The 55,547-nt window shown below is 64.1% G+C and carries 53 protein-coding genes and 2 pseudogenes (1 of these 55 running past the window's edge); 26 read left to right on the top strand and 29 right to left on the bottom strand.

Going from position 1 to position 55,547, the window contains the following annotated elements:
• The 4 genes from DM373_RS18375 to DM373_RS18390 form a co-directional block, all read right to left on the bottom strand.
• Window positions 1–359 (bottom strand): thiamine pyrophosphate-binding protein (locus DM373_RS18375; protein ID WP_244215096.1); only part of this gene is annotated, 359 nt, incomplete at its 3' end.
• 98 nt (window positions 360–457) lie between these two features.
• Entirely contained in the window at window positions 458–850 is a 393-nt protein-coding gene (locus DM373_RS18380; protein WP_110994937.1) for a Rid family detoxifying hydrolase, read from the bottom strand.
• 16 nt (window positions 851–866) lie between these two features.
• Entirely contained in the window at window positions 867–1,421 is a 555-nt protein-coding gene (locus tag DM373_RS18385) for a pyridoxamine 5'-phosphate oxidase family protein (protein ID WP_110994938.1), read from the bottom strand.
• Window positions 1,422–1,474: 53 nt separating this feature from the next.
• Window positions 1,475–2,179, bottom strand: coding sequence for an SDR family oxidoreductase (locus tag DM373_RS18390; RefSeq protein ID WP_110994939.1), 705 nt, complete (start codon window positions 2,177–2,179; stop codon window positions 1,475–1,477).
• Window positions 2,180–3,572: 1,393 nt separating this feature from the next.
• Here DM373_RS18390 and DM373_RS29250 point away from each other — a divergent pair.
• Both DM373_RS29250 and DM373_RS18410 read left to right on the top strand, forming a co-directional pair.
• Window positions 3,573–3,845: a hypothetical protein gene (locus DM373_RS29250; protein WP_110994942.1), complete on the top strand. Its 273-nt coding sequence runs from the start codon at window positions 3,573–3,575 to the stop codon at window positions 3,843–3,845.
• A gap of 144 nt (window positions 3,846–3,989) precedes the next feature.
• Window positions 3,990–4,286, top strand: a complete 297-nt coding sequence (locus DM373_RS18410; protein ID WP_110994943.1) for a hypothetical protein — start codon at window positions 3,990–3,992, stop codon at window positions 4,284–4,286.
• Between the two features lie 124 nt (window positions 4,287–4,410).
• Here the strand turns inward: DM373_RS18410 and DM373_RS28790 are convergent, their stop codons facing one another.
• The gene (locus tag DM373_RS28790) at window positions 4,411–4,617 is read right to left on the bottom strand and encodes a hypothetical protein (RefSeq protein WP_157966858.1); all 207 of its coding nucleotides are present in this window, start codon (window positions 4,615–4,617) and stop codon (window positions 4,411–4,413) included.
• A 266-nt stretch (window positions 4,618–4,883) separates the two neighbouring features.
• Between DM373_RS28790 and DM373_RS18415 the strand changes: the two genes are divergently transcribed.
• Together DM373_RS18415 and DM373_RS18420 are read left to right on the top strand one after the other, a co-directional pair.
• Window positions 4,884–5,240 (top strand): hypothetical protein, encoded by a 357-nt coding sequence (locus DM373_RS18415; RefSeq protein ID WP_110994944.1) that lies wholly within the window; start codon window positions 4,884–4,886, stop codon window positions 5,238–5,240.
• 94 nt (window positions 5,241–5,334) lie between these two features.
• Window positions 5,335–5,838: a methylated-DNA--[protein]-cysteine S-methyltransferase gene (locus DM373_RS18420; protein WP_110994945.1), complete on the top strand. Its 504-nt coding sequence runs from the start codon at window positions 5,335–5,337 to the stop codon at window positions 5,836–5,838.
• 6 nt (window positions 5,839–5,844) lie between these two features.
• Here the strand turns inward: DM373_RS18420 and DM373_RS18425 are convergent, their stop codons facing one another.
• The gene (locus tag DM373_RS18425; RefSeq protein ID WP_110994946.1) at window positions 5,845–6,087 is read right to left on the bottom strand and encodes a hypothetical protein; all 243 of its coding nucleotides are present in this window, start codon (window positions 6,085–6,087) and stop codon (window positions 5,845–5,847) included.
• Window positions 6,088–6,222: 135 nt separating this feature from the next.
• On the opposite strand from DM373_RS18425, the gene DM373_RS18430 reads away from it, so the two are divergent.
• Window positions 6,223–6,732: a DUF2867 domain-containing protein gene (locus tag DM373_RS18430; RefSeq protein WP_110994947.1), complete on the top strand. Its 510-nt coding sequence runs from the start codon at window positions 6,223–6,225 to the stop codon at window positions 6,730–6,732.
• Window positions 6,733–6,735: 3 nt separating this feature from the next.
• Here DM373_RS18430 and DM373_RS18435 read toward each other — a convergent pair whose 3' ends face one another.
• Entirely contained in the window at window positions 6,736–7,248 is a 513-nt protein-coding gene (locus tag DM373_RS18435) for a DUF3016 domain-containing protein (protein ID WP_110994948.1), read from the bottom strand.
• A 75-nt stretch (window positions 7,249–7,323) separates the two neighbouring features.
• On the opposite strand from DM373_RS18435, the pseudogene DM373_RS18440 reads away from it, so the two are divergent.
• Window positions 7,324–7,890, top strand: a pseudogene (locus tag DM373_RS18440) (metallophosphoesterase); the annotation flags it as partial.
• A 106-nt stretch (window positions 7,891–7,996) separates the two neighbouring features.
• Here the strand turns inward: DM373_RS18440 and DM373_RS18445 are convergent.
• Window positions 7,997–8,617, bottom strand: coding sequence for a LysE family translocator (locus tag DM373_RS18445; RefSeq protein ID WP_110994950.1), 621 nt, complete (start codon window positions 8,615–8,617; stop codon window positions 7,997–7,999).
• Window positions 8,618–8,679: 62 nt separating this feature from the next.
• Window positions 8,680–9,495, bottom strand: a complete 816-nt coding sequence (locus DM373_RS18450; protein WP_110994951.1) for a helix-turn-helix transcriptional regulator — start codon at window positions 9,493–9,495, stop codon at window positions 8,680–8,682.
• Between the two features lie 136 nt (window positions 9,496–9,631).
• Between DM373_RS18450 and DM373_RS18455 the strand changes: the two genes are divergently transcribed.
• The gene (locus DM373_RS18455; protein WP_110994952.1) at window positions 9,632–10,255 is read left to right on the top strand and encodes a LysE family translocator; all 624 of its coding nucleotides are present in this window, start codon (window positions 9,632–9,634) and stop codon (window positions 10,253–10,255) included.
• On the opposite strand, the gene DM373_RS18460 is transcribed toward DM373_RS18455, so the two are convergent.
• The 12 genes from DM373_RS18460 to DM373_RS18515 form a co-directional block, all read right to left on the bottom strand.
• The gene (locus DM373_RS18460; RefSeq protein ID WP_110994953.1) at window positions 10,252–12,684 is read right to left on the bottom strand and encodes an autotransporter family protein; all 2,433 of its coding nucleotides are present in this window, start codon (window positions 12,682–12,684) and stop codon (window positions 10,252–10,254) included. The genes DM373_RS18455 and DM373_RS18460 overlap by 4 nt on opposite strands.
• Before the next feature lie 131 nt (window positions 12,685–12,815).
• The gene (locus DM373_RS18465; RefSeq protein ID WP_110994954.1) at window positions 12,816–13,091 is read right to left on the bottom strand and encodes a peptidylprolyl isomerase; all 276 of its coding nucleotides are present in this window, start codon (window positions 13,089–13,091) and stop codon (window positions 12,816–12,818) included.
• Window positions 13,092–13,127: 36 nt separating this feature from the next.
• Window positions 13,128–15,086 (bottom strand): acetoacetate--CoA ligase, encoded by a 1,959-nt coding sequence (locus DM373_RS18470; RefSeq protein WP_110994955.1) that lies wholly within the window; start codon window positions 15,084–15,086, stop codon window positions 13,128–13,130.
• Window positions 15,087–15,151: 65 nt separating this feature from the next.
• Window positions 15,152–15,631: a serine protease inhibitor ecotin gene (gene eco, locus DM373_RS18475; RefSeq protein WP_110994956.1), complete on the bottom strand. Its 480-nt coding sequence runs from the start codon at window positions 15,629–15,631 to the stop codon at window positions 15,152–15,154.
• Between the two features lie 55 nt (window positions 15,632–15,686).
• Window positions 15,687–16,457 carry a 3-hydroxybutyrate dehydrogenase gene (hbdH, locus tag DM373_RS18480; RefSeq protein WP_110994957.1) on the bottom strand — a complete coding sequence of 257 codons (771 nt, stop codon included), beginning with the start codon at window positions 16,455–16,457 and terminating at the stop codon, window positions 15,687–15,689.
• Between the two features lie 10 nt (window positions 16,458–16,467).
• Window positions 16,468–17,859: a GntP family permease gene (locus tag DM373_RS18485; protein ID WP_110994958.1), complete on the bottom strand. Its 1,392-nt coding sequence runs from the start codon at window positions 17,857–17,859 to the stop codon at window positions 16,468–16,470.
• A gap of 253 nt (window positions 17,860–18,112) precedes the next feature.
• Window positions 18,113–19,498, bottom strand: coding sequence for a sigma-54 interaction domain-containing protein (locus tag DM373_RS18490; protein ID WP_110994959.1), 1,386 nt, complete (start codon window positions 19,496–19,498; stop codon window positions 18,113–18,115).
• Between the two features lie 132 nt (window positions 19,499–19,630).
• Window positions 19,631–20,647 (bottom strand): ABC transporter permease, encoded by a 1,017-nt coding sequence (locus DM373_RS18495; RefSeq protein ID WP_110994960.1) that lies wholly within the window; start codon window positions 20,645–20,647, stop codon window positions 19,631–19,633.
• Complete coding sequence (locus DM373_RS18500) at window positions 20,647–21,705, bottom strand: microcin C ABC transporter permease YejB (protein ID WP_110994961.1); 1,059 nt, start codon at window positions 21,703–21,705, stop codon at window positions 20,647–20,649. The genes DM373_RS18495 and DM373_RS18500 overlap by 1 nt, the downstream gene beginning before the upstream one ends.
• Window positions 21,702–23,501 carry an extracellular solute-binding protein gene (locus DM373_RS18505; protein ID WP_244215097.1) on the bottom strand — a complete coding sequence of 600 codons (1,800 nt, stop codon included), beginning with the start codon at window positions 23,499–23,501 and terminating at the stop codon, window positions 21,702–21,704. Before DM373_RS18505 ends, DM373_RS18500 begins: the two co-directional genes overlap by 4 nt.
• Window positions 23,502–23,649: 148 nt before the next feature.
• Complete coding sequence (locus DM373_RS18510) at window positions 23,650–23,931, bottom strand: peptidylprolyl isomerase (RefSeq protein WP_009686645.1); 282 nt, start codon at window positions 23,929–23,931, stop codon at window positions 23,650–23,652.
• Between the two features lie 83 nt (window positions 23,932–24,014).
• Complete coding sequence (locus tag DM373_RS18515; RefSeq protein ID WP_110994962.1) at window positions 24,015–25,076, bottom strand: 3-deoxy-7-phosphoheptulonate synthase; 1,062 nt, start codon at window positions 25,074–25,076, stop codon at window positions 24,015–24,017.
• A gap of 630 nt (window positions 25,077–25,706) precedes the next feature.
• Between DM373_RS18515 and DM373_RS18520 the strand changes: the two genes are divergently transcribed.
• Window positions 25,707–29,918, top strand: coding sequence for a hypothetical protein (locus tag DM373_RS18520; RefSeq protein WP_110994963.1), 4,212 nt, complete (start codon window positions 25,707–25,709; stop codon window positions 29,916–29,918).
• 162 nt (window positions 29,919–30,080) lie between these two features.
• Here the strand turns inward: DM373_RS18520 and DM373_RS18525 are convergent, their stop codons facing one another.
• Complete coding sequence (locus DM373_RS18525) at window positions 30,081–30,332, bottom strand: DUF3077 domain-containing protein (RefSeq protein WP_110994964.1); 252 nt, start codon at window positions 30,330–30,332, stop codon at window positions 30,081–30,083.
• On the bottom strand, window positions 30,329–30,568 hold the full coding sequence (locus tag DM373_RS18530; RefSeq protein ID WP_110994965.1) for a hypothetical protein: 240 nt from the start codon (window positions 30,566–30,568) through the stop codon (window positions 30,329–30,331). Before DM373_RS18530 ends, DM373_RS18525 begins: the two co-directional genes overlap by 4 nt.
• Window positions 30,569–31,461: 893 nt before the next feature.
• Here DM373_RS18530 and benA point away from each other — a divergent pair.
• From benA to DM373_RS18585, 11 genes are all read left to right on the top strand, one after another.
• The gene (gene benA / locus DM373_RS18535; protein WP_110994998.1) at window positions 31,462–32,820 is read left to right on the top strand and encodes a benzoate 1,2-dioxygenase large subunit; all 1,359 of its coding nucleotides are present in this window, start codon (window positions 31,462–31,464) and stop codon (window positions 32,818–32,820) included.
• Window positions 32,817–33,302 (top strand): benzoate 1,2-dioxygenase small subunit, encoded by a 486-nt coding sequence (benB, locus tag DM373_RS18540; protein ID WP_110994966.1) that lies wholly within the window; start codon window positions 32,817–32,819, stop codon window positions 33,300–33,302. Before benA ends, benB begins: the two co-directional genes overlap by 4 nt.
• Before the next feature lie 68 nt (window positions 33,303–33,370).
• Window positions 33,371–34,381, top strand: a complete 1,011-nt coding sequence (gene benC / locus DM373_RS18545) for a benzoate 1,2-dioxygenase electron transfer component BenC (protein WP_110994967.1) — start codon at window positions 33,371–33,373, stop codon at window positions 34,379–34,381.
• Between the two features lie 149 nt (window positions 34,382–34,530).
• Window positions 34,531–35,292, top strand: a complete 762-nt coding sequence (locus tag DM373_RS18550; RefSeq protein ID WP_110994968.1) for a 1,6-dihydroxycyclohexa-2,4-diene-1-carboxylate dehydrogenase — start codon at window positions 34,531–34,533, stop codon at window positions 35,290–35,292.
• 56 nt (window positions 35,293–35,348) lie between these two features.
• Complete coding sequence (locus DM373_RS18555; RefSeq protein ID WP_110994969.1) at window positions 35,349–36,686, top strand: MFS transporter; 1,338 nt, start codon at window positions 35,349–35,351, stop codon at window positions 36,684–36,686.
• A gap of 29 nt (window positions 36,687–36,715) precedes the next feature.
• Entirely contained in the window at window positions 36,716–37,840 is a 1,125-nt protein-coding gene (locus DM373_RS18560) for a muconate cycloisomerase family protein (RefSeq protein WP_110994970.1), read from the top strand.
• A gap of 132 nt (window positions 37,841–37,972) precedes the next feature.
• Complete coding sequence (gene catC, locus DM373_RS18565) at window positions 37,973–38,263, top strand: muconolactone Delta-isomerase (RefSeq protein ID WP_110994971.1); 291 nt, start codon at window positions 37,973–37,975, stop codon at window positions 38,261–38,263.
• 37 nt (window positions 38,264–38,300) lie between these two features.
• A complete protein-coding gene (catA, locus tag DM373_RS18570) occupies window positions 38,301–39,227 on the top strand; it encodes a catechol 1,2-dioxygenase (protein WP_110994972.1) in 927 nt (308 codons plus the stop codon).
• Between the two features lie 95 nt (window positions 39,228–39,322).
• Window positions 39,323–40,525: a benzoate/H(+) symporter BenE family transporter gene (locus DM373_RS18575; RefSeq protein WP_110994973.1), complete on the top strand. Its 1,203-nt coding sequence runs from the start codon at window positions 39,323–39,325 to the stop codon at window positions 40,523–40,525.
• A 62-nt stretch (window positions 40,526–40,587) separates the two neighbouring features.
• Window positions 40,588–41,838, top strand: coding sequence for an OprD family porin (locus tag DM373_RS18580; RefSeq protein ID WP_110994974.1), 1,251 nt, complete (start codon window positions 40,588–40,590; stop codon window positions 41,836–41,838).
• Between the two features lie 273 nt (window positions 41,839–42,111).
• Window positions 42,112–43,248, top strand: a complete 1,137-nt coding sequence (locus DM373_RS18585; RefSeq protein WP_110994975.1) for a glycerate kinase — start codon at window positions 42,112–42,114, stop codon at window positions 43,246–43,248.
• A 21-nt stretch (window positions 43,249–43,269) separates the two neighbouring features.
• Here the strand turns inward: DM373_RS18585 and DM373_RS18590 are convergent, their stop codons facing one another.
• Complete coding sequence (locus DM373_RS18590) at window positions 43,270–44,280, bottom strand: aldo/keto reductase (protein WP_110994976.1); 1,011 nt, start codon at window positions 44,278–44,280, stop codon at window positions 43,270–43,272.
• A gap of 146 nt (window positions 44,281–44,426) precedes the next feature.
• On the opposite strand from DM373_RS18590, the gene DM373_RS18595 reads away from it, so the two are divergent.
• The gene (locus DM373_RS18595; RefSeq protein WP_110994977.1) at window positions 44,427–44,870 is read left to right on the top strand and encodes an anti-virulence regulator CigR family protein; all 444 of its coding nucleotides are present in this window, start codon (window positions 44,427–44,429) and stop codon (window positions 44,868–44,870) included.
• Between the two features lies 1 nt (window position 44,871).
• Here the strand turns inward: DM373_RS18595 and DM373_RS18600 are convergent, their stop codons facing one another.
• The gene (locus DM373_RS18600) at window positions 44,872–46,404 is read right to left on the bottom strand and encodes an FAD-dependent oxidoreductase (protein ID WP_110994978.1); all 1,533 of its coding nucleotides are present in this window, start codon (window positions 46,402–46,404) and stop codon (window positions 44,872–44,874) included.
• A 329-nt stretch (window positions 46,405–46,733) separates the two neighbouring features.
• Here DM373_RS18600 and DM373_RS18605 point away from each other — a divergent pair.
• Together DM373_RS18605 and DM373_RS18610 are read left to right on the top strand one after the other, a co-directional pair.
• Window positions 46,734–47,579, top strand: a pseudogene (locus DM373_RS18605) (efflux transporter outer membrane subunit); the annotation flags it as partial.
• Window positions 47,580–47,848: 269 nt separating this feature from the next.
• Window positions 47,849–48,226, top strand: a complete 378-nt coding sequence (locus tag DM373_RS18610) for a hypothetical protein (RefSeq protein WP_110994979.1) — start codon at window positions 47,849–47,851, stop codon at window positions 48,224–48,226.
• Between the two features lie 89 nt (window positions 48,227–48,315).
• On the opposite strand, the gene DM373_RS18615 is transcribed toward DM373_RS18610, so the two are convergent.
• From DM373_RS18615 to DM373_RS18625, 3 genes are all read right to left on the bottom strand, one after another.
• Window positions 48,316–48,876 (bottom strand): TetR/AcrR family transcriptional regulator, encoded by a 561-nt coding sequence (locus DM373_RS18615; RefSeq protein WP_110994980.1) that lies wholly within the window; start codon window positions 48,874–48,876, stop codon window positions 48,316–48,318.
• A 173-nt stretch (window positions 48,877–49,049) separates the two neighbouring features.
• Window positions 49,050–51,050, bottom strand: a complete 2,001-nt coding sequence (locus DM373_RS18620; protein WP_110994981.1) for a peptidase U32 family protein — start codon at window positions 51,048–51,050, stop codon at window positions 49,050–49,052.
• 215 nt (window positions 51,051–51,265) lie between these two features.
• Window positions 51,266–51,646, bottom strand: coding sequence for a RidA family protein (locus DM373_RS18625; protein WP_110994982.1), 381 nt, complete (start codon window positions 51,644–51,646; stop codon window positions 51,266–51,268).
• A 170-nt stretch (window positions 51,647–51,816) separates the two neighbouring features.
• Between DM373_RS18625 and DM373_RS18630 the strand changes: the two genes are divergently transcribed.
• From DM373_RS18630 to DM373_RS18640, 3 genes are all read left to right on the top strand, one after another.
• Entirely contained in the window at window positions 51,817–52,524 is a 708-nt protein-coding gene (locus DM373_RS18630) for a tRNA (adenine(22)-N(1))-methyltransferase (RefSeq protein ID WP_110994983.1), read from the top strand.
• Between the two features lie 110 nt (window positions 52,525–52,634).
• On the top strand, window positions 52,635–53,888 hold the full coding sequence (locus DM373_RS18635) for an AAA family ATPase (RefSeq protein WP_157966859.1): 1,254 nt from the start codon (window positions 52,635–52,637) through the stop codon (window positions 53,886–53,888).
• Window positions 53,885–54,610 (top strand): HNH endonuclease, encoded by a 726-nt coding sequence (locus tag DM373_RS18640; protein ID WP_110994985.1) that lies wholly within the window; start codon window positions 53,885–53,887, stop codon window positions 54,608–54,610. Before DM373_RS18635 ends, DM373_RS18640 begins: the two co-directional genes overlap by 4 nt.
• 19 nt (window positions 54,611–54,629) lie before the next feature.
• On the opposite strand, the gene DM373_RS18645 is transcribed toward DM373_RS18640, so the two are convergent.
• Window positions 54,630–54,890, bottom strand: a complete 261-nt coding sequence (locus DM373_RS18645) for a DUF2790 domain-containing protein (RefSeq protein ID WP_110994986.1) — start codon at window positions 54,888–54,890, stop codon at window positions 54,630–54,632.
• Between the two features lie 113 nt (window positions 54,891–55,003).
• Here DM373_RS18645 and DM373_RS18650 point away from each other — a divergent pair, with 113 nt between their 5' ends.
• Window positions 55,004–55,547, top strand: the 5' portion of a protein-coding gene (locus tag DM373_RS18650) for a LysR family transcriptional regulator (protein ID WP_110994987.1). 389 nt of this gene lie beyond the right edge of the window; the window shows 544 of its 933 coding nt (coding positions 1–544); it begins with the start codon at window positions 55,004–55,006; the stop codon falls past the right edge of the window.

Raw genomic sequence — 55,547 nt, forward strand, 5'->3', positions numbered from 1 at the left:
GCCATCATGCCGCACACGTCGATGATCTGGAAACGGCCCTGCTTGGACTTCTTGATCGGCTTCTGGCCGGTGATCATCATCATCGGCATGCCGCCGAGGTAGGCATAGGCGCTGGCGGTCACCAGGTTGGTGGCACCGGGGCCGAGGGTCGACAGGCTGACGCCGGTCTTGCCGGTCAGGCGGCCATAGGTGGCAGCCATGAAACCCGCGGACTGCTCGTGACGGGTCAGTACCAACTTGATCCTGGACTTGCGCAGGGATTCGAGCAGATCGAGATTTTCCTCGCCAGGGATGCCGAACACGTACTCGACACCTTCACTTTCCAAACATTGCACAACGAGATCAGCTGCCTTAGCCATCTATTTGCCCTGCCACTATCGAGAGTGAGCCACGCGGGCAGATGACGAGATCTCTGCCCGGTACTTAATGAGACTTATGGAAAACGGAAACTTTTGGATTATTCAGTCCTTCGAGGAAGCACCAAGGTGGCATCCATTGCAACCAACGCATTCAACGCGAGCGCTGACACGCCGACGGTAGCGCGTGCCGGGTAAGGAGCTTCAAAATAACGGCTCATTATTTCGTTCACGACACCGAAGTGCGAGAGTTCGGTGAGATAAATAGTGAGTTTCCCTACGTCAGAAAAACTACCGCCTGAAGCTCGTGCTACTGCCTGAAGGTTTTCGAGCACCTGAACGGTTTGGGCTTCGATCCCCTGAGCCAACTCCATCTTCTCAGGATGAAGCGCGATTTGTCCTGTCAGGAAAACCAACTCACCCATTTGGACTGCTTGCGAATACGGGCCGATAGCTTTCGGCGCCTGATCACTGTGGATAGCGATTCTGCTCATCAAAATTGATCCTGTCTTAGGGAGCGATCCAACCCGCCTGCCAATGCTCACTTTGCAAAATGAAGTGTGCCCGCTGATGGATATCCTGGGTAAGGTCGAGCCACTCAATTTTTCGGAGGTGGACAACCACTACAGCGAAATTTTCGAAACCTTTCATGTTCGCTTCATAGGCTGATGACGGTGAAGAAATCGCCTCACCTGGTATGCGCCCATGGCGAAAGAGTGCTTGAGTTCTTCCTCGTGCCTGCTCCCAGTGCTTGGCAAGGAGTGACACATCCGACAAAGTTTCACCTAGGCCTTCAATCCGAAGTTGACGCTTGCCAGACGGATCGACGGAGGTAATGCCGACTCTAGGTTCAGCCAGAATCTCTGCGAACTTCGCCGACCGCTTGTCCACATAAAAGATAACCGACTTCGTAGACTCATCCGCATGCCGTAAGACAACAGTGCTTACCTTAGGCTGCCCTTCAGTATTGACTGTTGCCAGTTGCATCAAGCGAAATGGATTTGGAATACCGCCAACAGGTATAGATAAATCCGACCATACCTTGGCCAATATCAGATCAAGCATGGCAATCGCTCAGATTGAAAAAGGGCCGCGAACTGTACGCGGCCCGGAGGCACTCAGACGCTGCGGGTAACGCCGCCGTCGACCTTGATGTTCTGGCCGGTAATGTAGGCAGCCCCTTCACTCGCCAGGAAAGCGATAGTGGCGGCAATCTCCTCACTGGTGCCATAACGCTTAAGCGGCACGCCTTCTCGACGCTGTTCGGTAGCAGGGAGACTGTCGATCCAACCCGGCAGTACGTTATTAATGCGAATGTTGTCAGCGGCGTACTTGTCAGCAAAGATTTTGCTGAACGACGCCAGGCCGGCACGGAAAACTGCCGAGGTTGGGAAGAGTTCGCTTGGCTCGAACACCCATGCAGTAGAAATGTTGATAATTGCACCGCCGTTCTGGCGCTGCATGTACGGCGTCACCAGTCGTGTAGGACGAATTACGTTGAGCAGGTATGTCTCCATACCCTGGTGCCAGTCTTCGTCGCTGATCTCGAGGATAGGTGCCCGCGGGCCATGGCCGGCGCTGTTAACCAACACATCGATACGGCCCCATTGTTGAATGACTGCGTCGACCAGGCGCTGCAGATCTTCGTTTGATTGGTTACTGCCGGTTACGCCGATACCGCCTAACTCTTGCGCCAGGGCCTCCCCTTTGCCAGAGGAAGAAAGAATACCGACCTTGAAACCGTCGGCAGTCAGTCTACGTGCTGCTGCCGCTCCCATGCCGCTACCACCGGCAGTGACTATTGCTACTTTTTCTACTGACATACATCCTCCTGAGTGAGGCGTGGACGGGTTGTTGGTGAAACGAGACTAGCACCGCCTAGCATCTCCCAGAGAGACAACAACCCTTCTTCATGTCAGTAGATAATCTATAGCTTGGTCTGTTCGAGTAGCCAGGTTCGGACGATTTCCAGGGCCGCCGGCTGGTGAGTGTTTCGTGGCCAGACCAGATAATAGGCTTTCTCCAAGCTCAAAGGTCGCAGCTGTGTGCTTCTCCATCCATGCCACCTGGTTGGCGCCATCGTCGGCCACTGCCGGCGACATCCGGTTGTCGTACTCAAACTGTGCTGCTCGAAGTGTGCCCATGGCGTCCTCCAGGTTGGTCGTGGGTGAGGGGATGAGTGGAGCGGCAAAGTTTGAACCCGCCATTTTTCGGAGGTCAAAACTATGCAAGGTCTGGCTTCGCCCGGCCGGAGACACTCAAATGAGACGAAAAGCTGCTTGGGTCGCAATGCTGTCGGTGGTGGTGCTATTGAGCGGTTGCTGGCCATATTGGCACGATGGAAGGCATCACCGGCATTACTACGATGAGGATCGTGGTGGCCACGAGTATCGCCGGTATTAATCAAGCGCCGTCATCATCACCGCAGAGCGCCCTGTGAACTATTTGCCCAAACGGATGGGGCGGGGCGCTCTGTGTTGGCGTTGAGTACCCGTTTTTACCGGGTCAGTCTGCCTGTTTCCTCGCTTTTCACAGCCGAGATAAGGAATGTTGCAGTGGCTAAGTTCATGGTGAGGGTTGAGTGGTACAGGGCAGATGGCGATTCACTGCGATCTGCTTTCTCTGCGAGGTGCTGACAGGTACCGGTAATTGATTTTTTCGTTTGTCCCCATCGGTCTGATATAAATCTTCTCTAGTCTCTGGAGGCGCACACTCAATTTAGCTCAGGACTTCTGAGCATTGAGAGGTGCGTATGATCAGAGACAGGGATAACGGCCAAGGCGCAAAGTCAGAGGATAATGGCGGCTGGCCTACCGGTCCGAACGATGATTCCAAGAGGGCCCGCCCAGAGGACCGCGACGATTACATCGAGAATCGGCCCTTTCGAGGCGGGCAGAGACAGGGCCCGCCGGACCCATCGCGGGCGTCCAATGCCGAGCGCTATAGCCATCACAAGCGCCCATTGGAATAACTGCCAAGTCTAATGGCTCACTGATTCCAGGCGAGCACTACTGGCTAGAAGCTCAACCCCGCGCTGGGCTTCTGGCCACTTCAACCTCCGTCTGCTGGACGGGCTCGGTTCTCTACTGGCGCTGCCACGCTGATCTCTATCAGCGAGGAAGTAGGGCCGATCATTCTCCACCGGTCGCATTTAAGCGAAATGGATATCTATCCCGCTCGTTAGCGCGCCTACTGGAATAATCAAAGGAGATGAATATGAGATGTCGCGGCGAGAAATTCCGGGCCTGGGCAGACCCAGCGCTTCACCTTCGTCATCACGAGGAAACGCTTGATGACGGCAGGAGTATCGACGTGCAAACCCGACTTTCGCGGACAGGCGAAACGCAGCTCTTTATCGGGGTGTACTCCAAAACCGGGGATCGAATTGTTGAAGAAACCTATAGCTCCAGACCCAATGAGTCAATGATTGGGGCATTACTCTGGGGCGTGCTCCGGGCGAGAACGTTCGTTGCTGGCGGGTGGAGGTAGGTAGGCTCTGCATACGATTTGGCTGTGGGAATCGTGTTGCCCCATCGCCATGTACTGGCATGGGGAGGCACAGTTGCGTGCTGGCAGCCAGCGTTGAATTGGGCTATTGCTTCCCTCTCGATCAACCCACTCAAGGAGTATGAGATGAAGCGACTTTTGCTGGGCGTCATGCTGGTTGCGTCGGGCGCTTCTCAGGCTGGAATTCCGCTGGTAAACGCCACATGCCCAGGAAACATTGAAGTGCACGCCGACAAGGGCGGCCCTGTCTACATCAATGGCAAGGAAGGCAAGCTGAAGAAGTTCAACGACAACTACTTCGAAGCCAAAGGCAGCGACGTGACGATCTCGCTGTCTATCAACCCGGACGGCTCTGCGAGCGTTTCCTATACCGGTAAGAACCGAGCCAATGGCATTTGCCAGGTGAAGGGCGAAGGCGCTTGAGGCGCTGGCGGGCAGAACCGGAGGGGATCGCTACCCAGCCCGAAAAGCTTCGGCAACCTCCTGGTCAGTGACCTGGCCGCTGCCAGTGCCCCGCACGGTAGCGGCCAGGTGACCGGGCATCCAGCTACGACCTGGCCAAAGCCTCGCTACGCACGGGCATGACGCCGGTGTGCGGCGGTGTCCTTGGCTGAATCTCGGTGTCCAGGCTTGGCAGCCATCGCGTACATGCGCTGACCACGGCGGTAAAGGGGGCGGCTTCCAGTCCACTCGGCGGCAGGTGCACATGCAGTTGATGACGGCGCTGCTGGATGAGCTTGTTGATGCGCTTCATGGCGGCACACCTCGATTGGCCTGTTCAACGTCGGGTCGCAAGGCCCGAGCATCAGTAGGCGCCTGTTTGCGCCCGGCGTGGCCCAGCGCCGACCAGCGGAGCCGGCCAGGGCTGTGACATGCGCGCAACGCCAGGCCTCCATAGCGAACCGGCATAACGGGCCGGTGGCGCCGGGGCTAACCTTTGAAATCGTAAGCTGACTATTAAAAAGGGTGGTTGCTGTCCGTCACTGTCCAGGGTTTCCTGATGGGGTGATCGGAGGATGTATGAAGCGCTCGATGAAACCCCTGGTGGCGTTGGTCGCCGGGCTGTTGTTGGCCGGTTGCGCCCATGACCCTGACCTGCGCGCCAGTCACGACAATACCTTTGGCTCGACCGCGAAAAGCCCGCCGGACTACCTGCGCTGCGTGAAATCCGAACTGCCCGACTCGGCGAAGACCTATACGGTGCAGAATCAGGACGCCCTCGAGCTGTTTGTCGAGAGCACCGACCCGAGCAAGGCCGATGGCCTGGTCAAGGTCACAGGCTCCGGCGGGCAGCATCAATACTCCGCCTACCAGCGTGATGCCTGGTACGACCATGGGCGTTTGCTCGATGCCGCGCAGATGTGCGCGCGGACCTAGGGCCGAGCTGGCCTGAGGGCATGGCAAGAAAGCGGATGCGCACAAGCGGTGCGGTGGTTACAGTGCGCAGACTGTGACCTGACCGGAGCCTGCCATGCCCTGCGCCTTTACTTTGATGCACTCGCCCGTCGGCACGCTGACGCTGGTGGCCCGCGGTGCGTGCCTGGCCGCGGTGCTGTGGGAGCAGGAGCGGGCCAACCGGGTGCGCCTGGGCGAACTGCAGCGCGATGACCAGCACCCGGTCTTGCGCGAAACGGCCCGCCAGCTCGGTGAATACTTCGCAGGCAACCGCCGCACCTTCGACCTGGCGCTGGATTTTGCCGGCACCACGTTCCAGCGCCAGGTGTGGGCAGCGTTGCTGAGCATCCCCTTCGGCGAGACCCGCAGTTACAGCGATATCGCCCGGCAGATCGGCAACCCCGACGCAGTGCGGGCGGTGGGGGCGGCCAACGGGCGTAACCCGATCTCGATCATCGCCCCGTGCCACCGGGTAATTGGCGCTTCGGGGAGCCTGACTGGTTTCGCTGGCGGCTTGCCGGCCAAGCAGTACCTGCTGGCATTGGAAGGGCGCCAGAGCCTGGCGCTGGACTTCCAGTAACCGCTGTCAACTCAGCCAGGCACACAGCAGCACCAGCAGCAGGGCCAACAGGCTGCCGCTGAACAGGGCGTAGTGGCGGTGGGCGCGCCGGGCATGCTGCTCGACTTCGCGCAGGTACTGGCCTGGCGGCGGGGCGTCCGGGCGATGGCGCAGGTCCTCGGCGATGTTTGCCAGCCCGCCCTGGATCAGCAGCCCCACCAGGTAGTAGCTGGCGGCATAGCTGGCCAGCGTCAGTAACAGGTACTTCATGCCGCAGGTACTTTAGGCGTGGCGCAGGTGTTCACGAATGCATCCATCCTTGGCGTCGGTTCGGGCGCGCAGGATACTATCGGGCAGATCGCCTTCGCCAGCAGGAAGGCGCTGACTCCAAGGACGGAAACCCTGATGACTTACACCGCGCCCATTCCAAGCGACTCGTTGATCAGCGCCCACGCCGCCGAGGCCGGGTTCCGCCATTGCCGGGCGATCAGCCTGGCGCAACCGGCACAACCGGCCATGGCGCTGTTCCTGCGGCTGATGGTCGGCATGCCCGGCTGGATCGATGCGCTGATGGTGCTGCGCAACCGCCTGGTGGCGCTGGTCGGCCTCAAGGACCTGGGCCGGCTTACGGCAATCGACCCCGCACGTTCGGCCGCCAGCTACCAACCTGGCGAGCGCGTGGGCATCTTCACCTTGCTGGCCAATACCGAGGACGAAGTGCTGCTGGTTGACCGCGACCGCCACCTGGATGTGTACATTGCGCTGAGCCGCCGTTCGGCAGCCGACGGCCAGTGCCAGGTGCTGGTGAGCACCGTGGTGCGCACCCACAACCTGCTGGGCCGGTTGTACATGTTGCCGGTGGCGCCGTTTCACCGGCTGATTTCACCGATCGCCCTGCGCCGCCTGCGCGGCTGAGGCTCAGGCGTGCGGCGGCGGGGCAAAGCGCTGGCGGAACCAGTCGCTGAGCATGGCCTTCTCGGCATACAGGCGGTCGCTGCTGCCTTGGCGCCCCGGGCGGCTCAGGTACATCTTGTCACTGAGGTGTTCCGCCGCCTGGCGCGCTGGCTGGCCGGGCTGGCTCAGGGTGTAGCTGAGGTCGATGCTCGGCCAGGTGATATCACGCATGAAGCGCACATCGTAGGCCTGGCTGTGCCAGGGCTCGAAACGCCCGGCCAGGTCGATGTCGCGGATGTCGATCACCAGTTGCTGGCCAGGTTGCAGGTAACGCTGGCCGAGTTTGCGCAAATGCTCGGTCAGCGCCTTGATCACCTGTGGGTCGGCGCCACGCTCATAACCATGGCTGTCGAGGCTGGCATCGCGGAAGTTTTCCGGGTGCTCGAAACGCACCTCGACCTGGGCGGTCGGGGTGCCCTGTGCCATGCTGTCTAATGCCAGCACCATCAGTACGGCACAGGCCAGGGCGGTACGCATGATGCACCTCCGGGTGTGGGTGGCTTGCCCAACCATTTTACGCCGGTGCCGAGGCCGTAGCAGAGGAACGATGCAATGAGCCGCTTCAGGCGGATAGCCGTCAACACCCGCGGGCGCGACCTGGCCGTGGGGGATATCCACGGGCACTTCCAGCGCTTGCAACAGTGCCTGGATGGCGTCGGCTTCAACCCGGCGGTCGATCGCCTGTTCAGTGTCGGCGACCTGGTCGACCGCGGGCCGCACAGTGCGCAGGCACTCGACTGGCTGAGCCAACCCTGGTTCCACGCGGTGCAGGGCAACCACGAAAGCCTGGCGATCAATTACCTGCGCGGTGGCCGGCTTGACCTGGACATGTACCGCGCGGCGGGAGGTGGCTGGTTCCTCGACTTGCCAGCGGATCAGCAGCGGCCATTTGTCGATGCTTTCCTTGAAATGCCTATCGCCCTGGAAGTGCAGACCCATGACGGACCGGTCGGCCTGCTGCACGCCGACAGCCCCTTCGCGCACTGGGAGGCTTTGCGCGCGAGCCTGCTGGATGACGACGATCCGCGCATACGTGAAGTGTGCCAATGGTCACGACGGCGTCTGAAGGAAGGCGACGACGCCAGGGTCGAAGGGCTGCGTGCGCTGCTGGTCGGGCACACGCCGGTGCTCAAGGTCAAGGTGCTGGGCAATGTCTGGCACCTGGATACCGGCGGTTGGAGCAGTGGCTGCTTCAGCCTGCTGGACCTCGCCACGCTTGCGGTGGTCAGCCCCATGCCAGATGAACCAGCACACCGACAGCAAGGGCCATCAGCATCACCCCCGAGGCCCGTTCCAGCCAGGGCAGGGCTTGGGCAAAGCGGCGCAGTACCCGACGATTGCCAATAGCCAGTGCCACCAGCAGGTCCCAGGCCAGCACCGCCGTGAACATCCAGCCAGCGTATAGCCCTTTGAGCATGACGCTGCTGCCGCCGATCATGCTCGCCAGGCTGGCATAGAACAGCGCGTTCTTGGGGTTGAGGATGCCTGAGGCGAAGCCCATGCCCAGACTGCCCAGCCAACCCCTGGCCGGCTGCCCGCCGGTCGTTGCGGCAGGTGTCAGGCTGCTGTGCCCGGCATGGCGCAAGAACAAGGCACCGATGTACAGCAGGTAGGCGCAACCGGCCAGTTGCAAGGCCATGAACATCGCGCTGCCCGCGTGCAGCACCGCTACCCCGGCGAACGCTGCGCCGATGAACACACCGTTGGCCAGGGCGATGCCCAGGCAGGCGCCACTGGCCACCCGCCAACCTGCGCTGGCCGAGGTGCGGGCCACCAGGAAAAAGTCCGGGCCAGGCGAGAGCAGGGCAAGAAAATGGGCGGTGGCGACGAGCAGGAACTGTTCCATCAAGCGGGTTTCCGAGTGGGAAAACCACAGTCTGTTCAGGTGCCGGCCGGGTGTATTGAAGATTATTGCAACCCGCCTCGGTAGGCCCCGGGCGTCACCCCGGCATGGGCCTTGAACACCCGCTGGAAGTGGCTCTGGTCGGCGAACCCCAGCCGATAGGCCACTTCTGCCAGCGCACAGCCCTGGCGCAGCAGCAACCGCGCCTGGTTGACCCGGGCATTGAGCAGGTAACTGTGCGGGGTCATGCCGGTAGCCGCTGCGAACGCACGGATCAGTTGATAGCGACCCAGCCCGGCCTGCCGGGCCAGGTGGTCGAGGCTGAGTTCGGCCAAACCCTGCTCGTCGAGGCAGGCGACCAGCTCACCCAGCATCGAAGGGGCCAGCGCCGGGGCCGGTGGCAAGGTGGGCAGGGTGCTTAAGTCATGGTCGCCGATGAATGCCACCAGCGCAGCCTCCTTCTCCAGTGGCGAAACCTTCGAGAACAGCAGCTCGTTCAACGCGCAGAACTGCCGGTACAGCGCCGGCGAGCGGGTGATGCGCGCTGGCGCCAGCGGCTCACCGGCCGCCATGCCGGACTCCAGGCGCAGGCAGCGCAGCCAGTCGGCGTCCAGGTGCAGCATCTGGTAGCTCCAGGCCTTGCCGGGCTCGGGGTTGCAGGCGTGCACCCGTTGCGCCGGCACCAGCACCAGGGTGCCGGGCGTCAGCCGCACCACGCCTTGGCCTGCTCCGGTGAAGTGGCTGTAGCCGACATCCACCGCGCCGATGGAGAAGCTTGGGTGGCTGTGCGCCTTGTAACAGGCGCGGCTATGGCAAGCGCGGCGGCTTTCGACGAAGGGCAGCGCCGGGTCATGCCAGATTTCACTGCGGGGGAAGGGCATGGCAGGCCGCCTGGTGGTCACGTGGGAGCAGGCAGTCTAATCACTGCTGACTGTTCCGGCCATTCGCCGTTTCACTGTGCTTGACGTGCGGGCAGGCCGGGCGCGACCCTGCTGCGGTCCTTGAAGGAGAACAAGAATGGACCTGTCGAGCCTGCTGCTGTTTATCCCCGCCTGTTTCGCCCTGAACATGGCGCCGGGGCCCAACAACCTGTTGTCGCTGCACAATGCCAGCCGCTATGGCCTGCGCATCGCCTGCGTGGCCGGGGCCGGCCGGCTGCTGGCGTTCAGCGGCATGATCGCGCTGGCGGCCATGGGCCTGGCGGTGGTGTTGCATACCAGCGAATACCTGTTCCTGGCGATCAAGGTGCTGGGCGCCGGCTACCTGTTCTATATCGCCTGGCAGCTGTGGCGCGCGCCGGTGGGCGAGGCGCGGGTGGCGGGCGAGCAGCCGCGCGGTACCTGGAAGCTGGCGCGCCAGGAGTTCTGGGTGGCCGCCGGCAATCCCAAGGCGATCCTGATCTTCACCGCCTTCCTGCCGCAATTCGTGACGGTGGGCGGCAACATGCCGGTCAGCGAGCAGTTCCTGCAGTTGGGTGTGCTGTTCCTGCTGCTGGAGTGGGCGGCCATCGCCATCTATGCCGGGCTCGGCGCTTACCTTCAGCGCTGGTTCGAACGCCCTGGGCCACGGCGTGTGTTCAACCGGGTCAGTGCTTCGCTGCTGGGTTGCGCGGGGCTCGGGTTGCTGGCGGCGCGGCGCTAGAACTGCCAGCGCAGGCCCAGGTTCACACCGCTGGCCTGCTGCTGGCGGCTGTCCAGGTTGGTGCTGTATTGCAGGCCTGCATGCAGGCTCAGCGCCGAACCCAGACGTGCCGCCAGCCCGCCTTCGAGTTGCAGCGCGGTGTAGCGGTAGTCGGTGTCTATGCGGTCCACGCCGTTGAAGGTCAAGGTGTCGGCGCCGCCGTCGGCATGCCACAGGTTGACCTGGGCAAAGGGCTGCAGCAGCACCCGGTCTGTGGCAGGGAACAGCCCCTCCAGGCGCAGGCCAAGGCGCCCGAGCCATTCCACCTGGGCGTCATGGCTGACCCGCGAGGCCCGGTCGCTGGCGCTGTCCAGGCTCACCCGCTGGGCGATCAGTTGAGCTTGGGGCTCCAGGGCCCACTGCGCAGTCAGCGCCAAGGGGTAGCCGCCTTGCAGTGAGGCGGCCCAGGCGTGGCCATCGAGGTCGAGCTTGTCGCCACGGTCGGAGCGGGCACGGCCATCGAGGTGGGTGTACTGCAGCACCACGTCCACATAGCCCTGGGCCGGCCCTACCCAGGTCCAGTAGGCGCCCAGGCTGTTGCCCTCCAGCTCAAGGTTGCCCACCGGGCTGTCCTCGCGGCCCAGGGCGAAGCCGCGGACATCGCCGTCCAGGCGCTCATGGCCAAGGTACAGGCCGGCGTACTGGCGGTAGCCGTCGTCCGTGCCCTGCACATACAGGTCCTGGCCCACCTTGAAGCCGTAAAGGTTACCGTCCAGGGTCGGGGTCACTGTGCCGCTCCATTGCTGGCGAAGGGCACTACCGTAGGCTTGGCCCCAGCTCGCAGGCGGCGTGGCCGTGGCGTCGAGCCACTGTTGATCATCCCGTCGCACATCAACGGTGCCCAGGGCCTGGCGCACGATGATCGCGGCGCCGCGCGGTGCCGCTGCGTAAACCGCCACTTCCGGGCGGTACAGGGGGATGACCCGCCCGGCCACCGGGGCGGGCAAGTCGGCCTGGCCTGGGGCGGGCGCGGCTACCGGCGGCGTGCTTGACGGCTCCACGCCAGGCGCCGGGGCGGGTGGCGCGACCAAGGTCGAGCGCAGGTACCAGTTGTTCTCGCTGCCGGCGGTGATGCCGCCTTTGAACAGGCGGTAGTCGTAGGCGCCGGCCGACAGGGTCTGGGTCTGGATGAAGGCATTGGCATTGCCGGTGGCGCCGTCGCGTGCCTCGACCACCTGGATGCCATTGCCCTGGGTGGCCGCGCCCGGGCCCCCGAGGTTGCTGACCAAAAGCCCGGTCGAGCCACTGATGCCACCCTGGCTGATCACCAACCGGTCCGAGGCGGCGTCGTCCTGGCCGAGCACGCTGTTCAGGCGCAGCACACCGTTGTCGCCGTTGTAGTCGCCGATCACCAGTAGTCGGCCCGCGCCGTCGTTGCCTGCGCTCAAGTCGATCGTGCCGGCGTTGTTCAGCCCCACGCGCTGGCCACTGGCGAAGGCCGAGACCGTGCCTTGGCGCGAGGCCAGGGTGCTGTCGGCAGCAATCTGCAGGGTGCCGGTGGCACTGCCGGCATCCCCGAGCAGCAGCGTGTCGTCGAGCTCGAAACGGCTGCCGCCGGCAAGCTCGATCCGCTCCCAGTTGAGGAAGCGGGCGCCACCTTTGGCCTGGCTGGCGAACAAGGTCAAGGTATCGCTGCCAGTGCCGCCGTCGAGCGGGATGACCAGGGCGTCGCTGGCCAGGCCCTGAAGCTGCGCCGTGTCGTCGCCAGGGCCCATGTCCACCCGCGTGCCGATCCGCCCGCCGGTCCAGCTGAACCGATCATTGCCGATGCTCATCAGCACGCTGCCGGCAACCTGGCCGCCGTGGATCAGCACCTGGTCATCGCCGCCGCTGACGCTGATGTTGCCGCCCACGCTGCCGCTGAAAACCTCCACGTAGTCCTTGTCGAAGCCGGTGACGATATTCCGGTCGATGCTGCCAGCGCGCAGGATGAAGGTGTTTTCGTCCAGGCGCATGTTGACGCTGCCGATCCGCCCGCCGTCCATCTGGGCGAAGTCACCGCTGTCGAAATTGCCCTTGATCCAGCCGCCGGTCATATGGAAGCGGTCCAGGCCATCGCCCTGATTGAGGTCGCCGCCAATGATGCCGCCGCTCATGTTGAAGGTATCGATGCCGGCGCCCTGATTGACGTCGCCGCCGATTACGCCCGAGGCCATGTCGATGGTGTCCTGGCCGGCACCGAAGGTCACGTTGCCGCTGATCGTGCCGCTGCCGCCGGCGGGCAGTAGCAGGCTGTTGTTGCCGCCGGTGTCGAGCAGCGAAGCGGCGCTGCCGCTGTCGCAGACGTAGCTGTCATTGCCTGGCCCAGGGCTGAAGCTGCAGGCTGCCTGGGCCTGGGCAAGCATCAACAGGGGCAAGGGTGCCAGTGCCAGCAACAGCCGCATGTGCATCGCCTGGGCCTCCGTTGTGCACAGAGCCCGCACGGCGCAAGCGCGATGTGCGGGATTACCCGCGATGTACTGCGTTCAGGAGGAGGGACGCAACTGGCAAAACTGTCAGGTGGCCAAGGGCCGCCATCGGGTCAGTCGCGGTAGAACGTCTGCACCAGGTGGTAGCCGAACTTGCTCTTGATCGGCCCATGTACCACCCGCAAGGGCTTCTTGAAGATCACCTGGTCGATGGCGCCGACCAGTTGCCCAGGGCGGATTTCGCCAAGGTCGCCGCCACGCTTGCCGGAGGGGCAGGTGGAGAATTTCTTCGCCAGCACGTCGAAGGCTTCGCCATTGGCGATGCGCTGCTTGAGCTTCTCGGCTTCGTCAGCGGTCTTGACCAGGATATGGCGGGCTTGGGCTTTCATGGGGATACCTGTGCTTCGGGGCGAAAAAGGCCGCCATTATGCCTGATCGCGCAGCTCCGCGCGGTCACGGAACTGCGCCAGTGCCTCGGGGTTGGCCAGGGCATCGGTGTTGTTGACCGCCAGCCCATGCACCACATTGCGGATCGCCAGCTCCACCAGTTTGCCACTGAGGGTACGCGGGATGTCACTCACCTGGGCGATCACTGCCGGGACGTGGCGCGGGCTGGTGTACTGGCGGATGACCTCGCGGATGCGCTGGCGCAAGGCATCATCCAGTTGCAGGCCATCGCGCAGGCGCACGAACAGCACCACGCGCACATCGTCGTGCCAGTCCTGGCCGATGGCCACGCTTTCCAGCACCTGTTCGACCTTTTCCACTTGCCGGTAGATCTCGGCCGTGCCAATGCGCACGCCACCGGGGTTGAGCACCGCGTCCGAGCGGCCGTGGATCACCAGGCCGCCGCCGGCGCGCTGCTCGGCGTAATCGCCCTGGCACCAGGCCCCGTCGAACTGGCTGAAGTAGGCGTCGTGGTAGCGGCTGCCATCGTTGTCGCCCCAGAACCCCAGGGGCATCGACGGGAACGCCTGGGTACACACCAGCTCGCCTTTCTCGTCGATCACTGGCTGCCCCTGCGCATTCCACACCTGTACCGCCATGCCCAGGCCGGGGCCTGCGATCAGGCCACGGCGTACCGGCAGCAGCGGGTTGCCGAGCACGAAGCAGGCGACGATGTCGGTGCCGCCGGACATCGAGGCCAGACACACATCGGCCTTGAACTTGGCATAGACGAAGTCGTAACTGTGCGGCGACAGCGGCGAGCCGGTGCACAACAAGAGCCTCAGGGTATCGAGGCGGTGGCTTTTCATCGGCTCGCAACCGGCCTGTTCCAGGGCTGCGAGGTACTTGGGGCTGGTACCGAAGGCGTGGATGCCTTCGCTGTCAATCAGGTCGAGCAGCCGTTCCGGGCCCGGGTGCAAAGGCGATCCGTCATACAGCACCAAGGTGGCGCCCACCGCCAGGCCCGAGACCAGCCAGTTCCACATCATCCAGCCACAGGTGGTGTAGTAGAACAGCACGTCGTCGGCTTTCAGGTCATTGTGCAGGCCGTGTTCCTTGAGGTGTTGCAGCAGTACGCCGCCGGCCCGGTGGACGATGCACTTGGGCACACCGGTGGTGCCGCTGGAATAGAGGATGTACAGCGGGTGATCGAAGGGCAGGGCGACGAAGGTCGGGCTGCCGCCGGGCTGGAAGAAGTCATCCCACAGGGTGACCTGGGGCCCGCTGAACTCTTCGCTGCGGGTCTGCACCCGGGTGTAGGGCACCACCAGCAGGTGTTCCAGTTGCGGCAGCTGGGCGACCACCTGGTTGATCTTGTCGACCTGGTCCACGGTCTTGCCGGCATAGGCATAGCCCGCGCAGGCAATCAGCAGTTTCGGCGCGATCTGCCCGAAGCGGTCGATGATGCCGTGGGTGCCGAACTCCGGAGAGCAGCTTGACCATACTGCCCCGAGGCTGCTGGCGGCGAGCATCGCGACCAGGGTCTCCCAGGTATTGGGCATTACCGCCCCGATGCGGTCGCCCGGCACAATGCCGGCCTGGCGCAAGGCCCGTTGCATCCCGGCCACCTGGGCGGCCAACTGGTTGTGGGTCAGGCTGTGGCGGCTGCCGTCCTCGCGCACGGCGACCACGGCGGGGCGATCATCGCGCCGTTGCAACAGGTGTTCGGCGAAGTTCAGGGTGGCGCCGGCGAACCAGCGGGCATCGCGCAGGTGCGGGCCCTCGATCAGCACCTGGCTTGCAGGTGTATGCCAGCGTACGTGGAAGTATTCACTGAGCGTCTGCCAGAACGCAGCACGGTGCTCGATGCTCCAGCGGTGCAAGGCGGCGTAGTCGTCGAGCTGGAGGTTGAAGCGCAGGTTGACCCGACGGCGCAAGGCCTCCATGCGGCTGGCTTCGATCTGCGAGGTGGAGGGGCGCCAGAGTATGTCGTTCATGCCGGGACCCTCGGTGCGGTGATGGGGCAAGCCCGCCGCGAAAGCGGGCGTGCCGATGCTGACGGTTACTCCACTTTAGCCGTTTGTACGTCCGGCGAGGCCGACCATACCCGGTAGCGCACTTCGACACCCTTGGGCACGTAGACCACCACGGGTAGCTTGCTGTTGTAGCGCAGCATGAAGCCGTCACCGACGACGGGTACGAAAGCGTCGGTTTTCTTGTTGTCCGGGCAGGCCATCAAGGTGCTGGCCGGGCCGCTGACCTTGTCCAGGCGGTAGTAGCTGTAGCCCCAGCCTTGCAGCGTGTGCTCTTCGAGCTTGCCGCCAAGGCGCTGGCGGTTGCAGTCCACCTTCAGCGTCTTGCCGGCGAGGATTTCCAGCTGATAGGCCGATTCATCGGCCTGGGCCGGCAGGTGGATCACCTGCCGGGTGAAGCCTTTTTCCGCCTCGGGGTAGGGCGCAACGTCTTTCAGGCTGGCGGCCATCGCCGGGGCGGCGGCAGCCAGGGTCAGGGACAGTAACGCGGTGAGTCGAGCTTGGCGCATAAGGCCTCCTTGCAGATAAACGAATGCAAGACCGTGCCAGGCTCGACGCCCGCCCTCACTGGGCGAGCCAGCCGCCATCGACGTTCCAGGCGGCGCCGCGAACCTGGCTGCCGGCCTCGCTGCACAGGAACAATACCAGCTCGCCGAGGTGACGGGGTGTGACGAAGGCCAGCGAAGGCTGTTTCTCGGCCAACAGATCGTGCTGCGCCTGCTGTGGATCGCCACCGTTGGCGGCACGGTCGTCGATCTGTTTCTGTACCAGCGGGGTCAGCACCCAGCCGGGGCAGATGGCATTGCAAGTGACGTTGCTGGTGGCGGTTTCCAGGCCGATCACCTTGGTCAGCCCGACCACGCCGTGCTTGGCGGCCACATAGGCGGCCTTGCCGGTGGAACCCACCAGGCCGTGCACCGAGGCAATGTTGATGATCCGCCCCCAACCCCGCGCGCGCATGCCCGGCAGCGCCAGGCGGCTGCCATGGAACACCGCCGACAGGTTCAGCGCGATGATCTTGTCCCAGGCCTCGACCGGGAACTGCTCCACCGGCGCCACGTGCTGGATGCCGGCGTTGTTGACCAGGATGTCGAGCGCACCGAACTCGCGCTCGGCCATGGCGAACATCTGCTCGATCTGTGCCACATCGGAAAGGTCGGCCGGGTGGTGTGCAACCTTCACCCCGTGCTGCTTGATCTGGGCGATGGCCGCTGCCGGGTCGCCGAAGCCGTTGAGCAGGATATTCGCGCCGGCCTCTGCCAGTACCTGGGCGATGCCCAGCCCGATACCGCTGGTGGAGCCGGTGACCAGTGCGGTCTTGCCTTTGAGCGTCATGCAGTTCTCCTTAGACGATGCCGGTGGCGTAGAACGTGGCGATGACCACGAACACGGCCAGGGTCTTGATCAGGGTAATACCGAAAATGTCCTTGTACGCTTCGCGGTGGGTCAGCCCGGTCACCGCCAGCAAGGTGATCACCGCGCCGTTGTGCGGCAGGGTGTCCATGCCGCCGCTGGCCATGGCGGCCACCCGGTGCAGCACTTCCAGCGGGATATTGGCGGCGTTGGCGGCGGCGATGAAGCTGTCGCTCATGGCCGCCAGGGCGATGCTCATGCCACCCGACGCAGAGCCGGTGATGCCGGCCAGCAGGGTCACGGTGATGGCTTCGTTGACCAGCGGGTTGGGGATGCCGCGCAGGGCGTCAGCCAGCACCAGAAAGCCCGGCAGCGATGCGATCACAGCGCCAAAACCGTATTCCGAGGCGGTGTTCATGGCCGCCAGCAGGGCGCCGCCGACCGCGCTTTTGGTGCCTTCGGCCAGGCGCTGGCGAATGCTGCCGAAGGCGCACACCAGCACCATCAGGATGCCCACCAGCAAGGCCGCCTGCACTGCCCAGATGGCCGTGAGCTTGGCCACGTCGCTCTGCACCGGCGCGGCCATGCCTGGCAGTTGCAAGGTATGGCTGGCTCCGTACCACTGTGGGATCCAGTGGGTGAACAGCAGGTTCATAACCCCCACCAGCAGCAACGGCGACAACGCCAGCCACGGGTTGGGCAGGGTGATGTCGTCGGCGGTCTCCGGTTCGTTGCGCAGGTTGCTGCCATAGCCTTCACCCTTGCGCTGGGCCTTGTTGCGTTGGCGTTGCAGGTAGAGCATGCCGGCGCTGAACACGAACAGCGTGCCGATCAGGCCCAGCCATGGCGCGGCCCAGGCGGTGGTATTGAAGAAGGTGCTGGGGATGATGTTCTGGATCTGCGGGGTGCCGGGCAGGGCGTCCATGGTGAACGAGAACGCACCCAGGGCAATGGTTGCCGGGATCAGGCGCTTGGGGATATCGCTTTGCCGGAACATCTCGGCGGCAAACGGGTACACCGCGAACACCACCACGAACAGCGACACGCCGCCGTAGGTGAGCAGGGCGCAGACCAGCACGATCACCAGCATCGCCTGGCGCGTGCCGAGCAGGCGAATGGCGGCGGCGACGATCGAGCGCGAGAAGCCCGACAGCTCGATCAGCTTGCCGAACACCGCGCCCAGCAGGAACACCGGGAAATACAGCTTGATGAAGCCGACCATCTTCTCCATGAACACCCCAGTGAAGGCGGGCGCCACGGCGGCGGGGTCGGTGAGCAGCACGGCGCCGAGGGCGGCGATAGGCGCGAACAGGATCACGCTGTAACCGCGATAGGCGGCCAGCATCAGCAGGGCCAGGGCAGCGAGGGCGATGAGCACGGTCATCGTGGGGGATCTCCAACTGTTGTTTTTATGGTTGGAAATTCAGGTAGCGGGAATCGTGCCAGGTTATTAAGTCATTGATTTATATGAATAAAATCAAAATCATCAATTCAGCAGTCTCTATCTTGAGACGCGGCTACGTGGGAGCGGGCTTGCCCCGCGATGGCCTTCACAGGAAATAGTCGATTTTTATGCGGCTGACGCCATCGCGGGGCAAGCCCGCTCCCACGATCTCCACTTTGAGACATTGGTCTCTTTATTGAGACTCAATCCCCAGTGCCACCATCTTCTTGTACAGCGTCGACCGCCCCAGCCCCAAAGCCCGCGCTGCCTCCGGCACATTCCAAGCGCTACGCGCCAAGGCATCGACAATCAACCCGCGCTCGAACTGCGCGCATGCCTGGCGATAGTCCAGCGCCGGCGCGGCCGAGACCACCGGGCTCAACGGCCCCAACGCACCGATCAAGTCCGACACATTCAAGCGCGGCTGGTCCGCCAGCAAGGTTGCGCGTTCCAGTACGTTACGCAATTCGCGAATGTTCCCCGGCCAGCCATGGCGCCCCAGCAGCGCCTGGGCCTCGGGTTCCAGCTCGTACTGGCTGCCCAGCTCGGCCAGGATCGCCTCGCACAGCGCCGGCAAGTCCTCCAGCCGCTCACGCAACGGCGGCACCTCGATCGGCAGCACGTTCAGCCGGTAGTACAGGTCGGCACGGAATGCCCCGCGGGCCATGGCCGCCTGCAGGTCGATGGAGGTGGCGGCGATGATGCGCACGTCGCTGCGCAGCATCTGGTTGGAGCCCACCGGCTCGTATTCCTTCTCCTGCAGTACCCGCAGCAGCTTGCTTTGCAGCGCCAGTGGCATGTCGCCGATCTCGTCGAGGAACAGCGTGCCGCCTTCGGCCAGTTGCAGCTTGCCGCTGCGGCCCTTGCGCTCGGCACCGGTGAAGGCGCCGGGGGCGGTGCCGAAGAATTCGGCCTCCAGCAGGGTCTCGGGGATGGCCGCGCTGTTGATGCTGACGAACGCCTTGTGCGCCCGTGCCGAGGCGGCGTGGATGGCGTGGGCCAGCAGCTCCTTGCCGGTACCGGTTTCGCCCAGCAGCAGCACCGGCGAGTCGCTGGCCGCGCCGCGCCGCCCGCGGCGCTTGGCCTCAAGGCACGCGGCGCTGCTGCCGACGAACTGGGCGAAGCTGTAGCGCGCCTGGCGCGCGCGCAGTTGCGAGCGGGTGCTGGCCAGTTCCTGCTGCATGCTCGAATAGCGTTTAAGCAAGGGTGACAGGCTGCGCAACTCGTCGAACAGGGCAAAGCCGATGGCGCCGATCAGCGCGCCCTGGTCGTCGTGGATCGGCAGGCGCATCACCACCAGCGGCTCGTTGGGGGTGTCGAGCATGTCCAGCAGGATCGGCTTGCCGTTGCTCACCACCTCGCGCATCAGGCTGCCGGGGATCACCGCCTCGCAGGGCTGGCCGATGGCGCTGGCGGCGTCGGCCAGGCCGAAGCGCCGGGCATAGCGCTCGTTCATCCAGACGATGCGCGCCTGGCGGTCGACGATCACCGTGCCTTCGCTGGACTGCTCGATGATCTCGAACAGCGAGCGGATTGCCAGTTGGCGGACCTGTGGGTAGTCCTTGAGGTTGTCGTGCATGTTTGCAGTATCCGCTTGAATCAGAGGGCCCTATCGCGGGGCAAGCCCGCTCCCACGCGGGAGCAACTTAAATACCTAGTGCTATCTCTGTGGGAGCGGGCTTGCCCCGCGATAGGGTCGGTACAGGCAAATCTAACGCCGTGGATCGAACGCCTCACGCAGCGCATCGCCGATGAACACCAGCAACGACAGGATCAGCGCCAGGGCAAAGAACGCGGTAAAGCCCAGCCACGGCGCCTCCAGGTGCTGCTTGCCCTGGGTCACCAGCTCGCCCAGTGACGCACTGCCCGCAGGCATGCCGAAACCGAGAAAATCCAGCGCCGTAAGGGTAGTGATCGCTCCGGTGAGCATGAAGGGTACGTAAGTAAGGGTGGCGTTCATGGCGTTGGGCAGGATATGCCGCAGCATCACCTGGCTGTCCGCCAGCCCCAGCGCGCGGGCCGCCTTGACGTACTCCAGGTTGCGCCCGCGCAGGAACTCGGCGCGCACCACATCGACCAGCGCCAGCCATGAAAACAGCGCCATGATCCCCAGCAGCCACCAGAAGTCCGGCTCGACGAAGCCCGAGAGAATGATCAGCAGGTACAGCACCGGCAACCCCGACCACACCTCCAGCAGGCGCTGCCCGAGCAGGTCGACCCAGCCACCGTGATAACCCTGCAAGGCGCCGGCGGTGACGCCGATCAGCACGCTGACCACGGTCAGGGCAAAGGCGAACAGCAGCGACACCCGTGTGCCGTACAGCACCCGCGCCAGCACGTCGCGCCCTTGGTCGTCGGTGCCCAGCCAGTTCACCGCGCTGGGCGGGCTGGGGGTGGGTACCTGCAGGTCGTAGTTGGGGGTGTCGGCGCTGAACGGGATGGGCGCGAACAGCATCCAGCCGCCCTGGCCCTCGATCAGTTGGCGCACGTATTGGCTGCGGTAGTCGGGCTGGAACGGCAACTGGCCGCCGAATTGCTGTTCGGTGTAGCGCTTGAGCGCGGGGGTGTACAGCTGGCCCTGGTACGACAGCAGCAGTGGCTTGTCGTTGGCCACCAGCTCCGCGCCGAGGCTGAGTATCAACAGGCCGGCGAACAGCCACAGCGAGGCCCAGCCAAGGCGGTTGGCGCGAAAGCGCTGCAGGCGGCGTCGAGCGATGGGCGAGAGCATCAGCGGCCCCTCGCGTCGAAGTCGATGCGCGGGTCGAGCGCCGTGTAGCAGAGGTCGCCGATCAAGCGGATCAGCAGCCCGGCCAGGGTGAAGATGAACAGCGTGCCGAACACCACCGGGTAGTCCCGCGACACCGCCGCCTCGTAGCTCATGCGGCCCAGGCCATCGAGGGAGAAGATCACCTCGATCAGCAGGGAACCGGCGAAGAACACCGTGATCAGCGCCTGCGGCAACCCGGCCACCACCAGCAGCATGGCGTTGCGCAGCACGTGGCCGTACAGCACCCGGCGTTCGCTCAGGCCCTTGGCCCGGGCGGTGACCACGTACTGCCGGGATATTTCGTCGAGGAAGGCGTTCTTGGTCAGCAGGGTCAAGGTGGCAAAGCCCCCGATCACCAGGGCGCCGACCGGCAGCACCAGGTGCCAGAAGTAATCGGCCAGTTTGCCCAGCAGGCTGAGCTGGTCGAAGTCATCCGACACCAGCCCGCGCACCGGGAACCAGTTGAGCGAGGTGCCACCCGCAAACAGCACGATCAGCAGCAGGGCGAACAGGAACGAGGGCAGGGCATAGCCGACCACGATCAGCGCGCTGCTCCAGGCATCGAAGCGGCTGCCATGGCGCACCGCCTTGCGGATGCCCAGCGGGATCGACACCAGGTAGGTGATCAGCGTGGCCCAGAAACCCAGCGACAGCGTCACCGGCAGTTTCTCGAGGATCAGGTCGGTGACCTTGGCGCCGCGGAAGAAGCTCTGGCCGAAGTCCAGCCGGGCGTACTGGCCGAGCATCAGCCACAGCCGTTCGGGGGCGGATTTGTCGAAACCGTACTGGCGCTTGATCTCTTCGATCAGCTTGGGGTCCAGGCCACGGGTGGCGCGGGACTCGCCGTGCACCGCCTCGGCCCGTGCGCCGGGGGCGCCGCCGCCGATGCCCTGCAGTCGCGCCACGGCCTGCTCCACCGGGCCACCGGGGGCGGCCTGGACGATGGCGAAGTTGACCAGCAGGATCGCCAGCAACGTGGGGATGATCAGCAGCAGGCGGCGCAGGATGTAGCTGGTCATGGCTGTTTACCGAGCCGTTCGGCCATCTGTTCGCTGGTCAGCGCCGTCGGGCTGACCTCCCACCAGGTGTCCAGGCCTTCGTCATAGGTGGCTTGCACCTTGGGCAGGCCGAAGCGGTTCCACCACACCGTCGAGCTGCCCGGCGGGTAGTAGTTGGGGATCCAGTAGTAGTTCCATTGCAGCACCCGGTCCAGGGCATGGGCGTGGCGCAGCATGTCGGGCTGGCTGCTGGCGCGCACCAGCCCGTCGAGCAGGTGGTCCACCGCGGGGTCCTTGAGCACCATCAGGTTGTTCGAGCCGGGGTCGTTGGCCGCGGCGGAGCCGAAGTAGTTGTACAGCTCGCTGCCCGGCGACAGGGTCACCGGGTAGCCGGTGACGACCATGTCGTAGTCGCGGGCCATCAGGCGGTTGACGTACTGCGCGGCGTCGACGTTGCGGATGTTCAGCTCGATGCCGATCTGCGCCAGGTTGCGCTTCCATGGCAGCAGCAGGCGCTCCATGCCCGACTGGCCGTTGAGGAAGGTGAAGCTCAGCGGTTCGCCCTGGGCATTGACCAGGCGATCGCCCTCGGGTCGCCAGCCGGCGGCCTGGAGCAGGGCCAGGGCCTGCAACTGCTGCGGGCGGATGATCCCCGTGCCGTCGGTGACCGGGGCATTGAACACCTGGCTGAACACTTCGTCGGGCACCTGGCCGCGCAGCGGTTCCAGCAGCTTGAGTTCGTCCGCGTCCGGCAGCGCGCGGGCTGCCAGCGGAGTGTTGGAGAACAGGCTCTGCTGGCGGATGTACAGATTGCGCATCATCTGCCGGTTGCTCCACTCGAAGTCCCAGAGCATGCCCAGGGCCTGGCGCACCCGGCGGTCCTGGAACTGCGGCCTGGCCAGGTTGAAGACGAAACCCTGGGCCACCTGCGGCTTGGCCGGGCCCAGGTGGGCGCGCTGCAGGCGGCCGTCGTCGAGCTGGGCGCCGTTGTAGCCGAGGGTGAAGGCGGTGGCGGAGAACTCGCGGTTGTAGTCGTAGCCGCCACCCTTGAGCACCTGGCGTGCCACCTCGGTGTCGCCGAAGTACTCGATGCGCAGGCGCTGGAAGTTGTACAGGCCACGGGCCACCGGCAGGTCTTTGGCCCACCAGTCGGCATTGCGCTCGAAGGTGATGCTGCGGCCGTTGTCGATCCGGCTGATGCGGTACGGGCCGCTGCCCACGGGTTTGTCGAAACCGGCACCATTGGCGAAGTCGCGCTGCTGCCAGTCATGTTCGGGCAGCACTGGCAGGCTGGCCAGGTCCAGCGCCAGGGTGCGCCCGTGCGGCTGCTTGAAGTCGAAGCGTAGCTGCCGCGGGCCTTCGACTGTCACCCCGGCCACTTCGGCGAAACGCGTGCGGTAATTGAGGCTGCCCTTGCTCATCAGCAGCTCGAAGGTAAAACGTACATCCTCGGCACGCACCGGCTTGCCGTCGGCGAAGGTGGCGCGCGGGTCGAGATACAGGCGCAGCCAGGCGTCGTCGGGGCCGCGCTCCAGGCGCTGGGCGATCAGGCCATAGACCGTGTAGGGCTCGTCGAAGGCGCGAATGGCCAATGGCGCGTACAGCCAGCCCTCGACCTGGCTCACGCCAATGCCCTTGTCGATGAATGGCAGGATGTGGTCGAACTGGCCGATCTCCAGGGCCGAACGGCGCAGGCTACCGCCCTTGGGGGCATCCGGGTTGACGTAGGCGAAGTGCTGGAAGCTGGCGGGGTAGCGGGGGGCTTCACCGTAGACGGTGAGGGCGTGGGTGGGGGCGGCCTGGGCGAAACAGGCCATGCACGCCAGGGCGATGCAACACAGTACCTGTGGGAGCGGGCTTGCCCGCGAATGCGTCCGTTCGAGCAACGTCGTTGTCTGGGCGGGCGCATTCGCGGGCAAGCCCGCTCCCACAGGTTCAGCGCAGGGGCGGGCGATCAAGAACGCCTCAGTCCTGGCGGCTGGTCACTTCCAGCAGGTGGTAGCCGAACTGGGTCTTCACCGGGCCTTGCACGGTGTTGACCGGGGCGCTGAACACCACGGTGTCGAATTCCTTGACCATCTGGCCCGGGCCGAACGAACCCAGATCACCGCCCTGACGGCTGGATGGGCAGGTGGAATTGGCCTTGGCGATTTCGGCGAAGTCGGCGCCGGCTTCGATCTGTGCTTTGAGTTCGTTGCACTTGTCTTCAGAGGCAACCAGGATGTGACGGGCGGTGGCTCGGGCCATGGGGAACTGCTCCTAGGGGGGTGAAAAGGGCAAGCCTAGCGCACTTGTCTAGGCCATGTCTCGCAAGGCTTGCCGACTGTTTCCTACAAACGTTTGGCGGCTTCGCGCAGCATGGTCTCGGTCGCGCTCCAGCCCAGGCAGCCGTCGGTGATCGATACGCCGTACTTCAGGGCGCCGGCACCCAATGCCTGGCAACCATCGAACAGGTGGCCCTCGATCATCACCCCGACCAGCGAGCGGTCGCCGGCCAGGCGTTGCTGCAGCACATCTTCGAACACCGCGGGCTGACGCATCGGGTCCTTGCCGCTGTTGGCATGGCTGCAATCGACCATGATGCGTGGCGCCAGGCCCGCCTTGGCCAGGCCCTGGCGCGCCTGGGCCACGCTGTGGGCATCGTAGTTCGGGCCCTTGTGGCCACCGCGCAGCACCAGGTGGGTGTCCGGGTTGCCGAGGCTCTCGATGATCGCCGGGTAGCCCTGGGCGTCCATGCCGAAGTGGCGGTGCGGATGCGCGGCGCTGCGCATGGCGTCGCAGGCAATGGCGATGCCGCCATCGGTGCCGTTCTTGAAGCCGACCGGCAGCTCCAGGCCGCTGACCATCTCACGGTGGATCTGCGACTCGGTGGTGCGCGCGCCAATGGCCGCCCAGCCCAGCAGGTCGTCGAAGTAGCCAGCGGCCATGGGTTGCAGCAGCTCGGTGGCGATCGGCAGGCCGCGCTCGATCATGCTCAGCATCAAGCCACGGGACAGGGCGATGCCGGCGTGCATGTCGTCGCTGCCATCGAGGTGCGGGTCGTAGGCCAGGCCTTTCCAGCCCACCGTGGTGCGTGGTTTTTCAACGTAGGCGCGCATCACCAGCAGCAGCTTGTCGCCGACTTCATGGTTGAGCGCCGCCAGGCGGTCGGCGTATTCCAGCGCCGAGCGCGGGTCATGGATCGAGCACGGGCCGACGATCACCAGCAGGCGTTCGTCGCGGCCTTCGAGGATGGCGCGGATGGCCTGGCGGTGGGCATGGACTTGCTGGGTGAGTTCGGTCGACAGCGGCATCTGCTGCTTGAGCAGGTGCGGGCTGGGCAGGCGCTTGCTGACAGTGGCGTTGGCCGCTTGCGGTTGGGTCAGGGGCAGGGCGAGGTTCGAGGCGTGCATGGCTTTTTTCCCTGGGCGGACGGCGGGTTCTGGCCCGCGCGGTCGGCCCTATCGAGGTGTTCGACTGGTCGTCAAATTGGGTAGTTGTGCGGCATTGCCACCGGAAATCGACCGAACGGAGGCGGCAGGCTGGCCCGAACGGAATTGGCTAAATCGCCATGCATAGGTGCTTGGGTAGTAGTAAGTGGCGTAGTTCATGAATCTGTCCTCAAGACGAAGCGTTGAAAGTGATGGCCCGGAAAAACAAAACCCCCGGTCGGGAAGCCGACCGGGGGTTTGAGTATTCTCATGTTCGGCGGCCCCTCGAAAGTGGGCGCCGGGTGGGTTATCGGCGCCTAGTAGCTAAACCAATAACCAAAATAAAAGGGTGCAACGGCGTTACGACCGGCAACGGCCAGCACGCGGTGCGCAGGGCGACCGGTGTGATTGGCGGGGTTGCAGGTGTGTTTCGGCATGTTGCTCTCCAGTGAATGTGCCCGAGCTTACTGCACCTTTGCACGGGCATTCAATGGTTAATTGCTATCGGGGCGATTGATATGGGGACCTGGCATTTTTGTCAGTAGTCGAACTGCTGGCGAGTTGATCGAATGGAGCGGTCGACCACATACCTACGCCGGGGGTGACCAGGCCATGAACGATACCCTCCAGAACAGACTCAATGCGTTCAACGCCCACCTTGATGCCACATACCCCGAGCATGCCGGCAATCCTATACGTCCGCCGTACATCGAAGCTGCCCAATGGCCGATCCGACGCGCTGATTTTGGTATCGATGACCAGCGACCATGGGACGCTGACGAAAAACTGACGATCATCGTCCAGCCTTGGGCAGACATGCAGGTGCGGGACCTGGCCAAACTGTTCTGGAATGGCAAACCGGTCAGCACCAAGGCGTTGCTGGAGGAACAGCTTGGCAAGCGCCTCGTATTCAAGGTCAATGGCGACAAGGTGCCTGAGGGCCTGGGTGCTCTGGTTCTCAACGTGGAGCGAAGCGCCGGCCCGAGTGAGTTGTACAAAGCCGTCTACACATCAGCGGCGTTGAGCACCGTGGCATGGTTCGACTGCCCTGGCGACCAGGATGAGGTTGCCGAAATCGACGCGCAGGGTGAGGAGCGATTCTTCGTGCCCTGCATACTTGCCGCACCCACCGTGCAGACGCCCGACGATGGTGTCATCCGCTCGCTGCAGACCAGCCAGGTCGTGCCGGTGACCGTCGCCCCCTACCGTTACATGAGCCCTTTCGACACCATTCGTTTGTATTGGGGCAGTCAGGCGATTGAGCGTCTGGTGCAAGAGAACGAGGTTGGCCAGGCTGTCGTGATCGAGGTGGACAAGACAACCATCGATGCCGCGGGTGACGGTGACCCGCTGGCGCTCAGCTACGAGGTGATCGATGAAGTGGGTAACGCCTCCAGAAGTCGCTCCGAGCAGGCCTCGATCAAGGTGCAACTGGGCTCGCAACCACGCCCGGCACGTCCCGCCAGTGTTGAAACCGTCGCTGCTCCGGAGCTGTCCGGGCGAAGTTCCCAGGCCCAGCAGATCAAGGCTGACGTACCACGAGTGAAGGACGCAGCGCTGGACGATGGTTTGCTGACGGTCAGCCCCGACCTGGCGGAGCTCATGGTCACGGTTGGGTTGAGTGCAGGCCTTGTCCCTGGAGACATGGTCTACGTGACGTTGGATTGCATGCGAGCCAACGGACGGGAATGGGACGATCTTTCAGACGACACGATCGTCGTGGATCCTCCCACCGATCAGGTCTTCCGGTTTGCCGGCGCAAAGTATGTCAAACCTTTCGAAGGTGGTTGGGTGGAAATTTCATACACGATCGAGCGCGGCAAGCCTGTGGTCGAGCGTACATCGGAAAAGGTCAGGGTGTATGTGGGCGATGTGCTGGAAAACCTTCCCCCTGCGCAAACGGCGCCATCGCTGGAGGACGACAACCTCGACCCGAACCTTCAAGCGTTCAAGGACGGGATCGACATCACGATTCCCGCGTTGCCGGATATCAAGCCGCCTTACCGCGTGGAGCTGTTCTGGGACACTTCGTCCGGCCGCTACCGCGAAATCGAGCAGGCAGTGGCGGCTGGCAATCGCCCCGAGCCGTTCCACATTCCGCACAGCGATCTGGCGGTAGAGGGTGCACCGCTGGTATATGCCACGGTCTATTACATGATTTACCAGGATGGCAAGCCAGACCGTGCCTCGGAAGATTTTGAGTTCACGATCAGCGAAGAGCAGGAAGCCGAAGAGCTCGCGGACTATCTGGATGACCAATCGGCCGCCGCCAATGAAGCAGAGGCGCTGCTGCGCGACTTCGACACCTACCTGAAATCGAAGTACCCCGATGCGCCGCCAACGGTCATCCCCAGCCCTTATCTCTACGGTGCGTTGCACCCAGCCGGAGCGGTCGATTTCGGCGTGGGGGCGCAACTGCTGGAGGACTACGACGACCAGGTGCTGGTGCTGATTCCTGCCTGGGAGTCGATGAAAGCCGGAGATGTCGTCCAGCTGTACTGGGAAGAAAGGCTTGTGGCGTTCGGCAAGGTTCGTATCACCCAGGTCGGGCAGTTCATGACCTTGGCCGTCGACAGCAGCGATGTGCCGAGCGCAAGGGGCTCGCTGTATTGCCAGGTGCGGCGAAAAGCCGGAGACATCGAGCGCTCTGCGGCGGTGAGCACGCAGGTCTTGCTCGACCCGCCTGGTGTCGAGGGTGTTCTCGGTGTCGGCCAGCAGCTGACGCGCCCCGTCGTGGCCCCGCAGTCCGGTGTGATCGGCCAGGCAGAGGCCAGAGGCAAGGTGCGTGTGACCATCGCCCCTTACCTGAACATGAACCCAAGAAATGTCATCCACCTGTTCTGGGGTGACCAGTCGATCGAGCGGGCACTGACCGAACAGGACGTCAACCAACCGGTGGTCATCGAAGTGGACGAGCAGGCCATCAGCAACGCTGGCGACAGTCTCGCGCTGCCCGTCTACTACTACGTCAGCGACGAAGTGGGAAACGAATCGGAGTGGTCGGAAGATTCCATCGTCAGTGTCAACCTGCTTGAAGGCCGGCTGCTTTCACCACAGGTGCTGGATCAGGGCGGGATGGTCAATGAGACGCATACGATCGATCGATCGATGTCAGGTGCCGCGCCATTGTCGATCCAGGTGCATGACCCCGCCTTGCTGCCAGGAGACGACGTGGTCTTGAACTGGGTCGGCACCACGGATTCAGGGCTGGTTGTCGACAGGGTCTTCGGGTCGGTGCAGCTGCGCGAAGCCGGCGAGTTGCTCAAGTTCTCAGTGCCCAGCGAACAGTGGCAGGCCTTGAGTCGGGCGAAGTGCGCTTACACCGTTACCCGCAGCGAAATCTCCAGCAGGTCCGGCTTGGCCCACGTCCATTTCACCGCGGCGCCATCGCGCCTGCCCGCGCCAACCCTGAAGGATGATGAGAGCGGCTGGATCGACGCGAACCTGGCGACCCTTATCGCGCGCGTTCCGTTGGAGGCGGGATTGCAGAAGGACGATATCGTCACGTTGAAAGTGGTCGGCACGGCCTCCGATGCAACGGTAAGGCTCAAGCTCGCTCCTCGCCGGCACATCACCGCACTGTGGGTTGGCAAGGTTGTGCCGTTCAGCCTCAAAGGCGCCGACCACCTCAAACCGTTCGACGGGGGCTATATCGATGTCTCCTATACGGTCCAACGCGGCAATCAGACCTTGTCCTCCGAAGTGGCCCGATGGGATGTCGGTTATCTGGCGGAATCACTGCCCGCGCCAAGTCCGGAACAATCGTTGCCGCAAGGTGCGCTGGATCCCTCGCTGGGGATCTACGCCCGAGGGATGGGCATTGTGCTGCCCAGTGACATCGAGTCGTTGGCACCCTGTAAAGCCACCTTGTACTGGAGTGGGTCGGACGGTACCTACCATGAACAGGAGGTCACCATTGGCGTAGGTGAGAAGGCGCCCGTGGTCGAGGTTCCGCGAAAGGCTTTCGATCTGGACGAAGGGGTGGAAGTCGAGGCCCACTACGTCCTGGAGTTCGACGACAAACCCGCCCGCGCCTCAGCCGATCTGGTATTTCGCATTGCCAAGGGCAAGGGGCAGAGCGAGTTGCTTCCCGCCCTTGTGATCGCTGGCACCGACGGCGGCAAGCTCAGCGTCGCCGACATTCCCGCCGGTGGCCTGCAGGTGAGGGTGCCCGAGTACCCGGGTATGAGCGAAGGCGACCGGATCGTGATCAAGTTCGGCGACTACAGCCATGCACCCTATGTGGTCAAACAAAAAGGCACCCAGCTCATCACCCTGCCCAGAGGCGCGGTCTTCGGCGGCGCATCAGGCAGCGCAAGCGTGAGTTATGAGGTCTTGCGCCCCGGCGTCGCCGAGCCCATCGCGTCCCAGGGCCTGCTGCTCGAGTGCGAGAGGATCGAGCTTTGGGAGGACTTCGAGACCATCACTCGGTTGGTCTTGCGTGCCGGCCAGAGCGTCAGAGTGCCGACCATGACCCTGAGGGTCATCGTGCCGAACCTTCAGTTCACCAATAATCGATGGATACCCGATAAAACCATGGTCTTCGCGGTGAACGGTGTGACAGGCCCCAATCCTGCGTACGTGATGCTGTTGGACACGCCTGTCCGGGCAGTGAGGCTGCGGGTAGGGGGGTACGGCTCGATTCGCGTGCTGGACGCACGTGGGCGGGAGTTGGCCGCCTCGCTGCGCACCCACCACGGCAAGGACAATCAGGTGACGTTGTCGGCGGGGGCCGGGCAGCTGATTCACCAGATAGAAATAGCCGCTTCGAAAAAACCAGGGTATCTGTCTATCGGCGTGGCCTCGGTGCAGATGATCAGATGATGCCTCAGCGCTGGCCGCGCGTGAACTCCCAGCGGTACAGCGCGCCGCTTCGGAAGCGGTGGCCGATGCAGGGCAGCCGGCGCAGGTCCTCGGGGCCTCATCGCGGGGCAAGTCGCAGCGGCGGTTCGCCGCTGCGACTTGCCCCGCGATGAGGCCATTGGATCAACCGGAGCGATCCATCCCCAGCTCCATGTCATCAATCAGCGCCTTGGCCATGGCGCTGAGGATGCGCGCCGAACTGCCGGCGAGCATGTCGCCTTCCATCTCGGCCTCGCAGGTGAGGTGGCGGATGCAGCCGAGCAGTACCGACAGCTCATCGAAAGCGTGCTGGAAGGGGATGCCGGGCTGGATGCGAAACAGCTCCAGGCAGGTGGTGGTGCCTGAAGTGCTGCCATGGTTGCTCGGGGTGGTCATGGCTGCGCTCCTGTTTCGTGGCGGATCAGGGGGTAGAGCAGTTGGTTGAGGTAGATGCAGGTGTTCAGCAGGGTTTGGCGCTGTTCTTCGCTGTTGGTGTCGAAGTACATGTCGAGCACTTCGCGCAGGCAGCCCATCAATGAGGTGGCCTCGGTGCGGGCGGCTTCGGGGGTTAAGTCGGGGGAAATGGACAGGTAAGGGAAGAAACGGGGTGGGTCGGGGACGATCTTTTTCATAGGTGTATCTCTTGTGCTGGCTCAGGGAGGCACCACCCCAGGCAACTCTCACAAGACAAAGGGTGGCAGCCGTGAACGGGGTGAGAATCCGGGGCACAAGAAACCCGGTCAGACCGAAGTCTGCCCGCACACGGCTGCCATGAAAGAGTGGCCGAATTTCTTGAAGCTTCGGGATTCTCACACCCCGGTCACCAAATGTGGCGACCGGGTGAAGTTAGCCCTGAGGGATTTCCCCGACAATGCAGCAACTTCCGGCAGGTGCGTAGGATAGTTCCCAAGCCTTTTGGGTTGAAGCATTTGGTTGCAGGTTCGGAAATGTCTTACGCCGTTGCGGGGTGCCTGATCAGGATCTGGTAATGGCCACCAGGTGCATGTCGAAAGGTTGGGTCAGGGCCACCAGGTGCCTGCCGATGTTCTTGCAGCGCCTTTGAGATCGAGCGCCGCCCGCGCGGCGCATCGCGGGACAAGCCCGCTCCCACATTTGTTTCGGGCCAGTCTTTCCTGTGCCATCACCTGGTCCGCCTTGTTGGTACGACGCGGTTTTGGCGTAGTCGCAAATGCTGCTTCGCATGACTCAAGACATGCACCAGGGCGGGCAGCGGTACTTTCACAGGACTCATTGGCCCGAAACAAATGTGGGAGCGGGCTTGTCCCGCGATGCGCCGCGCGGGCGGCGCTCGATCTCATGGGCGCTGCAAAAAGACTGGCGAACACCTTGTGGCCATTACTCTATTCCCCGGCGAACACCCGGCAGCCCGCGTACAGAACCAGCACAGATGACACGCAACCCTGCCTGCACAAAACGGATAGCACTCTGCACGATCTGGATATCTGCGCCCCCACCCAGGGCATAACCTGACCCGGCCTGAACAATAACAATGGAGGCCCTGGCCATGTCCCTGGGATTCGACTACCTCAATGCCATGCTCGAAGATGACCGGGAGAAGGGCGTCTATCGTTGCAAGCGTGAAATGTTCACCGACCCGCGCCTGTTCGACCTGGAGATGAAGCACATCTTCGAAGGCAACTGGATCTACCTGGCCCACGAAAGCCAGATCCCCGAAAACAACGACTTCCTCACCCTGACCATGGGGCGCCAGCCGATCTTCATCGCGCGCAACAAGGACGGGGTGCTCAACGCCTTCCTCAATGCCTGCAGCCACCGCGGCGCCATGCTCTGCCGGCACAAGCGCGGCAACCGCTCCAGCTACACCTGCCCGTTCCACGGCTGGACCTTCAACAACAGCGGCAAGCTGCTCAAGGTCAAGGACCCGAGCAACGCCGGCTACCCCGACAGCTTCAACTGCGACGGCTCCCACGATCTGACCAAGGTGGCGCGTTTCGAATCGTACCGCGGCTTCCTGTTCGGCAGCCTCAAAGCCGACGTGAAGCCCCTGGTCGAGCACCTGGGCGAGTCGGCGAAGATCATCGACATGATCGTCGACCAGTCCCCCGAGGGCCTGGAGGTGCTGCGCGGCGCAAGCTCCTACATCTACGAAGGCAACTGGAAGCTCACCGCCGAAAACGGCGCTGACGGCTACCACGTCAGCTCCGTGCACTGGAACTACGCCGCCACCCAGAACCAGCGCAAGCAGCGCGAAGCGGGCGACGAAATCAAGACCATGAGCGCCGGCGCCTGGGCCAAGCAAGGTGGCGGTTTCTACTCCTTCGACCACGGCCACCTGCTGCTGTGGACGCGCTGGGCCAACCCCGAGGATCGCCCGGCCTACGAGCGCCGTGACCAGTTGGCCGCCGATTTCGGCCAGGCCCGCGCCGACTGGATGATCGAGAACTCGCGCAACCTGTGCCTGTACCCGAACGTGTACCTGATGGACCAGTTCAGCTCGCAGATCCGCATCGCCCGGCCGATTTCGGTGAACAAGACCGAGATCACCATCTACTGCATCGCGCCGAAGGGCGAGAGCGCCGAGGCCCGGGCCAAGCGCATCCGCCAGTACGAGGACTTCTTCAACGTCAGTGGCATGGCCACCCCGGATGACCTGGAAGAGTTCCGCTCGTGCCAGACCGGCTACGGCGGCGGCACCGGCTGGAACGACATGTCTCGCGGCGCGCAGCACTGGGTCGAAGGTGCCGACGAGGCGGCGAAGGAGATCGAGCTCGAACCGCTGCTGTCGGGCGTGCGTACCGAGGACGAAGGTTTGTTCGTGCTGCAGCACAAGTACTGGCAGGACACCATGATCCAGGCGTTGAAGGACGAACAGCTTCTGATCCCAGTGGAGGCCGTGCAATGAGCCTGCATGACACCGTGCGCGACTTCCTCTACCGCGAAGCGCGCTACCTGGACGATGCCCAGTGGGACCAGTGGTTGGAGCTGTACAGCAGTGATGCGACGTTCTGGATGCCGTCCTGGGACGATGACGACAGCCTGACCGAAGATCCGCAGAGCGAGATCTCGCTGATCTGGTACGGCAACCGTGGTGGCCTCGAGGACCGGGTATTCCGTATCAAGACCGAGCGCTCCAGCGCCACCGTGCCGGACACCCGAACCTCGCACAACATCAGCAACATCGAGATCGTTGAGCAAAGCGAGGACAGCTGCCAGGTGCGCTTCAACTGGCACACCCTGAGCTTTCGCTACAAGACCACCGACAGCTACTTCGGCACCAGCTTCTACACCCTCGACCTGCGCGGCGAGCAGCCGCTGATCAGGCACAAGAAGGTGGTACTGAAGAACGACTACGTCCGTCAGGTCATCGACATCTATCACATCTGATCCACCAGGCCGAGCCTGTCGGTGTGCCCCACGGCGCGCCGCGGCCAGGCTCGCCCGTGAGGTGCACCATGAGCTACCACATCGCACTGAATTTCGAAGACGGGGTCACCCGCTTCATCGAGGCCGACGGCACTGAAACCGTGGCCGATGCCGCCTACCGCCAGGGCATCAACATCCCGCTGGACTGCCGTGACGGCGCCTGCGGCACCTGCAAGTGCAAGGCCGAATCGGGCCGTTACGACCTGGGCGACAACTTCATCGAGGACGCCCTGAGCGAGGAGGAAATCGCCCAGGGCTACGTGCTCACCTGCCAGATGCGCGCCGAAAGCGACTGCGTGGTGCGCATCCCGGCCTCGTCGCAGCTGTGCAAGACCGAGCAGGCCAGCTTCGAGGCGGCCATCAGCGATGTGCGCCAGCTGTCGGCCAGCACCATTGCCTTGTCGATCAAGGGCGAGGCACTGAACCGCCTGGCGTTCCTGCCGGGGCAATACGTCAACCTCAAGGTGCCGGGCAGCGAGCAGAGCCGCGCCTATTCGTTCAGCTCACTGCCCAAGGACGGCGAAGTCAGCTTCCTGATCCGCAACGTGCCGGGCGGGCTGATGAGCAGCTTTCTCACCCAGCTGGCCAAGGCTGGCGACAGCATGAGCCTGGCAGGCCCTTTGGGTAGTTTCTACCTGCGGCCGATCCAGCGCCCCTTGCTGCTGCTGGCCGGTGGCACGGGCCTCGCGCCATTCACCGCCATGCTGGAGAAGATCGCCGAGCAAGGCAGCGAGCACCCACTGCACCTGATCTACGGCGTGACCAACGACTTCGACCTGGTCGAGCTGGACCGCCTGCAGGCGCTGGCCGCGCGCATCCCCAACTTCACCTACAGCGCCTGCGTGGCCAACCCCGACAGCCAGTATCCGCAGAAGGGCTACGTGACCCAGCACATCGAGCCGCGCCACCTCAATGAAGGCGATGTGGATGTGTACCTGTGCGGCCCGCCACCGATGGTCGAGGCGGTCAGCCAATACATCCGCGAACAGGGCATTACCCCGGCCAACTTCTACTACGAGAAGTTCGCCGCGGCAGCCTGAGGCTTTTACGGGGCTGCCCGCATCGTGCGGGTGAGGGTGGCCTCTTTTTATTCACACAGGGATTTCGGTCTTGTGGGAGCGGGCTTGCCCCGCGATAGCAATCGCGGGGCAAGCCCGCTCCCACGGCGCCGACGCTTTGGAGAATGAGCATGAACGCAAGATTCCACAACAAAGTCGCCCTGGTCACCGGCGCCGCCCAAGGCATCGGCCGCGCCGTGTGCTGGCGGCTCAAGGCCGAAGGCGCGCAGGTGGTGGCGGTGGACCGCTCCGAGCTGGTCCATGAGCTGGCCGGCGAGGGCATGCTGACCCTCACCGCAGACCTCGAGCAACACGACGACTGCGCCAAGGTCATGGCCCGCGCCGTGGAAACCTTCGGCCGCCTCGACATCCTCATCAACAACGTCGGCGGCACCATCTGGGCCAAGCCCTTCGAACACTACGACGTGCAGCAGATCGAGGCCGAAGTGCGGCGCTCGCTGTTCCCCACCTTGTGGTGCTGCCACGCCGCCTTGCCCTACATGCTCGAACGTGGCAGCGGCGCCATCGTCAACGTCTCGTCCATCGCCACCCGTGGCGTCAACCGCGTGCCCTACGGCGCGGCCAAGGGCGGCGTCAACGCGCTCACCGCGTGCCTGGCCTTCGAAACCGCCGAGCGCGGCATCCGCGTCAATGCCACTGCCCCTGGCGGCACCGAGGCACCGCCCCGACGCATCCCACGCAACCAGGCTGAGCAGAGCGCGCAGGAGAAAGGCTGGTACCAGCAGATCGTCGACCAGACCGTCTCCAGCAGCCTGATGAAACGCTACGGCAGCCTCGACGAACAGGTCGGCGCAATCCTCTTCCTGGCCTGCGACGAGGCCTCGTACATCACCGGCGTAACCCTGCCGGTGGGCGGTGGCGACCTCGGCTGACGGCCGCCCCGGCAAGGTTTGCTCTTCACACAACAAAAACAAAAGAGACAGATGCCATGCGAACACTCGACGTGCACCCGATCATCGACAACGCCCGCTTCAGCCCCTTCCACTGGATGGTCATGGCCTGGTGCGGCCTGCTGCTGATCTTCGACGGCTACGACCTGTTCATCTACGGCGTGGTCCTGCCGACCATCATGAAAGAATGGGGCCTGACCCCGCTGCAGGCCGGCGCCCTGGGCAGCTACGCGCTGTTCGGCATGATGTTCGGCGCCCTGGTGTTCGGCAGCCTGGCCGACCGCATCGGGCGCAAGAAAGGCATCGCCATCTGCTTCGCACTGTTCTCCGGGGCCACCATCCTCAATGGCTTCGCCAGCAGCCCAAGCGAATTCGGCATCTACCGCTTCTTCGCCGGCCTGGGCTGTGGCGGGCTGATGCCCAACGCCGTGGCGCTGATGAACGAATACGCCCCCAAGCGCCTGCGCAGCACCCTGGTGGCGATCATGTTCAGCGGCTACTCGCTGGGTGGCATGCTCTCGGCCGGGGTTGGCATCTTCCTGTTGCCGCGTTTCGGTTGGGAGTCGATGTTCTTCGCCGCCGCCGTGCCGCTGCTGTTGCTGCCGGTGATCCTCTACTACCTGCCCGAGTCCATCGGCTTCCTGGTGCGCCAAGGCCGCATGGCAGAGGCGCGCAAACTGCTCAAACGCCTCGACCCCAACTGCGACGTAAAGCCTGAAGACACCTTGAGCGTGGGAGCGGGCTTGCCCCGCGATAAGGCCAGCACGCTCACCTCGGTCCTCAAGCTGTTCCAGAACGGCCTGGCCATCCGCACCCTGGCCCTGTGGCTGGCGTTCTTCTGCTGCCTGTTGATGGTCTACGCACTGAGCTCATGGCTGCCCAAACTCATGGCCAACGCCGGCTACAGCCTGGGTTCGAGCCTGTCGTTCCTGCTGGTGCTGAACTTCGGCGGCATGGCCGGGGCGATCCTCGGTGGCTGGCTGGGCGACCGCTACAACCTGGTCAAGGTCAAGGTGGCGTTCTTCATCGCCGCCGCGCTGTCGATCAGCCTGCTGGGGGTCAACAGCCCGATGCCGGTGCTGTACCTGCTGATCTTCATCGCCGGCGCCACCACCATCGGTACGCAGATCCTGCTGTACGCCGGCGCCGCCCAGCTGTACGGCCTGTCGGTGCGTTCCACCGGCCTGGGCTGGGCCTCCGGCATCGGGCGCAACGGCGCCATCGTCGGCCCGCTGCTCGGTGGCGCGCTGATGGGCATCAACCTGCCGCTGCAACTCAATTTCATCGCCTTCGCCATCCCCGGCGCGATCGCCGCGCTGGCCATGGCCGTGCACCTGGCCAGTGGCCGGCGCCAGGCCCTGGCGGCGACGGCCTGACCCTTTACTGACTGAACTGGAGCCTTGGCATGACAAGCCCGACCATCGACCGGCTGGAGGCGATCATCGTCGACCTGCCGACCATCCGCCCGCACAAGCTGGCCATGCACACGATGCAGCAGCAGACCCTGGTGATCCTGCGCCTGCGCTGCAGCGACGGTGTGGAAGGCATCGGCGAAGCCACCACCATCGGTGGCCTGGCCTACGGCTACGAAAGCCCGGAAGGCATCAAGGCCAATATCGACGCCTACCTGGCGCCAGCGCTGGTCGGCATGGCCGCCGACAACATCAACGCTGCGATGCTCAAGCTCGACAAGCTGGCCAAGGGCAACACCTTCGCCAAGTCCGGCATCGAGAGTGCCTTGCTCGACGCCCAGGGCAAGCGCCTGGGCCTGCCGGTCAGCGAGCTGCTCGGGGGCCGCGTGCGCGACAGCCTGGAAGTGGCCTGGACCCTGGCCAGCGGCGACACTGCCCGCGACATCGCCGAGGCCGAGCACATGCTGGATATCCGTCGGCACCGGGTATTCAAGCTGAAGATCGGCGCCAACCCGCTGGCGCAGGACCTCAAGCACGTGGTGGCGATCAAGCGCGAGCTGGGCGAGCGCGCCAGCGTGCGTGTCGACGTGAACCAGTACTGGGACGAGTCCCAGGCCCTCCGTGCCTGCCAGGTGCTGGGCGACAACGGCATCGACCTGATCGAACAGCCGATTTCGCGCATCAACCGTGGCGGGCAGATCCGCCTGAACCAGCGCAGCCCGGCGCCGATCATGGCCGACGAGTCCATCGAAAGCGTCGAGGACGCCTTCAGCCTGGCCGCCGACGGTGCGGCGAGCATCTTCGCCCTGAAAATCGCCAAGAACGGCGGCCCGCGCGCCGTGCTGCGCACCGCGCAGATCGCCGAAGCGGCCGGTATCGCCCTGTATGGCGGGACCATGCTCGAAGGCACGGTGGGCACCCTGGCCTCGGCCCATGCCTTCCTGACCCTTCGCCAGCTGACCTGGGGTACCGAGTTGTTCGGGCCGTTGCTGCTGACCGAAGAGATCGTCAACCAGCCGCCGGTGTACCGCGACTTCCAGTTGCACGTGCCAAGCACCCCAGGCCTGGGCCTGACCCTGGATGAGGCGCAGCTCGCGCGCTTTGCCCGCCGTAGCTGAGGTAACACTCAATCCCTGTGGGAGCGGGCTTGCCCCGCGAAGCAGGCACCGCAGTGGATGGCACGGGCTTCGCCCGTGTTCGCGGGGCAAGCCCGCTCCCACAGCAGCAACGACTGACGTAAGGAGAACACCATGCTGTTCCACGTAAAGATGACCGTAAAGCTTCCGGTCGACATGGACCCGGCCAAGGCCGCGCAACTCAAGGCCGACGAAAAGCAGCTGGCCCAGCGCCTGCAGCGCGACGGCACCTGGCGCCACCTGTGGCGCATCGCCGGGCACTACGCCAACTACAGCGTGTTCGACGTGCCCAGCGTCGAGGCGCTGCACGACACCCTGATGCAGTTGCCGCTGTTCCCGTACATGGACATCGAGGTCGCCGGCCTGTGCCGCCATCCCTCGTCGGTCCACAGCGACGACCGCTGAAATCCCCAACGACAAGAACAACGCGAGGTACCTGATCATGACCGTGAAGATCGCCCACACCCCTGATGTACAGAAATTCTTCGAACAAGCCGCAGGCTTTGGCAACGACCAGGGCAGCCCGCGCCTCAAGCGCATCGTCCAGCGCGTGTTGCAGGACACCGCGCGGCTGATCGAGGACCTGGAGGTCAGCGAGGACGAATTCTGGCTCGCCGTCGACTACCTCAACCGCCTGGGCGGTCGCGGCGAAGCCGGGCTGCTGGTGGCTGGGCTGGGCATCGAACACTTCCTCGACCTGCTGCAGGACGCCAAGGATGCCGAGGTCGGCCTGACCGGCGGCACCCCGCGCACCATCGAAGGCCCGCTGTACGTGGCCGGTGCTCCGCTGGCCCAGGCCGTGGTGCGCATGGACGATGGCAGCGAGGAGGGCGAGGCCACGGTGATGTACCTCGAAGGCCAGGTGCGTGGCCCCGACGGCCAGCCGCTGGCCGGGGCCACGGTGGACCTGTGGCATGCCAACACCCGCGGCACCTATTCGTTCTTCGACCAGAGCCAGTCCGAGTACAACCTGCGCCGGCGCATCGTCACCGACGCCGAGGGCCGCTACCGAGCGCGCTCCATCGTGCCGTCCGGCTATGGCTGCGACCCCCAGGGGCCGACCCAGGAGTGCCTGGACCTGCTCGGCCGCCACGGCCAGCGCCCGGCGCACATCCATTTCTTCATCTCGGCGCCGGGGCACCGGCACCTGACCACGCAGATCAACCTGGCCGGCGACAAGTACCTGTGGGACGACTTCGCCTATGCCACCCGCGATGGGTTGGTGGGGGAGATCACTTTCCGCGAGGACGGGGCGCGGGGGGTGACGGGGCGCTATGCCGAAGTGCAGTTCGATTTCCAGCTGCAGAAGGCCCATGACAGCGACGCCGAACAGCGCAGTGGGCGGCCACGGGCGTTGCAGCAGGCTTGAGCCAGCAATCGCGGGGCAAGCCCGCTCCCACGCCAAGCTCGTGGGAGCGGGCTTGCCCCGCGATAGATCACAACCTGATCCCTGCGAGAAATCCCATGCAAACCCTGTTCAAGGATTGCTCCCTGTCCGCCGTCGTGGCCGGCTGCATCGCCACGCTGATTTCCTACGCCGGCCCGCTGGTGATCATTTTCCACGCCGCCGAAGCCGCCGGCCTGTCCCACGGCCAGTTGTCCTCCTGGGTGTGGGCGGTGTCCATGGGCAGCGCTGTGCTGGGGGGGCTGCTGAGCCTGCGCTACCGGGTGCCGGTGGTGATCGCCTGGTCGATACCGGGTTCGGCGTTGCTGGTCACCGCCTTGCCGCACATTGGCCTGGAGCAGGCGATCGGCGCCTACCTTGTGGCCAATACCGTGCTGCTGCTGATCGGCATCAGTGGCGCCTTCGACCGCCTGATCGCCCGGCTGCCCGGTTCCATCGCCGCCGGCATGCAGGCCGGGATCCTGTTCAGCTTCGGCATCGAGGTGTTCCGCGCCTTGCCGGTACAGCCGGTGTTGGTGCTGGCGATGTGCGTCGCCTACGTGCTGATGCGCCGGGTGCAGCCGCGCTATGCGGTGGCGGCGGTCTTGACCGTGGGCGCCCTGGTGACCGTGGCCAGTGGCGAATTTCGCGGCAGCGAACTGGTGCTGGCCCTGGCCACGCCGCAATGGACCACACCGCAATTCAGCCTGGCCGCGACCTTCAGCCTGGCGTTGCCGTTGGTGCTGGTGGCGTTGACCGGGCAGTTCATGCCGGGCATGGCGGTGCTGCGCAATGCCGGCTACCGCACAGAGGCCAGCCCGCTGATCAGCGCCAGTGCCCTGGGCGGCCTGCTGTTGGCGCCGTTCGGTTGTCACGGGCTGAACCTGGCGGCGGTCACCGCCAGCCTGTGCACCGGCCGCGAGGCCCATGAAGAGCCGCGCAGGCGCTACGTGGCAGCTGTCGCGGGCAGTGCGCTGTACCTGCTGCTGGGCATTGCCGGGGCCACCTTGATGTCGCTGTTTGCCGCGTTTCCCGCCGCGTTGATCGCCGTGCTTGCGGGCCTGGCCCTGTACGGCGCGATCAGCGAGGCCCTGACGCGCAGCCTGGCCGAGCCCGGTGAGCGCGATGCCGGGCTGTTCACCTTCCTGGTCAGCGCTTCGGGCATGACGTTCCTTGGGCTGTCAGCGGCGTTCTGGGGGCTGCTGTTCGGCCTGCTCGCCCATGCGCTGGTCAGCCTGCGCCGGCCACGGCTGCGCGTCGCCACTTCTGAACAGGAGACCTGAGCCACCCATCACATCCTGGTTCTGCGCTTTACCACATAACAACAAGATCAGAGAGCTTCGGAATGAACCAAACCCCTTGCGTCGCCATCGGCCTGAGCCTGCTCAGCCAACCACTGTGGGCTGCCGACGGCGGCTTCTTCGAGGATGCCAAGGCCAGCCTCAGTGCCCGCAACTATTACTTCAGCCGTGATTATTCGGATATCGTCGGCGCCAACCAGCAGTCCAAGGCCGAGGAGTGGGCCCAGGGCTTCATCCTCGATTTCAAGTCCGGCTACACGCCGGGCCCCGTCGGCTTCGGTATCGACGCACTGGGCCTGCTCGGCATCCGCCTGGACAGCAGCCCCGACCGGGTCAACACCGGCCTGTTGCCGGTGCACGGCGATGGTCGCGCCGCCAGCGAGTACAGCCGCATCGCCCCGACCTTCAAGGCGCGGCTGTCGAAGACCGAACTGCGCGTCGGTGAACTGCAGCCCAACCTGCCGGTGCTGACCTTCAGCGATATCCGCCTGCTGCCGCCGACCTACCAGGGCGTGAGCCTGAGCTCCAGTGAAATCGACGGGTTGACCGTGCAGGCCGGCCACCTCGGCTCCACCCACCTGCGCAATGAAGCCGGCGACGGCAAGCTCAACGCCATGCTCGGCCATGTGCCGATGCGCCAGGCCGAGAGCGATGCGTTCAACTATGTCGGCGGCGACTATGGGTTCAATGCCAACCTGAGCAGCCTGAGCCTGTGGCATGGGCAACTGGAAGATATCTACCAGCAGAGTTTCGTGGGCTTCAAGCACAGCAAACCCTTGGGGGACTGGGTACTCAGTGCCAACCTGGGTTACTTCACGGCCCGCGAGGATGGCGATGCGCTGCTGGGTGATATCGACAACCAGGCATTCTTTTCGATGTTCACCGCCAAGCGTGGCGGGCACAGCTTCGGCGCCGGTTACCAGGCCATGTACGGCGACAGCCCGTTCCCGCGGGTGTTCGCCAACATCAGCCCGCTGGGCAACGAAGTGCCGACCTATGAGTTCGCCTATACCGACGAACGCTCGTATCAGCTGCGCTATGACTACAACTTCGCGGCCATGGGTATCCCGGGGTTGACGGCCACGGTGCGCTACATCACCGGCGACAACGTCGACACCGGCAAGGGCTTCGAGGGGCGCGACCGCGAGCGGGATATCGACCTGGGGTATGCGGTGCAGAGCGGGGTGCTCAAGGGGTTGGGGATCCGGGTGCGCAATGCCATGGCGCGGTCCAACTATCGCAGCGATATCGATGAGAACCGATTGATCCTGATGTACACCTGGCAGTTGTTCTGAGATCGAGAGCGGCCAGGTGTCAGGCGAAAGTTTTGCAGCGCTCTTGAGATCGAGCGCCGCCCGCGCGGCGCTCGATCTGATAGGCGCTGCAAAATCATCGGCGAACACCTGGTGGTCTTCACCCAATATCTTGCCAGGCACCTGGCGGCCATCCCCCAATCCGGATCAACCAGTCATCCGCCCAAACACCCACCTCCCACCTTTGTGCATTCGACAGAGGCCACCCCATCACACAACTGTCAGCATGCGAGGTATCAATACAGGAGTAGCGCCATGAAAGTCGTCATCGCCCCCGATTCGTTCAAGGACAGCCTCGACGCTGCCGGTGTTGCCCGCGCCATCGCCAGTGGCCTGGCCCAGGTGTGGCCGCAGGCCACCCTGGTCGAGTGCCCGATGGCGGATGGCGGCGAAGGCACCATGGAGGCCATCGTCGCCGCCAGCCAGGGCGAACAGCGCCGCCAGGTGGTGCGCGGCCCGCTGGGCGCCAGTGTCGAAGCCAGCTGGGGCTGGCTGCCCGAGAGCCGCACCGCCGTGATCGAGATGGCCCAGGCCAGCGGTATTCAGCTGATCCCCAGCGCCCAACGCGATGCCTGCCGCAGCAGCACCTGGGGCACTGGCGAGCTGGTCGGCGCAGCCTTGGCGGCCGGCGCTCGGCGCATTGTCCTGGCCATCGGCGGCAGCGCCACCAACGACGGCGGCAGCGGCATGCTGCGCGCCCTTGGCCTGCGCCTGCTGGATGCAGATGGCCAGCCGCTGGCTGAAGGCGGCCTGGCCCTGGCGCAACTGGCCCGCATCGACGCCAGCGGCCTCGACCCACGCCTGGCGCAAGTGCAGGTCGAAGTCGCCGCCGATGTCGACAACCCGCTGTGCGGCGCCAATGGCGCTTCGGCGATCTTCGGCCCGCAGAAGGGTGCCAGCCCCGAGCAGGTGCAGGCGCTGGACCAGGCACTGGGCCATTTCGCCGACCATTGCGCGCAGTTGCTGGGCAAGGATGTACGTGACCAGCCGGGCAGCGGCGCGGCCGGCGGCATGGGCTTCGCGGCCAAGGCCTTCATGGGCGCGCAGTTCCGCCCAGGCGTCGAGGTGGTGGCTGAGCTGGCACAGCTGGATACGCTGGTGCAGGGCGCCGACCTGGTGATCACCGGCGAAGGGCGTTTCGATGCGCAGACCCTGCGTGGCAAGACCCCCATGGGCGTCGCGCGGGTCGCCAAACGCCATGGCGTGCCCGTTGTGGTGCTGGCTGGCACCTTGGGCGCGGGCTATGAGCAGCTGTATGCGCACGGCATCGACGCCGCGTTTGCCCTGGCCAGCGGGCCGATGAGCCTGGAGCAGGCCTGTGCCGATGCGGGCAATCTGCTCAAGGCTCGGGCAGGGGACATTGCACGGCTGTGGCAGGTGGCGCGGCGCTGAGCCGCACCACCCTGGCAGCACTCAGGCGCGCGGCAGGCGCCCGCTGACGAAGTGCGCCACGTCGTTGAACCCGGGCGTGGAGGCATGGCCCGGGGTCACCAGCGAATCGATGAAGGCTTCGTCTTCGGCGCTGATCTTCACCTCCAGGGCACCGGCGTAGGTGTCCCACTGCGCCTCGGTGCGTGGGCCGACGATGGCCGAGCTGACCAGGCGGTTGTTCAGCACCCAGGCAATCGCGAACTCGACGATGCCCACGCCCTTGGCCTCGGTGTAGGCGTGGATCTTCTGGGCGATGCCCAGCGACTCCTGGCGCCATTCCACCTCCATGATCCGTTTGTCCTGGCGCCCGGCGCGGCTGCCGGCGTCCGGCACCGAGCCCGGGGCATACTTGCCGCTGAGCACGCCGCGGGCCAGCGGGCTGAACGGCACCACGCCCAGGCCATGGTAAGCCGCTGCGGTCAGCTGCTCGGGCTCGGCCTGGCGGTTGACGATGTTGTACAGCGGCTGGCTGACCACTGGTTTGGCCACGCCGAGCTTGTCGGCGACGTTGCAGATCTCGGCGATGCGCCAGCCGCGGAAGTTGGACACGCCCCAGTAGCGGATCTTGCCTTGCGCCAGCAGGTCGCCGATGGCGCGCACGGTCTCCTCCAGCGGTACGCTGTGGTCTTCGCGGTGCAGGTAGTAGATGTCCAGGTAGTCGGTGCCCATGCGCGTGAGCGTGGCTTCGATGGCGTTGAACAGGTGCTTGCGCGACAGCCCGCTGCGGTTGGGCAGGCCATCCACCGGGCCGTAGCCGGCCTTGGAGGCGACGATCCACTCCTGGCGGTTGCGCGCCACCGCCTCGCCGACGATCTCCTCGGAACGCCCGCCGTTGTACACATCGGCGGTGTCGACGAAGTTGATGCCCTGGTCCCAGGCCTTGTCGATGATGCGCAGGGCGTCTTCGGTGCTGGTCTGTTCACCGAACATCATGCTGCCGAGGGTGAGGGCCGAGACTTGCAGGCCACTGTGGCCGAGGGGGCGGTAGATCATTGCCGGGAATCCTTTGCATGCGATGAGGGTCAGGTGGTTTTACACAGAACCCGGGCACTTTGAAAGATGCAGGTGCCAGCCTTGCCCTGGTGCGAGGGGTGGTCGATGCTTGACGGTGCGTCAATCGATCACCAGGGAGCAGGCCCATGAAGTCGCAGCGGATCATCGCCATCGTCACCAGCCTCGCCATGCTCGGCACTTCGCCGCTGCTGCTGGCGGATCCCGGCAACGGCCAGGGCAAAGGCAACGCCCATGGCCAGCAGCACGATAAAGCAGGCAAGGGCAAACCAGACAAAGCGGGCAATGCCTACCACAGTGGGCCCCAGGTGGATATCGGTGGGGTGCGCATCACCCTTGACCGTCACCGTGACTACTGGGCACCTGCGGCGCCGCTGCCGCCAGGCATCCAGAAAAACCTCGCCCGAGGCAAGCCGTTACCTCCGGGCATTGCCAAGAAACTCGACGGCAGGCTGCTGGGCCAGCTGCCCCATTACGATGGTTACGACTGGCTCCAGGCGGGGGCCGACCTGATCCTGGTGGCGGCTGCCACTGGCTTGATCTACGAGGTGCTGCACGGCGCGCTGGACTGAGTCAGTCTGGCCAGGCATCGATCAGCTCCCGGGCCTCGCGGCTGGACAACGGCCGTTTCAGCCGTTGCGACAGTACCGCCATGGCTCGCGCATAGCCCTTGGCGATCACCGCCTCGACCTGGTCGTCGATGCATTGCAGGGCGATGAAATCGCCGTGCTCGGGCTCACCGACATACTCGATGCGGTTCCACTGGCGCCCATGCCCGAGCACCTCGAGGGTGCGACCATGCTGGTAGGTCCAGAAGAACGGCACATCGTCGTAGCGGCGCCGCTCACCGAGCATGTTGGCGGCCGCGATCACCCCGTGTTGCTGGGCCAGGCGCCAGTGCTCGATGCGCACCGGGCGCCCGGCGAGGGGGAAGGTGGCGATGTCGCCGGCCGCCCACAGGCCTTCGGCGGCTTGCAGATGGGCGTCGACCTGCACCGAGCGATCTTCGCCCAGTTGCAGGCCCTGGAGGCACTCGGTAGCCGGCGTGACGCCGGTGCCCAGCAGCACCAAGGGCGTTGCCAGGCGCTCGCCGTTGGCGAGGATCACGGCCTCGACCCGCTCACCGCCTTCGAACGCGGTCACTTCGGTGGGGCCATGGAACACCACGCCCTTGCGCTCATGCAGCTCGCGCAGGCTGAGGCCGATGCGCTCGCCCAGCTGTTTTGCCAGCGGCACCGCATGGCGGGTCACCACATGCACCTGCAAGCCGTACTTGCGCAGTGCCGAAGCCGCTTCCAGGCCGATGAAGCCATCGCCGACGATCACCACTGGCTGCCCCGGTTCGGCCAGGTCGAGCAGGCGCGCGGCGTCTTCGCGCGAGCGCAGCACGCAGATGCCGGGCAATTGCACGCCGGGCAGTTCGGGCCGTTTCGGCTTGCCGCCAGTGGCCAGCAGGGCTGCGTCGTACTTCAGGCGCTGGCCATCGGCGAGGACGATTTCACGGTTGGCCACGTTCAGGCTGCGCACCTTGGCGTGCAGGCGCTGCAACTGCTTCTGGCGCAGCACGTCGGGCTCCAGCAGCGTCGGCACCTCGTCCGGCGGCATCTGCCCGGCAATGACGAATTTGCTCAGGGCGGTGCGATCGTAGGCGTTGGGCTGTTCCTGATCGACCCAGACCAGGCGCCCGCCGAAGCCATGGTCGAGCAGGGTGGCCACGGCCGCCGAACCGGCCGCGCCGGCACCGACCACCACGAACACCCGTGCATCGCTGTGACGGGGCGTTGCCGCCAGGGGCAGGGCTTGATCATCGACCCAGACCTGGTCGCCCTTGATCTGCACGGGGTAGCGGCGCAGGCCCGTCAGTGCGGGCGGTTCGCACACTGCGCCTTCATCCACGGCGAATGCGGCTTTGTGCCAGGGGCAAACCAGCAGGCCGCCGCACACTACGCCCTCATCAAGCGGCGCCCCTTCGTGAGGGCAATTGCCCTGATAGGCGCGCACCTGGTCGCCATGGCGAACCAGGACGACCTCTTCGGTCCCGGCCTGAACGCGCAGCGGGCGCTGTTCGTCGAGTTGGTCGAGCGAGGCTACGGCATGCAGGGCCATGAGCATTCTCCGCAGGGGGATTGTGCCCATTTGACGCCTGGTCCGGCCTGGGAGTGCCTCGAGGCGACGACCGGGCATGTGCTTACAATATTTCACAAGAATATCAAATGAGACTAAATTGACTCACTCAGGCTGTATGAGTACCATTCGCGCCGTTTTCAATCAAAGGCTCGGGTGATTTCATGGGCAACTTGCGTGCAATAGGGGTGGCCAGCTGGTTGGCGGTGGCCGTGGCCCTGGCCGGGTGTGACTCGGCCGGCGAACAGCAGGCCGCTGCGCCAGCGGCGTTCCCGGTGTAGACCGTGACCGTGGCCAACGAGGCATTGGCCCTGGCCCTGACCCGCCAGACCCTGGCCAGCCGCGAGGACTCCCTGGCCCTGGTTGGCCAGCGGCGTTCGGTCGGCACGGCCACCGAGCTGGATCACCAGGAAGCCCTGGGGCTGGTCGAGCAGTCGCGGGCCGAGGTGGAAGTGATCGTGCGCCAGCAGCGCCAGGCCTACAACGCCCTGGTGTTGCCGCTGGGCAGCAGCGAGGCGGCCAGGGCGATCCCGGCCGAGCGCTCGGGCGAGCCAGTGGTGTTGCAGGACATCGCCCCCGGCGCGCCGTCGGCGCTGATCGAGCGGCGCCCGGACATCCTGGCCGCCGAACACCGGCTGCGGGCGCGCAATGCCGATATCGGCGCGGCGCGGGCAGCGTTCTTCCCGCGGATCAGCCTGACCGGCAGCTTCGGCACCTCCAGCGCGCAGATGTCCGGCCTGTTCGACGGCGGCTCGCGCAGCTGGAGTTTCATGCCACAGCTGTCGCTGCCGCTGTTCGACGCCGGGCGCAACCGCGCCGGCCTGAGCCTGGCCGAGGCGCGCAAGGATTCGGCGGTGGCCGCCTATGAAGGCACGATCCAGGGCGCGTTCCGCGAGGTCGCCGATGCCCTGGCCGCCACAGACACCCTGCGCCGCGAGGAAACCGCGCGGCGTGCCCTGGCCGACACCAGTCGGGCGACCTTGGCCCTGGCCAAGGCGCGCTACGAGGGCGGGGTGGACAACCATCTGCGCTACCTGGATGCGCAGCGCAGCAGCTACCTGAACGAAGCGGCCTTCATCGAGGCCAGCACACAGCGCCAGCTGGCCCTGGTCGACCTGTTCCGCGCCTTGGGCGGCGGCTGGCCGGCGAAGGGCTAGGCAACGACTCCTTTGGTTGGGTTGTCCAACCGCTTTGCCCTTGGGACCTGTGCCCAAGGGCTTTTTTTTGCCAGAAATTTCCCGTGGCTTTGCTTGCAAGGTCGGCTTGAAGTAGGCGGACAGTGTTTCTGCCAGCGCGTTCGGTTGAATGGCAAGCGACTACCTTGGAACGTAGTCAACTATTAAAAATGCCAGTTGCTCGCGTTTGTGAATCCCATATGCTGACTATTAACTAGCGGTCGCAAGACATAGGCGATGGGAGCGTGGTCATGGGTACCGAGATCAAAGCAGAGATCATGAAATTAAATGGCAAGAAAGCCCCAGGTGTATGGCACCTGGTTGGGCATTTTCACTGTTCACCGCAAAATATGTTCGGTGCTCAGGCTGGCGTATTATTTGCGAAAAAAGCCGAGATAGGTAGGTTCAAGAATATTGGACTTAGCGCAGATGGAAATGGCAGGGTCTGTAGTATCTGGAAAAAGAGCGAGCCCGCGATTTATACGCATTTATATTCAGGCGAAATTCCTTGGCTAGATATGCTGGTGTTTTCAGTGGAGGCCTTGAACGACGATCCAGAGTTTGCAGGGTTCTACCCTGCGGGAAGAAGTAATGAGTTCGACTTCACTGTGTATGGTCAGGAGAAGTGAACTTAGTTGCTGCAACGGTTATCTTCAAATAATGAGCCGCCCCAGCATGGGGCAGCCGCTCTGTTGCCCTATCCAAGTTCCGGTTGGGGTCATGGGCTCTGAACGAGCGCCCCTGACAGGAAAAACCGCTCCAGTGTCAGCGCCGACGTCGCACTGGCCGCTCGGCCGCGCCGTTCTGCATCAACCATGCTGAAGATCATGCTCAGAAACATCTCGGTGAGCACCGCCGCGCTGATGTCGATACGCAGCGCGCCCAGTTGCTGGGCACGCAGGAAGAACGCGTCCATGGCCTGGGTATAGGCGTGCCAGCGGCGATCCTCGCTGTCGCCCAGCAGCGTGTCGGGGCGGTACTGGAACATCAGGAAGGCCAGCATCTCGCGGTGCTTGAGGTGCTCGGCGATCAGGTGGCGCAGCCCGGGCAGTGGCTCGGCGCGGGTGAGGTCGGCGTCGCGGATGACCTGGTTGAGCACCTGCTCGCCATGGTTCTCCAGCATCTCCACCAGGTTGTCGCGGGTGCCGCAGAAGCGGTGCAGGGTGGCCTTGCTGACGCCGGCGGTCTCGGCCAGCTCCTTCAGGGTCGCACGGGGGTGGACCACCATGGCGTTGGCCAGGGCCTTGAGCAGGCGTTCGTCGTGAGGGGTGGGGTGCATCGGATTGCCTCGCGTGGGTCGCATGCTTGGCATTGTGCAGAAAACAGCTAGGTGATCAAGTCAAAAAGTCTCTAATGAGACTTTAGTGGTTCGTTCTGGTGCAATTCGCGGGCAAGCCCGCTCCTACAAGTGCTGCTGTGTCTGTAGGAGCGGGGCTTGCCCGCGGATACCGATCAATGCGGTGCGCGCGGGATGGTCTTGAGCAGGTCTTCCGGGCTGATATGCCCGACCACCTGGGCCACGGCGCTGCCCGGGGTGGGCAGGTCGATGATATGGCTCTTCATCTTGCCGATCACATGCATCTCGCACGGCTTGCAGTCGAACTTGAGGGTGAGTACCTCATCGCCCTGGATCAGTTGCATCGGTGCGACCTTGGTACGCACGCCGGTGACGCCCTTGGCCTGCTTGGGGCACAGGTTGAAGGAGAAGCGCAGGCAGTGCTTGGTGATCATCACCGGCACTTCTCCGTGCTCTTCATGGGCCTCGTAGGCGGCGTCGATCAGTTGCACGCCATGGCGGTGGTAGAAGTCGCGGGCCTTCTGGTTGTAGACGTTGGCCAGGAACGACAGGTGCGACTCGGGGTACACCGGCGCTGGCGTGGTCTCGGCCTTGCGAGCGCCACGGGGGTGGGCCTTGACCCGCGCCTCGGTCAGCGCCTCGATGGCTTCGCGGCGCAGGGCCTTGAGCTGCGAGTTGGGGATGAAGTACGCCTGCGGCGCGTCCAGCTCGATGGCGTTGGCGTGGTACATGGTGGTGCCGAGCTGGCCGAGCAGGTCGTGCAACTGGTCAAGCGCCTGTTGCGGCTTGTTGGCCGTGCCGAACGGGCCATCCAGGGCCACCTGCACGCTCACGCCTTCCTCGCTGCTGAGGGTCAGCATCAGGCGCTGCTCGCGCAGCACCGCGTGCCACTCGACGCCCACCCGGCGCTCGGCCGAGGTGCGCTGCAGGGCTTGCTGCCAGTTGTGGTCGAGGTTGCGCGACAGCGGGTGGTTGGGGCGCAGCTTGTACAGGCCCTCGGGCATCTCGTTGGGCTCGACGCGGTAGCGGTAGCGCTTCTGCCCGTCGTCTTCGGACTCGCTCTTGAGTTCGGCGATGTTGGCGCGGAAACCCACCACCTCACGCTTGACCAGCACATTGAGGCCGTCGCCGTTGCTCAGGGGGACGTCGGTCACTACCTGCAGGTCGCGCTTGCCGACTTTTTCCACCACGCCCACCGGCAGGCCGGTGAAGGTCGGCGAGTCGAAGGCGCCGATGTCGATCTTGCGGTCGCTGACGAAGTAGTCGGTGCTGCCTCGGTGGAAGGTCTTGTCCGGGTCGGGCACGAAGAAGTGCTCGGTGCGCCCGCTGGAGGCGCGGGCCAGCTGTGGGCGGCCTTCGAGGATGGCGTCCAGCTCTTTGCGGTAGTGGGCGGTGATGTTCTTCACATAGCCCACGTCCTTGTAGCGGCCCTCGATCTTGAACGAGCGCACGCCGGCATCCACCAGGTCGGCCAGGTTGGCGGTCTGGTTGTTGTCCTTCATCGACAGCAGGTGCTTCTCGAAGGCGACCACACGGCCTTGGTCGTCCTTGAGGGTGTACGGCAGGCGGCAGGCCTGGGAGCAGTCGCCACGGTTGGCGCTGCGCCCGGTCTGAGCGTGGGAGATGTTGCACTGGCCGGAGAAGGCCACGCACAGCGCGCCATGGATGAAGAATTCGATGGCCGCGTCGGTTTCAGCGGCGATGGCACGGATTTCCTGCAGGTTCAGCTCACGGGCCAGTACCAACTGCGAGAAACCGGCCTGGTCGAGGAACTTGGCCCGGGCCAGGGTGCGGATGTCGGTCTGGGTGCTGGCGTGCAGTTCGATCGGCGGGATGTCCAGCTCCATCACTCCCAGGTCCTGCACGATCAGCGCATCGACCCCGGCGTCATACAGCTGGTGGATCAGCTTGCGCGCCGGCTCCAGCTCGTTGTCGTGGAGGATGGTGTTGATGGTGGTGAACACCCGCGCGTGATAGCGCCGGGCGAACTCCACCAGCTCGGCGATCTCGCTGACCTCGTTGCAGGCGTTATGGCGCGCGCCGAAGCTAGGGCCGCCGATGTAGATGGCGTCTGCGCCGTGCAGGATCGCCTCGCGGGCGATGCTCACGTCACGGGCAGGGCTGAGCAGTTCCAGGTGGTGCTTTGGAAGGGACATGTCGTTATAGGTTCGGGCTGTCACGGTAAGGCGGGCATTGTAGCGGTGAAATGGGGTGGTGGCATCCCCAGGCTGCTGGATGGGGGCGGGAAGGGTTGCTGCACAGCCTGTTACCCTCACTCGCTGGGCTTGTACGTCCCCCTGTAGGAGCGACACAAGGCCGCTCCTACAGGGGATGTGCAATCGGTATGCAATCGATACAGATGAGAGGCGAGTCAGCCCTTGGCCGCCATCGCCGTCACTTCGACTTTCATGCCTTCCACCGCCAGCGAGGCCACGCCAACCGCCGCACGCACCGGCCACGGTTTGCTGAAGAAACGCTGGTACACCTCGTTGAACGCCGGGCGGTCGGCCATGTCGGTGAGGTAGATGGTCAGGTGCAGCACCCGGTCCATCGAGCTGCCGGCGCGCTCCAGGGCCACTTTCAGCGCCTGCAGGGTGCATTCGCTCTGGGTGGTGATGTCGCCCAGCTCGAGGCTGCCGTCGGCGCGGGTAGGGATCTGGGTGCTGACCAGCACGCCGTTGTACTCGGCCACGTCGGACGAGATGGAGTCGGCGTCCGGGTCCGGGGTAAAGATGATGCCGTCGTTTGCCATGGAATGTTCTGCCTTGCACGGGAGGAAAGCCCGCAAGCCTACGCGAGCGCCAAGGGCGGGTCGAGCCGTGGCCGTGGTCGCGCGGATTTGATAAGCGCGCCGGCCCACGGCAGAATCGCGCCCCGACCCGGCCGCAGGCGCCGGGCCCTGGGTGATCAAAGAGGCAACCGTTGAACCAACACACTTTGTCCACGCGCCTTGAGCGGGTGGCGGCGCATATCCCGGCCGGGGCACGGCTGGCTGACATCGGCTCGGACCATGGCTACCTGCCGGTGGCACTGCTGCGCCGTGGCGCGATTGCCGCGGCAGTGGCTGGCGAAGTGGCGCTGACGCCCTTCCAGGCCGCCCAGCGCACTGTGCGCGAGAACGGCCTTGAGGCACAGGCCACCGTGCGCCTGGCCAGCGGCCTGGCGGCCATCGAGCCGCAAGATGGGATCACTGCCGTGAGTATCTGCGGCATGGGCGGCGAGACCATCCGCGACATCCTCGAAGCCGGCAAGCAACGCTTGAGCGGCAAGGAGCGCCTGGTGCTGCAGCCCAACGGCGGCGAGCAGCCGCTGCGCCAGTGGCTGATGGACAACGACTACCGCATCCGCTGCGAAGAAGTGCTGCGGGAGAACCGCTTCGACTACGAAATCATCGTTGCCGAGCGTTGCGAGGCGGTCGTCTACAGTGCCGAACAGCTGTACTTCGGCCCGCTGCTGATGGAACAGCGCAGCCCAGCGTTCCTGTTCAAGTGGCAGCGCATGCTGCGCCAAAAGCAGCAGACCCTCGATAATTTCGAGCGTGCCCGCCAGCCGGTGCCCGAGGACAAGGTGCAGGACATCGAGCTTCAAGCGAAGTGGATCTACGCATTACTGGACACCCCCGTCGCCTAGAAGCCCGTCAACGATTATGCAGCGCCCGGGATGGGGCATGCTCGTCTTTTCGGGTAGCGAGGGTGATGGCATCATGCCTCCTTTCTGCCAGTATTGCGAAGGAACACGCGTTGAGCACAGAAACGCCGCAACAGAATGTTCAGACTGAAGACGATTGTTTTGAGTTTTTTGTCGAGCGTATCAGCCGCTCGCTGGATACCGGTAAAGGGCCGCACCAGACTTACCTGATTGGTAACAATGGCACCGGTAAAAGCCGCTTGCTTTCCGGGCTGGCCGAGGAGTTCGCGGAGGACGAACGATGCACGGCGATCGGTTGCATAACGAACTCGCTCTACGATCGCTTCAAAAGGACGCAGCGGGGGGTTATCCAGTATCTAGGGGCGCGGACCTCCAACAACGCGGTGTTTCACAGTGCCATCGATCGATTGCTCGCAGTCGCACTGATCAAGTGCGTGACGCGAAAGAAGGTCAGCGTCACTCGGCTGGAAACGACACTCGACATGGTATTTCTCGCAGAAATCAATACCCGGAAAAGGACACGCATTGAAGATCTCGTCGATGGACGCAAGTTCAAGGGCAGCTCAATCAGCGCGTTTCTGAACAAGACGGAGATCAAGATACTTGAGGACCTGAGGTATCGCCGGTTCAGGCTTTCGCAGCTCAGCGCTGCGCAAATTTCGGCGTTCGGCAAGTACCTAGACCTCAACGGCGAAGTCATCATGTGGAGCAAGCTGCCTGGGCGAGGTAAACCAGCGCTGGAGTTTGAAGCGTTGAGTACGGGCGAGCAAAATCGGGCGCTGATGTACTCGAAGATTCTTTCTGTTGCTCGGGAAGGTTCCATCCTGTTGATCGACGAGCCGGAAATTAGTCTTCACCTGAACTGGCAGATGGCCTTCCATCGTTCGCTATGCGAGTTGCTTAAAGGTTTGAAGCGTTACCACGTGGTCATTGCGACACATGCACCGGTCATCATCTCTCAAGGCGTCCAGGATGGCCTCGAGCACAAGGACGTGGATCTTGCCGACACGTCCGTGGTTGTCCTGGAACGAAAAAAAGACCAAGACGGCGCCCTGCAGTTTTCTTTCAAGGAGCACCCCTTGGAGAGTGTGGTGAGCCACGACAGCCTCGTGCTCATGGACTTCAACACTGCGCCTTTTCGAACGGCCGCCGTGGATATCGAGATTGCCGAGTCAGTACTGGAGGCCGTTGACTACCCCAGCATGATCAAGGAAGTCATTGAACGCTTGAAAAACCTTGAAGACACGCCTGGGGTGACCAAAGCGGACAAGCAGAATCTCCACTCCGCCATCGATATCGTCCGTCGGCACGTGGCTGCAATGAGCGAAGACGGTGCGAATGCATGAAGAGCCTGGCGGTAGGGGCCGTTGAAAAGAAAGCCATCCAGCGTTTGATCAACCTGGTAGCGAACAATAGCCTGGATGCGACTAAGGCCTGGACGTGTTTTTCTTCGCCACGGGCTGCGCTGCTCGATAAAGATCAAAAACCGTTACAGCAGTTCTCTAAACTTGAACAGGACGCGTATACGGCACTCAAGAAGCGCGTTGTGCAACGGCTCGAGAATACATGTTCACGCGCATGCGCCTATTGTCGCAGACCTGTCGGTAACTACGGGTATGGCTGGCATATCGAACACGTTTATCCCAAAGCCAGCTTTCCGGAGCAGGCATTCGACTTGAGTAATCTTGCCATTGGCTGTGTTGACTGCAATAAGTGGAAGGCGGCCCGTGTCGACCGCGAAACGGGAAAAACAAGAGCATTGCAAATCATCAATCCTTGTGCCGACCGTTTTCGGTATGGGCAACACCTGCGGCTGCTGCACGTAGCCACCGAGTCATTCGCCTTCGTCAAATATATGCCCCTGACACCGCCTGGAACGCAAACTTATGATCTGCTGGAATTCGCCATGATCGAACGGTCCACGATCATCGACAGCATCAATCAGGATCTGGCCGCCCTACACAGAAAGATCAACGATTTTGTTGCCTCCGCCGATGGCGTAGAGCAAAAGTCGGAGATGTCTGACCTGTTACTGAGGCTCAAACAGAACATCTACACCTACCAGTAAAGTTGCGGCAGCGTATCGATCAAAGCTGCGAGCAATTACCCATTTCGCGGTAGTCGACCTGGTGGGTCTGGCCCTGGTGGTCGACGTAGACCATGTGCGCGGTGCCCACCTGGCAATCGGCGGCGTTGCTGGCCGGGGTGATCGAGATGACCTTGGCCACGTCCAGCGGCATGCCGTATTCGTAGCTGCTGCTCACGGGCTGCTGGGTGGCGCTGTCGGCGAGGGCGCCGAACGAGGCGAGGGTGGCGGATAGGGCGACAACAGCGATCGAACGTTTCATGACAGGCTCCTCGTTTTCGGGATGTGTCCATGATCCATTCATTGGTGTTTCACAATAAATGGGCTAACCCGTGATAGATTCCTGCCTTTCATGTATGAATGAGAGCCCACCTCATGGACATGCTGCATGCGATGCGCACCTTTGCCCGGGTAGTGGAGTGCGGCAGTTTCGCCGCCGCCGCCAACGCCCTGGACATCTCGGCGGCGCAGGTGTCGCGGATCGTCGCTGAGCTGGAAAACCAGCTGCAGACCCGCCTGCTGCACCGGACCACCCGGCGCCTGCGCATGAGCGAGGCGGGCGAGCGCTTTCTCGAGCGCTCGCGGCAGATCATGCTGCTCACCGAAGAGGCCATGGACGAGGCCCGTGGCGCCCACCTCACGCCCCGCGGTCGGCTGCGCGTGCACTGCACCCATGGCCTGGGCCTGCTGATGATGCCGCTGGTGGCGCGCTACAACGCCTCCTGCCCGGAAGTGGTGATGGAGTTGACCTTGTCGCAGCGCAACCCCGACCCGCTGGCCGAGGGGCACGATGTGGTGATCGCCATTGGCCAGGGCCTGCCCGATTCGCAGCTGATCGCCATCCCGCTGGGCAGTATCCACAGCATTCTCTGCGCCTCGCCGGATTACCTGGCCCGGCACGGCGTGCCCAAACAGCCGC

The sequence above is a fragment of the Pseudomonas sichuanensis genome (assembly GCF_003231305.1).
Taxonomy (GTDB): Bacteria; Pseudomonadota; Gammaproteobacteria; order Pseudomonadales; family Pseudomonadaceae; genus Aquipseudomonas; species Aquipseudomonas sichuanensis.

What these genes read in the sequence shown, in the direction of transcription:
- DM373_RS18470 (WP_110994955.1), bottom strand. Translation starts at nt 15,086, where the DNA reads ATGAACGACATACTCTGGCGCCCCTCCACCTCGCAGATCGAAGCCAGC.
- DM373_RS18515 (WP_110994962.1), bottom strand. Translation starts at nt 25,076, where the DNA reads ATGCACGCCTCGAACCTCGCCCTGCCCCTGACCCAACCGCAAGCGGCC.
- DM373_RS18450 (WP_110994951.1), bottom strand. Translation starts at nt 9,495, where the DNA reads ATGCCCTTCCCCCGCAGTGAAATCTGGCATGACCCGGCGCTGCCCTTC.
- DM373_RS18530 (WP_110994965.1), bottom strand. Translation starts at nt 30,568, where the DNA reads ATGAAAAAGATCGTCCCCGACCCACCCCGTTTCTTCCCTTACCTGTCC.
- DM373_RS18550 (WP_110994968.1), top strand. Translation starts at nt 34,531, where the DNA reads ATGAACGCAAGATTCCACAACAAAGTCGCCCTGGTCACCGGCGCCGCC.
- DM373_RS18575 (WP_110994973.1), top strand. Translation starts at nt 39,323, where the DNA reads ATGCAAACCCTGTTCAAGGATTGCTCCCTGTCCGCCGTCGTGGCCGGC.
- catC (WP_110994971.1), top strand. Translation starts at nt 37,973, where the DNA reads ATGCTGTTCCACGTAAAGATGACCGTAAAGCTTCCGGTCGACATGGAC.
- hbdH (WP_110994957.1), bottom strand. Translation starts at nt 16,457, where the DNA reads ATGACGCTCAAAGGCAAGACCGCACTGGTCACCGGCTCCACCAGCGGT.
- DM373_RS18415 (WP_110994944.1), top strand. Translation starts at nt 4,884, where the DNA reads ATGAAGCGCTCGATGAAACCCCTGGTGGCGTTGGTCGCCGGGCTGTTG.
- DM373_RS18555 (WP_110994969.1), top strand. Translation starts at nt 35,349, where the DNA reads ATGCGAACACTCGACGTGCACCCGATCATCGACAACGCCCGCTTCAGC.
- DM373_RS18390 (WP_110994939.1), bottom strand. Translation starts at nt 2,179, where the DNA reads ATGTCAGTAGAAAAAGTAGCAATAGTCACTGCCGGTGGTAGCGGCATG.
- DM373_RS18410 (WP_110994943.1), top strand. Translation starts at nt 3,990, where the DNA reads ATGAAGCGACTTTTGCTGGGCGTCATGCTGGTTGCGTCGGGCGCTTCT.
- DM373_RS18520 (WP_110994963.1), top strand. Translation starts at nt 25,707, where the DNA reads ATGAACGATACCCTCCAGAACAGACTCAATGCGTTCAACGCCCACCTT.
- DM373_RS18640 (WP_110994985.1), top strand. Translation starts at nt 53,885, where the DNA reads ATGAAGAGCCTGGCGGTAGGGGCCGTTGAAAAGAAAGCCATCCAGCGT.
- DM373_RS18625 (WP_110994982.1), bottom strand. Translation starts at nt 51,646, where the DNA reads ATGGCAAACGACGGCATCATCTTTACCCCGGACCCGGACGCCGACTCC.
- DM373_RS18585 (WP_110994975.1), top strand. Translation starts at nt 42,112, where the DNA reads ATGAAAGTCGTCATCGCCCCCGATTCGTTCAAGGACAGCCTCGACGCT.
- DM373_RS18500 (WP_110994961.1), bottom strand. Translation starts at nt 21,705, where the DNA reads ATGACCAGCTACATCCTGCGCCGCCTGCTGCTGATCATCCCCACGTTG.
- DM373_RS18525 (WP_110994964.1), bottom strand. Translation starts at nt 30,332, where the DNA reads ATGACCACCCCGAGCAACCATGGCAGCACTTCAGGCACCACCACCTGC.
- DM373_RS18465 (WP_110994954.1), bottom strand. Translation starts at nt 13,091, where the DNA reads ATGAAAGCCCAAGCCCGCCATATCCTGGTCAAGACCGCTGACGAAGCC.
- DM373_RS18620 (WP_110994981.1), bottom strand. Translation starts at nt 51,050, where the DNA reads ATGTCCCTTCCAAAGCACCACCTGGAACTGCTCAGCCCTGCCCGTGAC.
- DM373_RS18430 (WP_110994947.1), top strand. Translation starts at nt 6,223, where the DNA reads ATGACTTACACCGCGCCCATTCCAAGCGACTCGTTGATCAGCGCCCAC.
- eco (WP_110994956.1), bottom strand. Translation starts at nt 15,631, where the DNA reads ATGCGCCAAGCTCGACTCACCGCGTTACTGTCCCTGACCCTGGCTGCC.
- DM373_RS18425 (WP_110994946.1), bottom strand. Translation starts at nt 6,087, where the DNA reads ATGAAGTACCTGTTACTGACGCTGGCCAGCTATGCCGCCAGCTACTAC.
- DM373_RS18600 (WP_110994978.1), bottom strand. Translation starts at nt 46,404, where the DNA reads ATGGCCCTGCATGCCGTAGCCTCGCTCGACCAACTCGACGAACAGCGC.
- benB (WP_110994966.1), top strand. Translation starts at nt 32,817, where the DNA reads ATGAGCCTGCATGACACCGTGCGCGACTTCCTCTACCGCGAAGCGCGC.
- DM373_RS18435 (WP_110994948.1), bottom strand. Translation starts at nt 7,248, where the DNA reads ATGCGTACCGCCCTGGCCTGTGCCGTACTGATGGTGCTGGCATTAGAC.
- DM373_RS18560 (WP_110994970.1), top strand. Translation starts at nt 36,716, where the DNA reads ATGACAAGCCCGACCATCGACCGGCTGGAGGCGATCATCGTCGACCTG.
- DM373_RS18485 (WP_110994958.1), bottom strand. Translation starts at nt 17,859, where the DNA reads ATGACCGTGCTCATCGCCCTCGCTGCCCTGGCCCTGCTGATGCTGGCC.
- DM373_RS18580 (WP_110994974.1), top strand. Translation starts at nt 40,588, where the DNA reads ATGAACCAAACCCCTTGCGTCGCCATCGGCCTGAGCCTGCTCAGCCAA.
- benA (WP_110994998.1), top strand. Translation starts at nt 31,462, where the DNA reads ATGTCCCTGGGATTCGACTACCTCAATGCCATGCTCGAAGATGACCGG.
- DM373_RS18420 (WP_110994945.1), top strand. Translation starts at nt 5,335, where the DNA reads ATGCCCTGCGCCTTTACTTTGATGCACTCGCCCGTCGGCACGCTGACG.
- DM373_RS18590 (WP_110994976.1), bottom strand. Translation starts at nt 44,280, where the DNA reads ATGATCTACCGCCCCCTCGGCCACAGTGGCCTGCAAGTCTCGGCCCTC.
- DM373_RS18510 (WP_009686645.1), bottom strand. Translation starts at nt 23,931, where the DNA reads ATGGCCCGAGCCACCGCCCGTCACATCCTGGTTGCCTCTGAAGACAAG.
- benC (WP_110994967.1), top strand. Translation starts at nt 33,371, where the DNA reads ATGAGCTACCACATCGCACTGAATTTCGAAGACGGGGTCACCCGCTTC.
- DM373_RS28790 (WP_157966858.1), bottom strand. Translation starts at nt 4,617, where the DNA reads ATGAAGCGCATCAACAAGCTCATCCAGCAGCGCCGTCATCAACTGCAT.
- DM373_RS18495 (WP_110994960.1), bottom strand. Translation starts at nt 20,647, where the DNA reads ATGCTCTCGCCCATCGCTCGACGCCGCCTGCAGCGCTTTCGCGCCAAC.
- catA (WP_110994972.1), top strand. Translation starts at nt 38,301, where the DNA reads ATGACCGTGAAGATCGCCCACACCCCTGATGTACAGAAATTCTTCGAA.
- DM373_RS18615 (WP_110994980.1), bottom strand. Translation starts at nt 48,876, where the DNA reads ATGCACCCCACCCCTCACGACGAACGCCTGCTCAAGGCCCTGGCCAAC.
- DM373_RS18505 (WP_244215097.1), bottom strand. Translation starts at nt 23,501, where the DNA reads ATGGCCTGTTTCGCCCAGGCCGCCCCCACCCACGCCCTCACCGTCTAC.
- DM373_RS18445 (WP_110994950.1), bottom strand. Translation starts at nt 8,617, where the DNA reads ATGGAACAGTTCCTGCTCGTCGCCACCGCCCATTTTCTTGCCCTGCTC.
- DM373_RS18595 (WP_110994977.1), top strand. Translation starts at nt 44,427, where the DNA reads ATGAAGTCGCAGCGGATCATCGCCATCGTCACCAGCCTCGCCATGCTC.
- DM373_RS18460 (WP_110994953.1), bottom strand. Translation starts at nt 12,684, where the DNA reads ATGCACATGCGGCTGTTGCTGGCACTGGCACCCTTGCCCCTGTTGATG.
- DM373_RS18380 (WP_110994937.1), bottom strand. Translation starts at nt 850, where the DNA reads ATGAGCAGAATCGCTATCCACAGTGATCAGGCGCCGAAAGCTATCGGC.
- DM373_RS18610 (WP_110994979.1), top strand. Translation starts at nt 47,849, where the DNA reads ATGGGTACCGAGATCAAAGCAGAGATCATGAAATTAAATGGCAAGAAA.
- DM373_RS18645 (WP_110994986.1), bottom strand. Translation starts at nt 54,890, where the DNA reads ATGAAACGTTCGATCGCTGTTGTCGCCCTATCCGCCACCCTCGCCTCG.
- DM373_RS18455 (WP_110994952.1), top strand. Translation starts at nt 9,632, where the DNA reads ATGGACCTGTCGAGCCTGCTGCTGTTTATCCCCGCCTGTTTCGCCCTG.
- DM373_RS18490 (WP_110994959.1), bottom strand. Translation starts at nt 19,498, where the DNA reads ATGCACGACAACCTCAAGGACTACCCACAGGTCCGCCAACTGGCAATC.
- DM373_RS18385 (WP_110994938.1), bottom strand. Translation starts at nt 1,421, where the DNA reads ATGCTTGATCTGATATTGGCCAAGGTATGGTCGGATTTATCTATACCT.
- DM373_RS29250 (WP_110994942.1), top strand. Translation starts at nt 3,573, where the DNA reads ATGAGATGTCGCGGCGAGAAATTCCGGGCCTGGGCAGACCCAGCGCTT.